This is a genomic window from Empedobacter sp. UBA5528 (assembly GCF_002426075.1).
GTDB classification, from domain to species: Bacteria; Bacteroidota; Bacteroidia; order Flavobacteriales; family Weeksellaceae; genus Empedobacter; species Empedobacter falsenii_B.
In genome coordinates this window covers 1,397-59,067 of the sequence record NZ_DINY01000027.1, presented here as the reverse complement: position 1 = coordinate 59,067, position 57,671 = coordinate 1,397, and the positions used below count along the sequence as shown (strand labels likewise).

Genomic DNA, 57,671 nt, shown 5'->3' with positions numbered 1-57,671 from the left:
CTTTTTGCTACGAACTCCGTCAACCAATACATCATATAATGATTTTGAATTTTGCACTAACTCATCACCAGATCTATAATAAGGTTGATTTAGACGCTCATTCAAATCAATTACTTCCCATACAACTTTCGACCATAAAACATCTTTATCTTCGATAAAGCCATATTTCAAAGGATCTTGAGCCGTACTTACTGTATATCCAGCTTCATCAACTCTTGTTTTATTTTCGCGGTCTTTTCTTAACTGTTCTGGCGAAACAGCGTTAAGAACATTTTGCGCCATTGTAAGAGTTGAGAAAAAACTCATTAAACCAAACAAAAGATACTTCATATTTTAAATTTTTACTTTTTAAATTATTGTACTTGAATTGCGATAGATGATGCTTCTCCAGTTGCTCCTGAATTTGTACGATATTTAATATCGAAAACACCAATTACATCACCTTTTTTCGCTTTAGAAATTGCTCCAGCTGCTCCTGACATTTTATTTCCAGAAACACGTACTGTTGCTTGACCTGGTACTCTTACATTGAAAGATGTTACTTCACCCGAAATTGGGAATAAGAAATCTGGCCAATCTACACGAATTGTTTGTGCTGCGATTCCATTATCTGGAATAGCTGGACTTGTATTTCCTAAAATAACACCACGTGCCGGTGGAACTGGTTTGATACGGAATGTTTCGCGAACCGATAATGTTTTACCAGAACTTGCTCTTGCAGATGCCGTAAACACCACTTCGTTTCCTCCTCCAGGCGTATAATTCCATTTGTTAGCTCCCGCTCCAGAAGGACTTCCAGAAGAAGCACTTAAACTAACAGGTCCGTTTGCACCGTTAATTGTTGCTGAAATTGGATTAGATACTCCACGATAAACTACACGTAAATTATCTGCAACAATAGACCCTCCTGTTGGGTCTTTTTGAATAACCTCTTTAAATTTAACATCTGATGTTTGGGCTACAACTTGATAAGTTGAAGGTGCTATGGCTACCGTTTTCGTTTTTCCATTCGATACGTATGTAATGTTACCTGTTAATTGATGCATACCAACTGCAGATGTATTCAACTTAATAGATGCTTTACCATCAACAACAGTAGCAGAACCAACACTTGTAGAAACAGAACCTTTGATTGAATTATCGTAAGCTCCTAAAACTACATTAAGAACAGCTTCATCTCCGACTTTCACAACACCTGGCGATAAGAATAAACCTTGGAATGCATCCAACTCAATTTTTTCTTCTAATTTACCAGATAATAATGCTCTTACTAAGTTACCTTCTTCTGTACGTGCATCCATTTGCATTTTAGATAAATTCGTTAATGACGCAACCATTGGTTGGTCATAGAATTTCTCTTGCATCCAGCTTTGATTTTTCGTTTTTGGAGTTGTTCCAAAAAATTCGTTGATACGAGCTTCCGCATTTTTAGCATCTGGACTTTGTTTAGCAAAAGTCATTAAGAAATTTCTGAACCCATCAATTTTATTTGTAAACTCTTGTGCTTTCTCATTTCCTTTGTCTCCTCCTTTTCCTTTAAAGAATAAAGAAACTACAGGCTCTGTATTAGACAATGCATTGTAATCTGTATCTTCTGATCCTGAAACAAAATCAGCACCAGCTAATTCTTTTTTCAATCCATCGATATAAGCAACAAAATCATTTGTTTGTTTTTTAACTTCTGCAGCATCTGCTTGAGTTTTTGCATAAGTTGGATCATCCTTCGCTTTTAGATCAATTTGACCATAGAAGGTATCGTTATTTGTTTTCGTTAAAGTCGTTGTTGACTCTAAAGATGTATTTATCGTTTCGAAAGATCTCAACACCTCACGATCCACGTTCAAAGCCATCATTGCAATGAACACGAGATACATCAGGTTGATCATCTTCTGACGTCCGGTTAGTCTACCACCTCCTGCCATAATAATTTATAGAATTAATGAATAATTAGTTTAATTTATCGTACAACGATTAGTTATTTTTCATTGCAGAAAGCATACCTCCGTATACTTTGTTTAATGCATTAATGTTTGCAGAAAGCTCTTGCATTTCTTTCAAGAATTGCTCTGAACTACCTGAAGATTTTTGCATTTCTTCGATAAATTGTTTATTTAATTCTACTTGTTTTTGGCTATTAACAATTTGCTCAGCATAAACAGCGTTTAATTGGCTGATGTTAGTTGATGCTTTTGCAATTTCGTTGCTATATTGTTCTGTTGAAGCGACAGCAGATGTTGTTGTGTTTAATTCGTTAACAGCTGAACCAAATTTATCTAAAGAACCACGTAATCTTTCGAAAACTTCTTTATCTAATTTAGCATCTGCTAATACTTTGTCTAATTCTGCAGTTAAATTATTTCCTGCAGTTGCAACAGCAGCAGTTTTTCTTTGTACTGGCTCTCCAGTTAATAATTCTGGATAAGCTTTTTCCCATTCGTAGCTTCCTTCTGGTTTATCGAAGAATGCTGAATATAAGAAGACGATTGCTTCAGCTACTAAACCTACTGTTAAGATTAAATTGGCTGATATTGGTCCTATATTCGTATGTGTAATTTTACATAATGCCCCGATAATTACTACTGCGGCAAAGAAATTATACAAAAAATTTGTAAGACGTTCTTGTTTTGAAGCTTGTACTGCCATAAGAGTGCTTTTTATTAAATTATTTTATTAATAGGTTATTTGGTTTTTCTAAAATTTACTTTTGATCCTTCTGGGAAAGATTGTACTGTACGGAATCCGATGAAACTTCTTGCAGAATCTTTGTGTTCCCAATCTCTTGCTGAAGTCATTAATAAATATCCAACATCTTTCCAAGATCCTCCTCTTACACTTCTATTTACTTCTCCAGACATTGTAATTGACGGATTAAGTGATGAAGACATTGTATAAGATGATCTGTTATACGGAGAACTTGTCCATTCAGCTACGTTACCAGCCATGTCATAAAGACCATATCCATTCGCACGGAATGTTTTTATAGGAGCCGTATACATGTAACCAGTTTTCTTGCCATCGTTGATTTCTAAATAATCTCCACGTTTTGGTTTGAAGTTCGCTAGATAACAACCTCTATCATCTGTTAAATAAGGACCTCCCCAAGGATAAGGTGCATTTTCTAAACCACCTTTCGCTGCGTATTCCCACTCAATTTCTGTTGGTAAACGGTAACTAATAACTTTTACTTGACTTCCTCTTTTCTTTTTATTATTCAATGCTGTGTTATGATATCTTGTGCGGAAATCACAAAAAGCTGTTGCTTGATTCCAGTTAACACCTACAACAGGATAATTTGCATAAGCTTTATGCCAAAAATAGTCTTGGTGCATTGGATCATTGTACGAATAGTTGAAATCTCTTACCCAAACTGTTGTATCAGGATAAATGTTTAAACTAAATTCTTTACGAAAATCTACACGGAAAGTACCACGTTTTTTTGCTGCAGCAGTTTGATCAACTGTCACATAAGAATAGTTTAATTTACGCGTATCAATACGTCTTTCTCCATTCATACGCTCTTCTGGAGGATAATATAATCCTTCCATAACCTCAGCATAATCTACATCTGGATATTTGTATTTATCCCACTCCAAACGCTGTTTCCAATTTAATTTCTTACCATCTAAAGATTGACCATCACGACCTGTATTACTGTTTTTAATATATTCATCATATGGCGTCCCTTGTCCATCTTGTGAACCAGAAATATATGCATAATCACCAATACCTCCTGCTCCATTATTTGGATTCATAGGGTCAAAACCTAAAGTTTCTGCCTTGTTTGCCAAAGCAGTACGAGCGATAGAATCTTTTACATAATTTACAAAATACTGATACTCAGAGTTTGTAATCTCTGTATCATCCATAAAGAAACCTGTAACAGTAACCGTTTTTACTGGAGCATCATTTGTTTTTGTAAAATCGTAATCGGTTTGTCCTAAAACAAACGATCCACTCGGAATCGGAACCATTCCTTTTGGACGAACTGGCGTCCAAGCCGAAGATGTTTTCGAAACTATTTGTCCATCATTTCTATCACTACTCCCTCTGTTCTTCAACATTTTACATGATGATAAAGAAAGAGATAGCAACAATGCACTTACCAAAATTCTATTCATTCTGTTATAGATTTATTTTTATACAGGTTTTATACTTTTAGTTCTCAATTAATAAGGCTACAAATTAAGGCAATTTATTAATTGATTTTTAAAATTGTTCTTTATTTTTTAATAAAATTTTTTGAAATATTTCCACCACCTATTCGGTATTTCTCCATTCAAGGCTTGCTCATAATCTTTTTCTGAACACGGAATAATTTCAAATTTTCGCTCTCCATCAACAGTGTTATCAACTTCTATCCACAATTGATTGGTTAATACATTTCGGTAAAAAATATAATTGTATCCTTCTGTAGGAACAAAAATTTTTTCAAAATATTGTGTATCGTCAAAACTTTTTATCTCTGGACGGTGATTTTTTCCATCAATAAAATACCAAATCATCTGCGAAATTAATAGATGATCTAATTTTTTATAATTCTCGATATAATCACAAACGTAAAGTGAAGTCAATTTATTGCTGAAACCTAAATATCTTGTTAACGCACAAATTTCTCGTGAAGTAAATCCATTTGGCGTCATATTTTTTGAAGAAGAGAAATCCGAACCTTGTAAACTCGATAAATTAAGCAAAGCCGCATTTGCATCTCTCGAATAAGGTTCTATTTCTTTTACATTTTCAGAAATCACACCCAAACGAACAGCATCAAAATTTAACTGATCTAACAAATCTAATTTTTCTTGAGCAACAAAATACGTTTGAAAACCGATATTCGTATAATCCAATAAATTGAAAGGCTCATTCGAAATAATTTTTGTTAAATAATTATTTTCTGTTGTTTGTGCTTCATCTTTTCCTAATCGTAATTTATGATCGATTGTTAAGTAATAAACTTTATCAACAATTTCGTCATAAGCACGATATTGTTGATAACCTAAACTTGGGTTTCCACCCAAAATAACAACAACATATCCATCACGAATTAATCCGTTGGTAACTTCTCTAAAAACTTTTTCGGTTTCGGCTTTATCATCATAATAAACAACATCGCCAAAATCGTACAAATCTATCGACCAATTTCCCATTTGCAATTCGTACAATTGTGTACGAACAAGGCTAAAATCTACATCTTCGATCAAATCTTTTTGTTTCGAACGAGATTCTGTCACACCAATAATCGCAATTTTATCGTTCGATTTTTCATCGCTTTCGATAACATCTTCGCGAAATTTTATAGCTTGTCCTAACGCAAAAGAATTACAAGATTTAGCAAAATCTTGTAATTCTTCAGAAACGGGTTTTAAAAAGTCGTTGTACATTATTACTTTTTAGTCGTTGTTTTTTTAGTTGTCGTTTTCTTCGCAGTTGTCTTTTTTGCAGGCGCTTTTTTAGTCACTGCTTTCTTTTTAGGTTTCGCAGCTTCTATTAATTTTTCAACCTCAGCCAAAGTCAACGCTTCTGGATTCGTCTCTTTCGATAACTCAACTTTTATTTTTCCTTGAATCAAATTATAACGTCCCCAACGCGCTTTCTCTAATCGAATTTCCTGTTCTGACCATTCGCGAACAACACGTTCAGATTCTTTACGTTTTTTATCTTCAATCAATTCGATAATATCAGCTTGAGATAAATGATCGAAATCGTATTTTTTCGGAACATTAATAAACCATTCATTCCATTTGATAAATGGTCCAAAACGTCCTTTTCCTTTTGTTACATCATACCCTTCGTATTGTGCAATCGGTGCATCAGCTTTTAATTTTTCTTCGATTAATTCTACTGCACGATCAAATGATAAATCCATTGGATCTTCCTCTTTCGGAATCGAAATATATTTATCATCAAATTTCACATAAGGTCCAAAACGTCCAATATTCACTTCTACTTCGTGCGCTTTATACTCACCTAAAGTTTTTGGTAATTCGAACAATTTCATTGCCTCTTCTAAGGTAATATTATGAATAGATTGATGTTTTTGAAGACTTGCAAAGCGAGGTTTTTCTTCATCTTCTGCTTCACCAATCTGAATCATTGGCCCAAAACGTCCAATACGTGCATGCACTTTTTTACCCGATACAGGATCAATTCCTAATTCGCGTTCTCCAGTTGCACGATCAGCATTTTCTTGAACATCTTCTACAACATGATGAAATTTCGTATAAAATTCATCAATCATTTTTGTCCAATTCAATTTACCTTCCGCAATATCATCAAAACTATTTTCGACACGCGCTGTAAAATCGTAATCCATCACATTCGTAAAATAATCAACCAAGAAATCATTTACCACAATTCCGATATCAGTTGGCATTAATTTGCGACGATCAGCTCCAAAAATTTCTTTTTGTTGAACTTTTTTGATTTGATTATCGATTAGCGTTAAGGTATTATATTTTCGTTCTTGACCATCCAATTCCCCAACTTCCACATAGCCTCTATTCTGGATTGTAGAAATCGTTGGCGCATAAGTTGATGGACGACCAATTCCTAATTCTTCTAATTTTTTTACCAAAGATGCTTCTGTATAACGAGCCGAAGGACGAGAAAAACGTTCAGTACCGTTTATTTCATCTGCTTTCAATTGCTCATTTACTTTTACACTTGGTAATAATACTTTATCATCATCAGCATCTTCGTCGTCAAACGATTCTTGATATACTTTTAAGAAACCATCAAACACAATTACTTCTCCTTTCGCTTGGAAAATAAAGTTGTTTTTGTTGTTATCAATATCAATAATAGTTCGTTCCAATTCTGCATTTGCCATTTGAGAAGCAACTGTACGTTTCCAAATTAATTCGTACAATTTTCGCATAGAATCGTCTGCATTTATTGAATGATTTTCGAAATGCGTTGGACGAATCGCTTCGTGCGCTTCTTGTGCAGATGAATTTTTGTTTTTATATTTTCTTATCTCAACATATTTGTTTCCGTAAGCAGATTCTATCTCAGCTTTTACTGCTGTTAATGCATCATCAGACAAATTCACACTATCTGTTCTCATATATGTGATATGTCCAGATTCGTATAATTGTTGTGCGACACGCATCGTTCTTGAAACTGAAAAACCTAATTTACGAGATGCTTCTTGTTGCAAAGTTGATGTTGTAAATGGTGCTGAAGGTGTACGCTTTGCTGGTTTCTTTTGTAAATCATTTACTTTAAAATCTGCTCCAACACATGTTTCTAAGAAATCTTCGGCTTCTTTTAACGTAGAAAATTCTTTTGTTAAAACTGCTTTTAATGTTCTTCCCTCATTTGTTTCGAAAATTGCAATGAATTTATATGACGAAACTGGAACAAAATTTTGAATTTCTTTTTCACGTTCAACAATTAATCGAACAGAAACTGATTGAACACGACCTGCAGATAAGCCTGGTTTGATTTTTTTCCATAAAATTGGCGACATTTCGAAACCAACTAATCTGTCCAAAACACGACGAGCTTGTTGTGCATCAACCAAATTCTCATCAATTTGACGTGGATTTTCTACCGCACGTTGAATCGCTTTTTTTGTAATTTCATTAAAAACAATACGTTTTGTATCTTTCTTTTCTAATCCAAGAACGTGATACAAATGCCAAGAAATTGCTTCTCCTTCGCGGTCCTCATCGGATGCTAACCAAATTGTTTGGGCTTTCGAAGACAATTTTTTCAGTTTACTTACAACCTCCTTTTTATCAGGTGTTACTTCGTATATTGGCTTATAATGATTCTCGATTTCGATTCCCATTCCTTTCTTTGGTAAATCGACCACGTGACCAAAACTTGATTCCACGATAAAATCATCACCTAAAAAACCTTGAATGGTTTTAGCTTTTGCTGGGGACTCAACAATAACGAGATTTTTAGACATATTGTTTTCTTAAAAAATTTCTGCAAAATTAATAACAAAAAAATGAAGCAGCCAAAAATGATTTTCAACTGCTTCATAATTTTGTCTATTTCATGTAAGGATTATCCTTGTAAATATCTGTTCCTATTTGGTCTATTTCTGATTGTTCATTGTCTTCTGTTCCTATAACTGTTTCATATAAAACATATGTAGCAATATAAATTAGAGGCATTGCTACTAATAATCCAACTCCACAAGCAAGTACGCCTAAAATTGCAACTCCAAAACAAGCCAAACAAAAAACAAATGCTGATCCGAAGTTTTTAAATAAAATACTTACACTTGATTTTATAGCTTCCGTTGTAGTAAAACTTGTAAACAATACAAAAGGAATTGCTAGTATTGATGTAACATAGAAAATAAATCCAGGTACAATACATAATAAAATACCTATGAATCCTAAAAATTGAACAGCTAAATATGTTGTAAAAATCACACCAAATTTTCCATCTTTATAATGAACAAACAAATCTGAAAAATCAGGATTTTGATGTTTATTAAATTTTTTAGCCATTGTCAAAATACTTACTGTAATCGGTGCTAAAGCTGCTGCAACTACAATACTAACAATATTACTCACCCACGCTAAAGGAGATGATGCTTCTGCAAACACTTCATTTAAATCAGATGGATCATTAATAACCATAGTTGGTGCTGAAATGATTAATCCTAAGAAGAAATTAATCATGAAACTAATTGCGAATGTTATTACAATTGCAAGAATTGCATATAAAGCGATTCCTGAAAAAATTTCCCATGATTTTGAAAAAATATCGCCAACGTTTATATTTACTCCTCGTTGTTTAATTTCTTCTATTCTTTGTCTAATTCTATCATCCATAGTTTTATATTTTTTTAGATTTCCTCAAATCTACAAAATGTTAATAAAATGCAAAAGAAAATTTTACTGCCAATATGTCACATAGATTTATTATTTTTGCACGATAAAATATCCATTTTAGAATGCATACAGAAGAAAAACATATAGATGAAGCAAGACAAGGAGAGGCTTTGATGACTGCTCCTACTCGTAATGCAACAAAGAAATTATTCTTAGAAAGTTACGGATGTCAAATGAATTTCTCGGATAGTGAAATTGTTGCATCTATTCTAAATAACGAAGGTTATCAAACCACTCAAAAAGTTGACGAAGCAGATTTAATTCTTTTAAACACTTGTTCTATTCGTGAAAAAGCGGAACAAACAGTTCGTAAACGTTTAGGAACTTTAAACGCAATCAAAAAACAAAATCCAAGTCTTAAAATTGGAGTTTTAGGTTGTATGGCGGAACGTTTGAAACATAAATTCTTAGAAGAAGAACATTTAGTAGATATCGTTGTAGGACCAGATGCTTACCGCGATTTACCAAACTTAATCAACGATGTAGAAGATGGTCGTGATGCGGTAAACGTACAATTATCAAAAGAAGAAACATATGCCGAAATTTCTCCTGTTCGTTTAGGTGGAAATGGCGTTACAGCCTTTGTTACGATTACTCGTGGCTGTGATAACATGTGTACATTCTGTGTTGTTCCTTTTACGCGTGGTCGTGAGCGTTCTCGTGATCCTCACTCAATCTTGAATGAATGTAAAGAATTAGCAGAATCTGGTTACAAAGAAATTACACTTTTAGGTCAAAATGTCGATTCATATTTATGGTATGGTGGAGGACCAAAAAAAGATTTCAAAAATGCAACTGATATTCAGAAAGCGACTGCTGTAGATTTTGCTCAATTATTAGACATGGTTGCTACGCAGTTTCCTAACATTCGTTTACGTTTTTCAACTTCTAATCCACAAGATATGGAAGAAGGCGTATTGCAAATGATGGCGAAACACAAAAATATTTGTAAATACATTCACTTACCTGTTCAATCGGGTTCTACTACTGTCTTAGCACGTATGAATCGTCAACATACTCGTGAAGAATATTTCGAATTGATTGATAAAATTCGACGTATCGTTCCAGATTGTGCTTTATCTCACGATATGATTGCAGGTTTCTGTGGCGAAACAGAAGAAGAACATCAAGATACATTATCGTTAATGGAATATGTGAAATATGATTTCGGTTATATGTTCGCTTATTCTGAGCGTCCAGGAACGCCAGCGCACAAAAAAATGCCTGATGATGTTTTACCAGAAGATAAAAAACGTCGTTTACAAGAAATCATCGAAATGCAACAAAAACACTCTGCAGAGCGTATGAATAGTTATGTTGGAAAAACTCATGAAGTTTTGATTGAAGGAAACTCTAAACGTGACGAAAATTTCTGGTACGGACGTAATACACAAAACGCGGTTTTAGTTTTCCCTAAAGTAGAAGGAACTAAAATAGGAGATTTTGTAAACGTAAAAGCAAATAGCTGTACAACGGCTACTTTGATTGGTGAAATGATAGAAGGATAAACAATCAATCCGTCAATTGTATACTAAAAATAAAATTCGTCAATTCGAGTGATTTTTATAAATGAAATGATTAAAAATTGTATCGAGAATAGAATTTTAATAGTTTAAAACCTTTTTCTCGATACAAAATTCTAAAGAATTTTACTCGAAATGACGGTTTTAATAAGACAATAATTGAAATTTGATAGATCATTTTTCAAAAACCTAAAAAATAAAAAAATGGATTCTTTACAAACTATCAAACAACGTTTTGGAATCATTGGAAATAATATAGCCTTGAATCGTGCTTTAGAAAAGGCGATTCAGGTTGCACCTACAGACATTTCTGTTCTTGTTATCGGAGAAAGTGGTGTAGGTAAAGAATTTATTCCGAAAATTATTCACAATCAATCTGCACGCAAACACAACAATTATATTGCAGTGAACTGTGGTGCGATTCCAGAAGGAACAATCGATTCTGAATTATTTGGACACGAAAAAGGTGCTTTTACAGGCGCTACACAAACACGTAAAGGTTATTTTGAAGTAGCAGATGGTGGAACTATTTTCTTAGATGAAGTTGGTGAATTGCCTTTAGCTACACAAGTGCGTTTATTGCGTATTTTAGAGTCGGGTGAATTTATGAAAGTTGGTTCTTCGGAACTTCAAAAAACAAATGTTCGTGTTGTTGCTGCAACGAATGTAAAATTGAAAGAAGCTGTTGAAAAAGGTAAATTTCGTGAAGATTTATATTATCGATTAAATACAGTTCAAATTGATATTCCTGCTTTGCGCGAGCGTAAGGAAGATATTAATTTATTGTTCCGAAAATTTGCTTCAGATTTTGCAAATAAATACAGAATGCCGCATATTGAGCTTTCTCCAGAAGCCCAAAATTATATTGCGAATTATCCTTGGCCGGGAAATGTGCGTCAATTAAGAAATTTTGCTGAACAAGTTTCTGTTGTGGAAAAAGACCGTGTGATTTCGTTAGAAAAAATCATGGAATTATTACCCAATAATTCAACAATGTTGACGGTAACAAATAAATCGAAAGATGGAAGTTCTTCTGATTTTATGGAACGTGAATTATTGTTCAAAGTTTTATTGGACATGAAAAAAGATTTGAACGATTTACGTGCTTTAACATTAGATTTAATCAAACACAAAGATGTTGAAGATTTTAATGGCAATACGCAAGAATTGATTCAACGCGTTTATCAAGATCAAAACGAACCAGAAGAAGATTTTGTACCAAGTCAATATAATTTGGTTCCAACGAAATCTGCTCCAATCACACCAAGTTATCAACAACCGCAATACGATTATTCGAACGATGTATATGATGTAAGTCCAATCGAAGAACCAGAGTCACTTTCGTTACAAGATAACGAAAAAGAAATGATAAAATTGGCGTTAGAAAAACACAAAGGAAAACGTAAAATGGCGGCTGACGAATTGGGAATTTCTGAGCGTACATTGTACCGAAAAATCAAACAATATCATTTGTAATATGAACAAAATAAAACTATTCGTCCTTAGTATTTTTACTATTTTTAGTTTAACAGGATGTATAAAATATTCACTTTCCGGAGCTGCAATTCAACCAGATTGGAACACAATTTATGTGGCAACTTTCCCGAATTACGCACCTCAACAAAATCCTACATTAAGTCAAGATTTAACGATTGCCATTCAAGATATTTTTAGAAGTAGAACGAAGTTGAAGTTAAATTCTAACGAAAATTCTGACTTAATTATCGAAGGTGAAATTACGGGATATGATGTTGTTCCAGAAGCAATTCAATCAAATGATATTGCAGCAAAAAACCGTTTGACGATTTATGTAAAAGTTCGATATATCAACAATAAAGACGAATCAAAAAGTTATGACAGAACATTTTCTGCTTTCCAATTATATGACGGAAATGCGATGTTAAGCGCTGTAGAATCGTCAATTGTTCCATTAATTATTGATGATATTCGCGACCAAGTTTTTGCGTCTATTGCGATGGATTGGTAAAAAAATAACCTTATATTTGAGCAATGACCAGAATTGAATATTTAGTAGCACATCCGTACGAAGTCGAGAAATCGGACATTCCACTTCTTAAAAAAGAAGTAGAAAAATATCCGTATTTCTACACATTGCGTGCTTTGTTACTTTATGGTTTGAAAAAGGAAAATCATCCATCTTTTGAGGATTATTTGAACAAAACGTCAATTCACAGCAGCAATCGTATCGATTTGTATCATTACATCAATTCGGAATCAATTCAGAAAGAAATTCAAACAAAAACTGAAACTATTTCTCCTGAAATGGTAGAAGAAAAAGTGGAAGAATTAGCTGAAAACAAATTTATTTCTGAACCTATTTTAGAAAATTCTACTTCAGAAATCATCGAAAACAATAACGAAACAATTGAAGTTATTGATGAGATAATAGAAGAAGAATTAAACAAAGAAATTGAAGTTATTTCTGAAACTAATTCAGAAGAAATCAATGAAGATATTGTAGACGGAATGATCGAAAATGATACAGAAGAATCTGAATTGAGAACGGATCATGTTGTTGATATTATTTCGGATGAAGAATTGAACGAAGTTGCTGAAATCACGAATAAAGTTGTGGTAGAAAATAATTCGAAAGAAGAAAATTTAACTTCTGAGAATGATATCGAAAATGCTGTTCAACAAACTTCTGGAATTGAAATTATTGAATCTGAACCTCAGCAGGTAATTGAAATAATTGAAGATAATCAGGAAAAAGAAATTGTAGAAGGATTGTCTGAAAATGCTGAAGTAATTGAAGAATCTGAACCTGAAATGGTTGAAGAAAAAGTAGAGATCATTGAAAATAATTCGGATGATTCGACGTTCTCTTTTTCGGATTGGTTGAAGAAAGTTCCTTCTCAATCAAAAACTCAACAAGAGATTGAGGAAGAGCAAGAAACTGCAGAAAGAGAAATAAAATATAAGTTGATTGATGACTTTTTGGAAAAAAATCCGAAAATCGTTCCGATGAAAAAAACGGATATTACACCAGTCAGCACACCTTCAAATTTCGTTCAGAATACGGAAGAATATTCGGATTTGATGACCGAAACTTTGGCTCAGATTTATACTGAGCAAAAAAAATATGATAAGGCAATTAAAGCTTATAAGATATTAATTTTGAAATATCCAGAAAAAAATAGTTTATTTGCAAATCGAATTAAAGAAATTGAAAATTTAAAAAACTCTAAATAATAAAATGGGACTATTTCAGTTTTTCATGATTATTATCATGATTTTATGTGTATTATTAGTACTAATCGTATTATCTCAAAACCCTAAAGGAGGAGGATTATCTTCTACTTTTGGAGGTGGCGGAGGAAGTCAAATGTTTGGAGTTCAAAGAACGAATAAATTCTTAGACAACACAACTTGGGGATTATTTATCGCTGTAATCGTATTGATTATTGGAGCAAGTGCTTCGCATGAAAATCCAAATGCGATAAAACCAATTAAGCCAAATGTTACGGCACCGGCTAATAATTTACCAACGCAACCTGCTGCAAACGGAGCAAGTCAAAATCAATTACCAGCTCAACCAGCGAAGTAATTTTGATAAGAAAATATACAAGCCTCACAAATTGTGAGGCTTTTTTTGTTCATTGATTAATATAATCTTTAAATTTATCAAAACCTAAATTATGAAAACATTCGTTTCATTTATAATCATCCTACTTACTTTTATAAGCTGTGTTGGTCAAAAAGTGTATCAGAAAATTCCAAAAGAAAATTATCAATTGCTCACAACTTTTTCTGCGCAATATGAATTATCAGGAACACATTTCTTCAAAAATGAAACTGAATTAAATAACATGTATGCTACGTTACCAAAAGATTACAAGAAATCATTACCTCGTTTCGTTATCGATTATGAACAAAATCAAATAATTTTGATTCCTCACAAACATATTAATTCATATAATATTGAATCTATTACTGGTAATGAAAAGATTTATAATTTACATTTAACACCTATAAAAGGAATTAATCAAATACAAGACTCTTCAAATTTATTGATGATGATTGTACCTAAATCAGTGAAGAAAATTTTAGTAAAAACTAAATAAAAATGGAAAAATCTATATCTAAATATTTACTTTTTTGTCTTGCATTTAGCACAAACTTATTTGCTCAACAAAACTTTTGGAAAACTACCAATGCGAAAGGAACTATTTCTAAAGAGCAATTAAATACAAGAGCGCATATACCAACTAAATCAGTTAAATTAGACTTAGCTTATGATAATTTGGTCAACTATTTAAACAATACGAATCAACAAAATTTTTTATTAAAATTTCCAACTGAAAACGGAAAGTTTAATACATATCGTATTGTAGAAACCTCAAATTTATCTCCTGAATTACAAACTAAATACCCAGATATAAAATCTTTTTCTGGATACAATACAAATGATTTGACAGAGAAAATCAATTTTAGTTTATCTCCTCAATTTGGTTTGTATGGTTTAGTTTCAAACGGCAATAAAACAGTGTTAATAGACGCTTACACCAAAAATAAAGCGTCATATATTGTGTATGATAAAAAAGATTTAGTTAATACAAATTCTTTCAAATGTGCTACAGAACCTTCTGAAAGTGCTCTTGGGATAGATAATTTGAATTTTGAAACTATTAAACAATCTTCTCGAACAGCAACTCAAAATGGAAGTTTAAGAAAATTTAGATTAGCCATTACAACAACGACTGAGTATTCAGATTTTGTAATCAAACAAGCTAATTTATCATCTGGTACAGAAGCTCAAAAGAAAGCGTCAATATTAGCTGCAGTCAATTTATCACTCACACGAATTAATGGCGTTTTAAAAAATGATGTTGGTGTTTTTTTAGAATTAATTCCAAATACTGATCAATTATTTTTTATTGATTCTGATTCTTTCCAAGACCCTAATATTAATTCTAATTCTGCAGCAAATTACAATCTTGAGGAAAATATTACTGTTACAAATAATGTTATTGGAGTTGCTAACTACGATATTGGTCATTTATTTTTTCAAGTGAATGATGATAATAATTCAAATGGATTAGCCAATACGCCAGCAGTTTGTAATGATAGAGCAAAAGCAGGAGGAGTGACTGGTACAATAGTTCCTATTGGGGATGCTTTTGATATTGATTATACTGCCCACGAAATTGGTCATCAATTAGGTGCCTACCATACACAAAACAACAATTGTAATCGTACACTTAACAGTTCTGTTGAACCTGGAAGTGGTTCTACAATTATGGCTTACACTGGTATCTGTTCACCAAACGTACAAAATCAAAGTGATGCATATTTCCATACAAAAAGTTTAGAAGAAATGGCAAAAGTGCTAAATTATGTGAATTGTGGACAATTCGTTACAACAACTAATGCTGCACCTATTATAGCTTCTAACTTGAAAACAAAATATAACATTCCAATTTCAACTGCATTTGCTTTAGAAACATTAGCCACTGACTCAAATAATGATCAATTAACATATTCTTGGGAGCAGATGAATCCTGAAGTTTCTGAAACTTCTATTAAATCACTTCCTCCTATTTCCTCTAATTCTCAAGGCCCAAATTTCAGATCATTCTCTCCACAAAAAGTTGGAATTCGCTATTTTCCTCGTTTAGAAAAAATTATTTCAAATGAATTAGTATTTCAAACAAATCTATATCTGTCAAACGTTTCAAATTACGATAAAAACAATTGGGAAGTCATTCCTTCAGTTCCTCGTACAATGAATTTCTCTGTAACAGTTCGTGACAATAATTCTGAAGTTGGATTAACCGCTCGACAAAATGTTCAGTTAAACTTTCTAAATTTTGGTCCATTCAAAGTGACTTCGCAATCAATTGCAGAAAATTGGAAACAAGATAACACTGCTACAATTACTTGGAATGTTGCAGGAACTGATGCAAACGGTATTGACACACAAAATGTAAAAATTTTATTATCGGTTGATGGAGGAAAAACATTTGATTATGTTTTAGCTGAATCAGTTCCGAACAACGGTTCTTATACATTCACAGTTCCTGCAGGATTAGGAATTACTAATAAAGCGAGAATTATGATTAAAGCTATTGATAACGTTTTCTTAGCTGTTAACTCTACTGATTTTTCTATAGAAAGTTCTTTAACTACAAATGATATAAAAGGAAAAGATTTAGGTACGATTTCTCCAAATCCTTCAAATGGAATAATCAATTTAGATTTTACAAACTCATTTACAACAGGTAAAATTACGGTGACAGATTTAGCAGGAAGAACAGTTTACTCAAACAAATTGAATTCTTCGAAATCTCAACAAGTTAATTTATCTAGTTTATCAAATGGTGTTTACATTGTTTCGATTGAAGCAGGTAACGAACAATTCACGAAAAAAGTGATTATCAAAAAATAATTATTCATAAAAATCACTTTAAATGCCAAGTTGTCATACAACTTGGCATTTTTGTTTTAAGGAGTGAAATTAACTTATCCATAATGGCAGAAATTGTGTGTTGGCACGTTTTTCGTTTATTTAAAACCATCAATTATTAAAATAAAAATACAAATATGTCACAATTAAACATTAAACCATTAGCAGATCGAGTGGTTATTGAGCCTGCTCCTGCAGAAACTAAAACAGCATCAGGAATTATTATCCCAGATTCAGCAAAAGAGAAACCTCAAGAAGGAATCGTTGTAGCAGTTGGTAATGGTAAAAAAGATGAACCAATAACTGTTGCAATTGGAGACAAAGTTCTTTACGGAAAATATTCAGGAACTGAATTAAAATTAGAAGGAAAGGACTATTTAATCATGCGTGAAGCTGATATTTTGGCAATCATCTAAATTTAGTTGTAATTAGTAAAATGTATTAAGTACAAAGTAACTTATTTTTTTATTTTTAATTATATTCGACTTAAGACTTAAGACAACAAAACTTATAAAAAAAATGGCAAAAGATATTAAATTCGACATTGAATCAAGAGACGCTTTAAAAAGAGGTGTTGATGCATTAGCAAATGCAGTTAAAGTAACATTAGGACCAAAAGGTCGTAACGTAGTTTTAGAAAAATCTTTCGGTGCTCCACATGTAACAAAAGACGGAGTTTCTGTAGCAAAAGAAATCGAATTGGAAGATCCAATCGAAAACTTAGGTGCTCAAATGGTAAAAGAAGTTGCTTCTAAAACAAACGACGTTGCAGGTGATGGTACTACAACTGCTACAGTTTTAGCTCAAGCTATCGTTCGCGAAGGTTTGAAAAACGTTGCTGCAGGTGCGAACCCAATGGACTTAAAACGTGGTATTGATAAAGCTGTTTCTGGAATCGTTGCTAACTTAAGAGAGCAATCTCAAGAAGTTGGTGATTCATCAGAAAAAATTAAACAAGTTGCTTCTATCTCTGCAAATAACGATGATACTATTGGATCATTAATCGCAGAAGCTTTTTCTAAAGTTGGAAAAGAAGGAGTAATTACTGTTGAAGAAGCAAAAGGAACAGAAACTTACGTTGACGTTGTAGAGGGAATGCAATTCGATCGTGGATATCAATCTCCTTACTTCGTTACAAACGCAGATAAAATGATTGCTGAATTAGAGAATCCTTACATCTTATTATGTGAGAAAAAAATCTCTAACTTACAAGAAATCTTACCTTTATTAGAACCAGTTGCTCAATCAGGACGTCCATTCTTAATTATTTCTGAAGAAGTTGAAGGTCAAGCTTTAGCTACTTTAGTAGTGAACCGTTTAAGAGGTTCTTTAAAAATTGCTGCTGTTAAAGCACCAGGATTTGGAGATCGTAGAAAAGCGATGTTACAAGATATAGCAATCTTAACAGGAGGTACAGTTATTTCTGAAGAGCAAGGAATTACGTTAGAAACTGCTACTTTAGAAATGTTAGGTACTGCTGAAAGAGTAGTTATCGACAAAGACAATACAACTATTGTTAATGGTGCTGGTGATGCAGAGCAAATCAAATCTCGTGTTAACCAAATTAAAGCACAAGTAGAAACAACTACTTCTGACTATGACCGCGAAAAATTACAAGAGCGTTTAGCTAAATTAGCTGGAGGTGTTGCTGTATTATACGTTGGTGCTGCTTCAGAGGTTGAAATGAAAGAAATTAAAGACCGTGTTGATGATGCTTTACACGCAACTCGTGCTGCTGTAGAAGAAGGTATCGTTGCTGGTGGTGGTGTTGCTTTTGTTAGAGCTTTATCTAACTTAACAATCGATACTACAAATGCTGACGAAGCTACAGGTGTTAAAATAGTAACGCGTGCAGTTGAAGAACCATTACGCCAAATCGTTCACAACGCTGGTGGTGAAGGTTCTGTAGTTGTTGCAAAAGTAAAAGAAGGAAATGGAGATTTCGGATACAATGCAAAAACTGACGAATATGTAAACATGATCGAGGCTGGAGTTATTGATCCAACTAAAGTCGCTCGTGTTGCATTAGAAAACGCTGCTTCTGTTGCAGGTATGTTAATTACTACTGAGGCGGTTGTTACAGAAATTAAAAAAGATGAGCCAGCTATGCCACCAATGGGAGGTGGAATGCCAGGAATGATGTAATCATCAACTCATAAAAATATACAATAGAAAAAGCCATTCAGAACTCTGAATGGCTTTTTCATTAAGTCATAAATAATAAAAACTATATAATCGTCGATTTCCCCATCAATACATTTTCAAAATTAAAATATGAATGATGATCATGATCGCTCAATAATATCTTCGCAATATAATTTGCTACAACAGACGTCGAATAATCGCTCGTTTCATCTAAATCTGAAGTTACAATCAAATTATTAATCGCATTTCCCACCGCATTTTCTATTGCTTTTGCTCCTTCTTCCAATCCCAAATAACGCAACATCATTGCGGCACTCAAAATAGAAGCCATCGGATTTGCAATTCCTTTTCCTTTTGCTTGTGGATACGAACCATGAATAGGCTCGAACAATGCATTTTCTGTACCAATAGAAGCCGAAGGCAACAAACCTATACTTCCTCCAATTACACTTCCTTCGTCCGAAATAATATCACCAAACATATTCTCTGTCAAAATCACATCAAATTGTTTTGGATTGATAATTAATTGCATCGCTGCGTTATCAACAAACAAGAAATCTAATTCAACTTCAGGATATTTTTGGCTAATATCCATCGCAACTTTTCGCCATAAACGAGAGGTATCCAACACATTTGCCTTGTCTACCAACGTTACTTTTTTGCGACGCTTCATTGCTTCCTGAAAAGCTAAATGTGTAATTTGCTCAATGTCTTTTCTGTTGTACGAACACGTATCATACGCATGAGAACCATCTTGTGCTGTAAATTTTTCTCCGAAATAAATTCCATTAATCAATTCACGAAAAATAACCATATCTGTTCCTTCGATGTGCGAACGTTTCAATGGACTTTTCCCCAACAAAGATTCGTAAGCCTTGATTGGACGGATATTTGCAAATAAACCAAGTTCCTTTCTTAGCTTTAACAAACCTTGTTCGGGACGAACTTTAGCGTTCGGATTATTGTCATATTTTGGATCACCAATAGAACCAAACAAAACCGCATCTGCATCTTTACATAATTGCAATGTCGCATCAGGCAAAGGATTTCCCGTTTCGTCAATCGCAATTGCACCAATCAAAGCTTCCTCAAATTCGAAATTATATTTAAAAATTTGTTCAACGACTTTCAGAACTTTTATTGTTTCCGAAACGACTTCTGGTCCTATTCCATCGCCAGAAAGTACTGCAATTTTATGCGTTTTCATGTTGTAAAGATTTATGGTTTTGTTCGTAAGTTTCTATTTTATCTTTTTGACTGATTAAAAAATCAATGTCATCATATCCATTTAATAAACAGATTTTTTTATAAGAATCAACATCAAAGTTGATGGTTTGATCTTGAATTTTTAAGGTTTGATTTTCTAAATTAACTTCAAATTCTGTTGAAGGATTTTGATCGATGATCTCAAAGATTTGATTTAAAATTTCATCTGAAACAACGATTGGTAAAATTCCGTTATTCAATGCATTTCCTTTGAAAATATCTGCAAAATAACTACTAATTACCACATCAAATCCGTAATCTTTGATTGCCCAAGCAGCGTGTTCTCGGCTACTTCCACAACCAAAATTTTTACCTGTAACTAATATTTTTCCAGCATATTTTGAATCATTCAGCGGGAAATTATCAATTGATTGATTATCTTGATTAAATCGCCAATCTCTGAATAAATTATCTCCAAAACCTTCTCTACTAATCGCTTTCAAAAAACGAGCTGGAATAATTTGATCGGTATCTATATTTTCTATTTTAATCGGAACAGCCGATGATTTTAATTGATTGATTGAATCCATTTTGAGTAAATTTTAATTGATATCAACAATTTTTCCGTGAATTGCAGCAGCAGCAGCAATCAAAGGACTTGCTAATAATGTACGAGAATTTGGACCTTGACGTCCTTCAAAATTTCTATTCGAAGTCGAAACACAATATTTTCCTTCTGGAACTTTATCGTCGTTCATCGCCAAACAAGCCGAACAACCTGGTTCGCGCAATCTGAATCCAGAGGCTTCAAAAATTTTGTCCAAACCTTCTTCTATCGCTTGCTTTTCTACTTGTTTCGATCCCGGAACAATCCACGCAGTTACATTTTCATTGCGCTGTTTTCCTTTCACATAATTTGCTACTTCACGCAAATCTTCGATTCTTGCATTTGTACAACTTCCGATAAACACATAATCAATTGGATGATTGATGATTGATTGATTATCTTGGAATCCCATATATTTCAACGCTTTTTCAAACGATTCTTTTTCATTATCGCTTAACGAATCTTTAGAAGGAATACTGTCTTTCACCGAAATTCCCATTCCTGGATTCGTACCAAACGTAATCATTGGATAAATATCCGCAGCGTCAAATTCTATTTCTTCATCAAAAATTGCATCAGCATCACTTGGTAAAGTTTTCCAATATGCTACTTTTTGCTCCCAATCTTCTCCTTTCGGTGCAAATGGTTTATCTTTTAAATAAGCAAAAGTTGTTTCATCTGGTGCAATCATTCCGCCACGAGCGCCCATTTCTATCGACATATTACAAACTGTCATTCGACCTTCCATCGACATATTCTCGAAAACATCTCCTGCATATTCACAGAAAAAACCTGTTCCTGCATTTGTTCCAACTTTAGAAATGATATACAAAATCACATCTTTTGGTTGAACATTTGGATTCAGTTTTCCATTAACTGTAATTCGCATCGATTTTGGTTTATTCATCAACAAACATTGACTAGCAAAAACCTGTGCAACTTGACTTGTTCCAATTCCGAAAGCAATTGCTCCAAAAGCTCCATGCGTAGATGTGTGACTATCGCCACAAACCATGCTCATTCCTGGTTGCGTAACACCCAATTCTGGCGCAATAATGTGAACAATTCCTTGATACGGATGACCTAAACCATAAAAAGTAATATTATTTTTTTCGCAATTAATCGCTAATTGCTCTAATTGTTGTTTTGATAATGGATCTCGAACTGGCTTATCTTGATTAATCGTTGGTACATTGTGATCCGCAGTTGCAACAATTTGATTTGGTCGAAAAATTGGAATATTTCTCGCTTCTAATTCTGCAAAAGCTTGTGGACTTGTTACTTCGTGAATTAAATGTTTATCAATATAAATCACTTGTGGTCCATTTTCTACTTGGCTGACAACATGGGCATCCCACACTTTATCGAATAATGTTCTCATGCGAATTTTCTCTGTGATGTTTGATTAAACTGATGCATTAATCCAAGTAAATCTTCACGAACAACTTCTTTCTTCAAATCTGCAATTTCTAAAAATTGTTCATATAAAATATCTAATTCATTTTTAGATGTATCGAAACCGATATCTTTTAGACGATAAGCTAACGCCGAACGCCCGCTACGAGCTGTCAAAATAATAGAGGATTCATTAACTCCAACATCTGCTGGATTGATAATTTCGTATGTTTCACGGTTTTTAATCACACCATCTTGATGAATTCCAGAACTGTGCGCAAAAGCATTCGATCCTACAATTGCTTTGTTTGGTTGAACCATCATTCCCATTGTTTCAGAAGTTAATTGACTTAATTCTGTTAACATTTGAGCATTGATATCTGTATAAAAATTCAATTCTTTGTGTTGTCTAAAAATCATCACGATTTCTTCCAAGGCCGTATTACCAGCACGCTCACCAATTCCATTAATTGTACATTCTATTTGGCGTGCTCCATTTATAGCTCCTGCAACTGCATTCGCTGTCGCTAAACCTAAATCGTTATGATTGTGGCAAGAAATAATCACATTATCAATTCCTTGAACATGATCTTTTAAATATTTAATTTTATTTCCATACTCAAAAGGCAAACAATAACCCGTTGTGTCTGGAATATTAAGAACCGTCGCACCAGCTTTTATCACTTCTTCACAAACTTGAGCAAGAAAAGCATTATCCGTTCTTCCTGCATCTTCAGCATAAAACTCAACATCATCTACAAATGTTTTTGCATATGCAACCGCTTCAACTGCACGTTCGATAATCGCTTCACGATTCGAATTAAATTTGTGAATAATATGAGAATCCGAAGTTCCAATTCCGGTATGAATTCTTGGTTTTACGGCATATTGTAAAGCTTTAGCTGCAGATTCTATATCTTTTTTGTTTGCACGAGTTAAACCACAAACTGTGGCATTTTTCACTAATTTTGAAATTGCATTTACGGCTTCGAAATCTCCAGGACTTGAAATTGGAAAACCAGCCTCGATAATATCAACGCCTAATTCGTCCAATCGAGCCGCAATTTCTAACTTCTGTTTTTTGTTTAACTTACACCCCGGCACTTGCTCTCCATCTCTCAGTGTCGTATCAAAAATTTGAATCTTCTCAGCACTCATTGCAATTAGTTTTGTTTGTTATTGTGATGTAAAATTAAAATTGTACTAACTTTAAATTTTCAAATTGAAAAGTGTTTTACAATTCTTAAAGCTAAAATATTTATCATAATCATTTTATTTTCAATACATTATATATAATTTAATTACAATGTCAAATCATAACAAAGACGCACTATTTAGTTTAATAAAGTCACTTAATCGTTCCGAAAAACGTCAATTCAAACTTTATGTAAATCGTCTGCAAATTAATGCAGATGCAAAATTTTTGTTATTATTTGAAGCATTGGATAAGTTGGAAGAATATGATGAAACGGCTATTTTGAAGAAAAAAATTACCACGAAACAACAATTATCTAATCTAAAAGCGCATTTGTACAAACAAATTTTGTTTAGCTTGAGAATGAATCCTTCGCAACAAAATTCGCGTATGCAAATACGTGAACAGTTTGATTTTGCTACGATTTTGTATCAAAAAGGCTTACACAAACAAAGTCTAAAAATGTTGGACAAAGCCAAAACTCAAGCCTTAGATTTTGACGAAAAAGCCATTGCTTATGATATTTTAGAACTCGAAAAAATTATCGAATCACAATTCATTACACGAAGTATTTCTGGTCGTGCAGATCAGTTGATTGAACAATCGGAGGAATTGAGTTTACAGAATTTACAAGCAAGTAAATTGTCTAATTTATCGCTAAAATTGTATAGTATTTTGCTCGAGAATGGATACGCAAAAGATGATGATGAAATTCAAAAAATTCAGAATTTCTTTGATTCGGAAACAAAAAATATCGATTTTAAGAAATTAAAATTCAAAGAGAAACTGTGGTTTTACAAAGCAAATGTTTGGTTGTCGATGTTAACGCAAAACCTACACTCTGCCTATGAATTTTCGAAAAAATGGGTTGAATTATTTTACGAGAAAAAAGAACGAATTCTTAGTCATCCAGTTTGGTTTATTAAAGGAAATAGCTATTTATTAAAGATCTTATACCTGAAAAAAAATTCTGAAGAATTTAAATTTTGGTTTGATAAATTAGAATCTGTTTACGAGATTTTGCCTCAAAATGATAATGTGGAAGCGCTTTGGTTTATCAATAAATTTAATAGCAAACTGAATTATTTTTTCATTAATCCGAAAGAAAATATTAGTCCATTTTTGATTAAAGATATTTTACGCGAAATTAAATCGCATCATCATAAAATCGATAATCATCATATTTTGGTGCTTTATCTAAAAATTGCTGCCTATTATTTCTTAAACAAAGATTGGGATAATTCGTTCGAGTATTGTCAAAAAATAATCAATAGTGAAGCGTCAATTCAAGAAGATTTACATTTTTACACCTTGGTTTTGATTATGATGAATTTGTATGATTCTGGGAATGATCAAGAATTGGATACATATTCGTACAAAACGCATCAATTCTGCAAAAAGATGAAAAATAGTAATATTATTACACGAAAAATTAGTTTATTTTTTATTGAATTGAATGATTTGTACCCACATGAAAAAGTAAAAGCTTTCAGAGAATTAGATGATTTTTTGAAAGATTCGGACAATCAAAATTTGTTGCGAAGAAATACCAATTACATTAATCTTAGACGTTGGATGGAGGATAAAATTTAGACTTAAATTATCTGCATAAAATAATTTTAAAAATTTAGTGTTTATCATATATTTACATCTAAATTAACACATAAACACTATGTACCAAGATTACAAAGTTGGCGAACATAAAGCGAACAAAGGATTGCGCTTTTTAAATTTTATTATAGATTATGTATCAATCATTTTATTGACGATGCTATTTTTCGGTTTTATAGCAATTGTTATTGTGATCATTAATCCAGAAAGCGACATTATTTATCAATTAGAAAATATAAATCCTTTGATTGATAGAGTTATCACAGCCTTTTTTTATGTTTTACTAATTTTTTTATCAGAGTTTTTAACCAAAGGACGTTCATTAGGTAAATTTATTACAGGAACAAAAGTTGTGATGATTGACGGTTCTACACCTACAACGAAAGATTATTTTACAAGAAGTATTTGTAGAATAATTCCATTTGATGTTCTTACTTTTTTAGGAGAAAATGGTTGGCACGATAAAATTTCAAAAACTACAATTGTGAACAAAAAAGCTTTTGAAGCAGATTTATCACAAGCAGACAACATCGAAAGTATTGGAAAAACTGAGTTTGAATAATTTTCTATAAAATAAAATCTATTCAAATTATCTCAAAACAATAATTTATGTAAAAAATCATTGTTTTTTCTGCGTATTATTTCGCAAAAAAGGCTATTTATTAATACCTTTGCAACGTAAATATATTTTTGAGAAATGGAAAAACAACCTCAAGAGGTAGTGTTAGTTGGTGCTGGTATCATGAGTGCTACTTTAAGCATACTTCTTAAAAAAATAAATCCGGCTATTAAGATTTCTGTTTTCGAAAAATTAGATAAGATTGGATTTGAAAGCTCTGATGCTTTCAATAATGCAGGTACTGGTCACTCTGCTTTTTGTGAATTGAATTATACACCAATGGACAAAAATGGAGTGGTTAATATTGATAAAGCAATTAATATTGCAAAACAATTTGAAACTTCGAAAGAGTTTTGGTCTTACTTAGTCGAAAATAATTACGTTTCTTCTCCAGAAAAATTCTTACGTCCTACTCCACATATGTCTTTTGTTTGGGGCGATGACGATGTAAATTTCTTGAAAAAACGTTACGAAAAATTATCTCAGCATCCTTTATTTAAGGATATGGAATATTCGGATGATGTTTCTAAAATCAGAGAATGGGCTCCATTAATTGTTGACGGTAGAAAAGGTAATGAAAAAGTTGCGGCAACGCATATGAACTTGGGAACTGATGTGAATTTTGGTGAATTAACGCGTCAAATTTTCAAAGGTTTACAAGACAAAAAAGAAATCACGTTAGAAACTGAACACGAAGTAAAAGACTTAACTCGTCTTAGCAACGGAAAATGGGCAGTTAAAGTAAAAGATTTAAAATCTGGAAATAACAAAGCACTTAATGCTGATTTCGTATTTATTGGTGCAGGTGGAGGAGCAATTTTATTGTTACAAAAATCTGGAATTCCAGAATCGAAAAAATTTGGTGGCTTCCCAGTTGGTGGACAATGGTTAATTTGTCAAAACGAAGAAGTAATCAAAAAACATCATGCAAAAGTATATGGAAAAGCAAAAATTGGTGCACCACCAATGTCTGTTCCTCACTTAGATACACGTGTTATTGATGGAAAACAATCTCTATTATTTGGTCCATTTGCAACATTCTCAACAAAATTCTTAAAATACGGATCTAATTGCGATTTATTCAAATCTGTAAACTTAGGAAACGTAGGATTTTTGATGAATTGTGGATTAAACAATATCGATTTAACAAAATACCTGGTAGAACAAGTGATGTTATCTAAAGCGAAAAAAGTAGAAGAATTACAAGAATATTTTCCTGAAGCTAAACTAGAAGATTGGTTCGAACAAACTGCAGGACAACGTGTTCAAGTAATCGAAAAACAAGATGGAAAAGGAGTTTTAAAATTTGGTACAGAAATCGTAACATCTCAAGATGGAACAATGTCTGCCTTATTAGGAGCTTCTCCAGGAGCATCTACATCTGTTAGTGCAATGTTGAACTTAATGAAACAATGTTTCCCAGACTTGATGAAAAACAACTGGAACGAAGCAATCAAAGAAATGATCCCTTCTTACGGTGAAGATTTAGCACAAGCTGAATTAGTTGAAGCATCAAGAGCCCGTACAACTAAAGTGCTTAAAATTTTAGATTAAGATTTTCTTACATCATATAATTATAAATCCTGATATTCATTTGTCAGGATTTTTTTTGCACGAAACTTAAGAGCATAAAAAAAGGTTTGAGAATAAATTCTCAAACCTTTTAATTTTTTCTGAACATCTTAGTCTTTCTTGTCTTCGCTTTTGATAATTTCGTATTCAACTTGCATCACTCCTGTATTGGTGTGACCAATTTCGCTGAATGCAGCTTGACTTAAGTCTAAAACTCTAGATTTAGCGTATGGACCTCTGTCGTTGATTTCTACAACTACAGATTTACCATTTCTGATATTCGTAACTTTTACTTTCGTACCAAATGGTAAAGACTTATGGGCAGCTGTTAGTTCGTGTTTGTCATACGTTTCACCACTAGCTGTCTTGCGTCCGTGGAATTTGTCTCCATACCAAGAAACAACTCCTGTCGAGATTTTTCGAGCACTATTCTCGATAAGTTCTCCAACCAACTTTTCATCTTCAACTGATAATGTATCTTTTTTGATGGTATCATTATCAATATCGTTACTAAATCTTTTCTCAGAAGCTGGCATAATAATTGTGTCATTATTACCAGAATCCTTAAAAATTTTACCATCAGCATTTGCTATTGGAAAAATCATTAACATTGCTATAAACGCTGTAATGCTTTTCGTCATCCTTTAGATTTTTCTGATTTACTTTGCAAATTTAAGGGTATAAACAGCTTCTTATTTAGAATTATTCTAATCAATTGATTTTTAATTCTAAAATCTCTTGTGCTTTGCGAATTTAGATGCTTACAGCGATTTGTTAATTTAATGTTAAAATAAAACTATAATCCTAATTTTTTTGGGAATTATTTATTTAAATCGGATATACTATTGATTATCAATAAATAATAATTTTATATAATTTGAAGAAATTTATCTAATAAAGAAATAAAAAAGGTAAAGTGTTATAAACTTTACCTTTTCTTAATTTTTAAAGATTTAAAAATCAATTATAAACTAGCTAAAATATCTTTTACTTTAGCTGAAATTAATTTTCCTTCCGCTTTACCAGCTAATTTAGATGAAGCAGCTCCCATTACTTTTCCCATATCTTTTGGAGAAGTAGCGCCAACCTCTGCAACAATTTCTGTAATTGCAGCTGTTAATTCTTCGTCTGATAATTGAGCAGGTAAAAATTGTTGAATAACTTCTGCTTGTGCCAATTCTTTTTCAGCTAATTCAGCACGTCCATTTGCTTCGAATTGTTCAGCAGCTTCTTTACGTTGTTTTACTAATTTTTGTAATAAAGCAATTTCTTGATCTTCTGATAATTCTCCGTTAGCACCTGATGTTTTTGCTAATAATAATTCAGATTTTACAGCTCTTAAAGCTTCTAAAGCAACAGTATTTTTAGCTTTCATCGCTTCTTTTAACTGTGCCATTATTTGAGTTTCTAAATTCATTTGTTTTGCTTTTAGACTACAAATTTAAGACAAAAAAAGGCTCATCGCAAAAGCAATGAACCTTTTCTATAATAAGAATATTTTTTACGAGTGATCGTTTATTAATCTACGTTATCATGTAGAAAATTGTTTGGACGAATTTGCGTTTCGTTGTTACGATTAGTTCCTACAGAAAAATCAGAAGATTGATTATCATTACGATCAGATAAATTCAATCCTTGACGTTTATAAGCAGGAATTGCTTCGTATTCGTCTACTTGAGAATTTGTCATCGTGTTGTTGAATTTAAAATTAAATTGTTTCAAACGATTTCTTCTTTCTTCAATCATACTATTCAATTCAGGATCATTTGATTGCTCAATTGGTTGACTAAATGGATCTATAGCAACTTGTACTTCTTCAGCTTGTGGAGCAACAGAATGAGCTACATTAGATTGAACTGGCTCTACATTTCCATATCCTTCGTTCTTTGGAGCTTGATATCCAGCATAATTATTTTGAGGATAATTTGACTGTTCTGAAGCTACAGGATTAGAATATGAATTATATGTTTGATTATTATTTACATTATTCGTTGGTTCTTGCGGACGATTAAAATCTGATTTCAAACGTGGTTCGAAATCATCATAAGAACGTCTCTCTTGCACTGGCTCATCATCAATATCATCTAAAACATAACGCTTTGGAGAATTATTTTCTTCGAAAGATTCTTCTGGCGTATTGTGATAAGTTTGTTGTTGAAAACTTTGGTTAATATCTGCTTGACGATAATTATTTTGAGGAGCCTCTGGCGTTTGATTTTGTTGAGGCGTTTGTGGTGCTTGCTGAGAAGCATTAGAACGACCAAAATCTAACGTCATTGGTTTTACACGATTCACAAAAGGTTGCTCAACTGATAACGTTTTATTAATTGGTTGTTCTTCCTCTAATGTATGTACAATTTTTTGTTCCTCTTTTCCTGTATACGCCTGATCTTCTGTAGGAAAACCAGTTGCTACAACAGTTACAGAGATAGAATCTCCTAAATCTAAGTCTTCACCAATACCCATGATAATATTTGCACTATTACCAGCTTCTTGTTGAATGTAATCATTGATGATACCGATTTCATCCATTGTAATTTCGTTATTACCAGACAAAATCAATAACAATACGTTACGTGCACCCGTAATTTTGTTGTTGTTTAACAATGGAGAATCTAAAGCAGAAGAAATTGCGTCTTTCGCTTTGTTTTCACCAGAACCTTGCGCAGATCCCATGATTGCTGTACCAGAATTTTTAAGTACTGTACGCGCATCACGTAAATCGATGTTCATTGCATAGTGTTGAGTAATAACTTCTGCAATTCCTTTAGCTGCTGTTGTTAAAACCTCATCAGCTTTCGAGAAACCATTTTTGAAACCTAAGTTTCCGTATAATTCACGTAATTTATCATTGTTGATAACAATTAATGAATCGACATTTTGTCTTAATTTTTCGATACCTTTTTCGGCTTGTTCCAACCTCATTCTTCCTTCGAAAAAGAATGGCGCTGTAACAATCCCAACTGTTAAGATATCCATTTCTTTTGCAATACCAGCAATTACTGGTGCTGCTCCGGTTCCTGTACCACCACCCATTCCGGCAGTAATAAATACCATTTTAGTACCCTCGTCTAAAACAGCTTTTACATCATCCATACTTTCGATAGCAGATTGCTCTCCTACCTCAGGATTTGCTCCAGCTCCTAAACCTTCTGTTATTGCTTGTCCTAATTGAATTCTTGTTGGTACTGGACTATTTGCTAATGCTTGAGAGTCCGTATTACAAATTACAAATTCTACACCTGCAATTCCTTGTTCAAACATGTAGTTTACGGCATTACTACCTCCACCACCTACTCCGATTACTTTGATAGCTTGAGATCGGCTCTTTGGTAAGTTGAACACAATATCTCCTGTTAACATATCACTCATATTCTTCTTATTAAATTGATTCGTAATTTATTCTAGTTTATTCTTATTATTCAGTTTCGTTGATCATTTGGATAAATTTATCCGTCCATTTCGAAAAGAAATTTTTCTTTTCTGGTTTAGATTTAGCTTCTTTCTTTTCACCAATTTCTTGATCCAAGAATTCGTCTACTACTTCTTCTCTTTTTGGTTTTTGGATAATTTCTTCCTCAACAACAATTTCAGCTTTCACAGTCTTAGTTTGTTGTGTTGGTTGAATTCCAATTTCTAATTCTTCTTGGTTATTTAAATTATTAATAACTGGTTTTTCATAAATTTCGTGCTGATAATTCGCCGCTAATTCTTCTAAACCTTTCATTAATAATCCAACAGATGTTGCATATTCTGGTCCGCTAATTTCCTCAGCTTTTGCACCAACAATATGTTCGTTAGAGTATCCAATTCTTACATCCATTCCTGTTACATATTCTGTAAGTTGACGAATGTGTTTCAATTTAGATCCACCACCTGTTAAAACGATTCCTGCAATCAATTTTTTGTTTTGATCTTCGCAACCGTAGTTTTTCAATTCCAAATATACTTGTTCCAAAATTTCCTGCACACGTGCATGAATAATTTGTGACAATCTTTTTAATGATATTTCTTTTGCTTCGCGTCCTTTTAAACCAGGAATCGATACAATTTCAGTTTCTTTATTTTCTCCTGGCCAAGCAGAACCAAATTTTTCTTTTAAAGCTTCGGCTTGCTTTCCAATAATAGAACATCCAACTTTAATGTCTTCTGTAATCACATTTCCTCCAAACGGAATAACAGATGTGTGACGAATAATATTATCCTTAAAAATTGCAATATCCGTTGTTCCACCACCTATATCAATCAATGCAACACCAGCTTCTTTCTCTTCTTCGCTAAGCGCAGCACTAGATGATGCAATTGGTTCTAAAGTAATACTTGCCAAACGTAAACCAGCAGCTTTTACACAACGTGCAATATTTCGGATGGATGAAACTTGTCCTACAACCACATGGAAATTAGCCTCTAAACGGCTTCCGTACATACCGATTGGTTCGCGGATTTCACCTTCGTTATCAACCTTAAATTCTTGAGGAAGAACATGGATAATTTCTTCTCCAGGTAACATGACCAATTTGTAAACTTGATTTGTTAATAACTTTAAATCATTATCATCAATCACGTCTTCTGAATTGGTACGAGTAATGTAATCGCTATGTTGTAAACTACGAATATGTTGTCCGGCAATACCAACAGTAACATCAGTAATTTTGACACCAGATGATCTTTCAGCCTTATCAATTGCCTCTTTTATCGAGTTAATGGTTTGTGTAATATTATTTACAACACCTCTGTGTACACCTAAGCTTTTTGCTTGTCCGTGTCCAAGAATTTCGATTTTTCCGTTCTCATTTTTTCGTCCGACAAGCGCTACAATCTTTGTAGTCCCTATGTCTAAGCCAACTGCAATCTTACTATTGTTCTCCATTTTTTATTCGTTTGGTTGCTACAACTTGGTTTACAAATTTCAAGCTCAATTTTTCATAATCTTCAGTTCCTATAAAATCAATGTATTGATTATAGAATAATTTTAGATTATGTAACTTCTGTTCAAAGTTGTTTAAAGTTCCTAATTCTATATAATAGTTTCCTGTGTTTACAATTAAATTAAAAGAACGTTGTCCCACTTTTTGAATGGCTATGATGTGATTTTTTAATAAATCGTCAGCTTTCAAAGCTTGAACAAATTTACTCAAATCTTCATATTCATTCGGTTTTACATCACCAGAAACTAAAATTACATCCGCTGAATTTAATTTAGATAAAGGCATTTTTCCGCCTTTTGTTGTCAAATAAAATTCATTTTTCAGCGTCTTTATTCTTGCTACTGCTGAGTTTGCTTTTATGTCAAGTCGTAAATGTCCGTTGATATCTTTACTGACTTGTACAGAATCCACAAAAGGACTCTCACTTACTTTTTGTTCGATTTCTTTTACATTCACCTCTCGTAGAGATTGTTTCAGAATGTCTTTTCCATCTTTGTTGATAATTTCTCTTATCGATTCATCATTAATAAAATAATTATCAACTGGCTGAACAAACGCCACGTCAATTTTTTTCACAGTACGCGAAGCATTCTTAATTACCGTAAAACTAATCAAACCGATTAGCAAGGCAACTCCAAAAATCACTTTTATGATTTTCAATTTACGCTTCACTTAACCACTCTTTTATTGGTTTAACAATTGTATCAATATTTCCTGCTCCAACAGTCAATAATACATCAAAATCTTGTTTTTTGATGTTTGCTAAACTATCTTCTAATGAAGATACTATTTTTTCATTTAAATTCACCTTTTCTAGCAACCAATTTGAAGTAATTCCTTCGATTGGTAACTCTCTGGCAGGATAAATGTCTAATAAAATCAAACTATCTAACTGCGATAAACTTTGTCCAAACTCTTCTGCGAAATCTCTTGTACGTGTAAATAAGTGAGGCTGAAATACTCCCAACACTTTTTTACCCGGATAAAGTTCACGAACTGAACGAATTGCTGCATTCAATTCTGTTGGATGATGTGCATAATCGTCGATGTAAATTTTTCCATTTGCTTCGAAACGATTAAAACGTCTTTTAACTCCAACAAAAGTTGATAAAGCTTCTTTAATTTTATCATGAGGAACACCCATATAATCTGCAACAGCCAAAGCCGCAACCGCATTTTCCATATTGTGATGGCCTGGTAATAAAATTCCAACGTCTGTCAATGAACCGTTTGGCGTTTTTACATCAAACACATAATGTCCATCAATAATTCTTACATTGTGTCCATCATAATCTGCGTCCAAATCTACTCCATACGTAAAAGCTCCTTCGAAAGGCAAACCTTTGTGAACAAATAATTTTTCTTCCACAATTGCCGCAAATTCTTGAAACGATTTTTTCACTTCATCACGCTCACCATAAATATCCAAATGATCTGCATCATCACTTGTGATAATCGCTAATTTTGGAGAAAGACGTAAGAAAGAACGGTCAAACTCATCGGCTTCTGCAACTGTATATTTAGATCCATTTAAGATGATATTCGAATCGTAATTTTCTGCAATACCACCTAAAAAAGCTGTACATTCTACATTCGCAACTTTTAGGATATGTCCTAAAATAGATGAAGTCGTTGTTTTTCCATGTGTTCCCGCAACACCAATATTGTATGTATGTTTGGTAATTTCACCTAACACTTCTGAACGTTTCATGACTTTAAAATCATTCACTAAAAAATAATTTAGTTCTGAATGATCTTTTGGTACTGCTGGCGTATAAATTACCAACGTATTTTTTGGATTAATTCCTGCTGGAATTAACTCGATGTTATCTTCAAAATGAATATCAATTCCTTCAGCAATCAATTCAGTTGTTAACTCGGTTTGTGTTTTGTCATAACCTACAACTTCTTTTCCGATTGACTTGAAGAAACGTTCCAAAGCACTCATTCCGATTCCTCCTGCACCGATGAAATAATAATATGTTTTATCTAAAATATTCATTATAATAAATTCAATAATATATCTACAATCTTTTTTGTTGCGTACGGTTTCCCTAATTGCTTAATGTTTTGAGATAATTTATTTTTTAATTCTTCATTATTCGCCAAAGCAATTACTTCTTTGACTAAAATTTGTTTTGCATCTGCATCTTTCACCATGATCGCTGCATCCTTTTCAACCAATGCTTGTGCATTTTTGGTTTGATGATCTTCTGCCGCTGTTGGCAATGGAAGCAAAATAGTTGCTTTTCCTACAATACACAATTCCGAAATCGCCATTGCTCCTGCACGAGAAACAATCATATCCGAAGCTGCATAAGCATCTTTCATGTTGAAAATAAATTCGGTTACATGAATCGTTGGATATTTATCGCCAACCAAATTTTTGATTTTTTGATAATCTAACTTTCCTGTTTGCCAAATCAATTGAACGCCACTTGCAACAAATTCGTCAAGGTTTTCTAACCAAGCATTGTTCATTGCTCTTGATCCTTGTGAACCACCAACTGATAAAATAGTTGGTTTTTCTGGATCTAATCCAAAAGCTGAAATTGCTTCTGCTTTTGAAGGTAAATTTTGAAAAATTTCGGCACGAATAGGATTTCCTGTGTAATGCACTTTTTCTTGCGGAAACTGAGAAATTCCTTCGTAAGCTGTACAAATAGCACTAGCTTTATTTTTCAAAATTTTGTTGGTAACTCCTGGAAACGAATTCTGTTCTTGTAATAAAATCGGAACATTTTTACTTCCCGCTACCCACAACATTGGTCCACTTGCATAACCTCCTGTACCAACAGCTAAATCTGGCTGAAAATCTTTGTAGATTTTCTTTGCAAGATTTAAACTTTTTATCAATTTGAAAGGGAACTTTAAATTCGCTTTCATGTTACTTCTATCAAATCCAGAAATTGGTAAACCTTTTATGTCATACCCAACTTTTGGCACTTTTTCCATTTCCATTCTTCCTTCTGCTCCAACGAACAAAATTTGTGCATCTGGCAAACGACGTTTTATTTCGTCTGCAATTGCAATGGCTGGATAAATATGTCCACCTGTTCCTCCGCCGCTTATTAAAACTTTAGGCGATGTCTTCGATGTATTCTTCACTTAATACTTTTCTATCTTGTTCTAATTCTTCTTGCGATTTAATCTGAGTACTTACACTCAAAATTATTCCGAACGAAATACATGTCATCCAAATGGATGTTCCTCCGTAACTAATCATTGGCAATGGTTGCCCTGTTACAGGAATTAAATTAACCGCTACCGCCATGTTTACCATCGCTTGTATAATAATTGGTAAGCCCACTGCAAATACAAGTAGCGTACCAAAAACGGTATGAATTTTAGATGCGATGATACAAATCCGTATTAAAATCAGAAGGAAAATTCCGATTAATAGAATTGCACCAATTGCACCATATTCTTCTACAATAATCGCGAAGATAAAATCGGATGATGACTGCGGTAAAGTTTGTTTGAAAACACTTTTTCCTGGTCCAGCCATTTCATTCAATCCTCTCGCAATTGCAGCTTTTGCGTGTAAAACTTGATAACTTTCTAATCCAGAATCGTCATTAAATTTCTCGATACGTGACATCCATGTGTGCACACGAGAATTTGTTACTAAATCTGGTCGAGATAAAGCCATCCACACGAATCCGCCACCGAGTATTAAACCTACTCCGGCAATTGTAAATAAATATTTGAATGGAAATCCACCAATAATCAACAATATTCCGCACATTCCAGCTAACATCAACGCTGTTGAACCATTAGAAGGAAAGATTAATCCTACAATTACAATAATTGGTAAGAATAATGGAACTGCTGTATTTTTCCATGTATATTCTTTGTCTCTATTTTTTGTTAAATAACGAGCTATATAAATCAACAACGCTTGCGAAGCAATCATCGAAGGCTGAATACCAATTCCAGTCCCTGGAATAGTTAACCAACGCGCAGCATTTGCACCTCCAATGGTTTGTCCTTGTACGAGTGTTATTGCCAAAACTCCAGAAAGTATAACAACCGCTGTTAAAGCAAACAAACCAAACCAACGATAATCAATACGTTGTAATCCATAAATGATAAATAAACCAATTAATAAAATCACAGCGTGCTTACCTAAATGCCCAAAAATAGTTCCCGATCCTACCGTATACACCAAGTTAGAACTTGCAGAATAAACAGGTAAGAACGAAAATAGTGCTAACAATAAAATGAAAGCCCAAAGCGGTTTATCGCCTTTAAAATATTTTTGTACGATGTTAGACATTGGTTGGTTATGTTATTATAATTTGCGTACGTTTTCTTTAAATTGATCTCCACGATCTTCGTAACCTTTGAACAAATCGAAACTTGCACAAGCTGGTGACAGAAGAACCGTTTCTCCTTTTGTTGCTAATTTATATGATTGTTCTACACAATCTTTCATTGTATTTGTTTCAACAATTGTATCGATATATGGACTGAAAAAATCAACAATTTTTGCGTTATCAACACCTAAACAAACAATTGCTTTCACTTTCTTTTTCACGAAAGGTAAAACTTCGTTGTAATCGTTTCCTTTATCAGTTCCTCCAACAATCCAAACAACTGGTTTCGTCATACTTTCCAAAGCAAAATATGTTGCATTCACATTTGTTGCTTTAGAATCGTTGATAAAATCTATTCCTCCAATTGTCAAAACAGGCTCTAAACGATGTTCAACCGATTTAAAATCAGACAAACTCTTTTTTAGTTCCTCATTATTGATATCAATAATTTTTGCAGCTACAGCCGCAGCCAATGAATTAGAAACATTGTGTTTACCAATTAATCCTAAATCATTCACTAACATTGTAAAATCACCATTCGAATCGTTCACACGGAACAATTCATTGTTTGCGTATGCTTCATTTGTTGCATCCATCATTGTGAACGGTTTGCGATGAGCTCGAATATCAATCTTATCAATCATCTCCATTGTTTTTGGATCATCCAAATTGTAGATAAAATAATCGTTTTCATCTTGGTTTTCAGTAATTCTGAATTTAGCCTTTGCATACAAATCAAACTGATAATTGTATTGGTCTAAATGATCTGGTGTAATGTTCAGTAAAATTGCAACATACGGTTTGAAATCTATTTTGATATCATCTAACTGAAAACTACTTACTTCTAGTACATAATAATCGAAGTTATCTTCAGCTACAGATTTTGCAAAACTTTTTCCGATGTTGCCACCTAATCCTACATTTAATCCAGCTTGCTTTAGGATATGGAACATCAAACTTGTTGTTGTTGTTTTTCCATTAGATCCTGTAATCGCAATAATTTTTGCATCTGTATAACGAGACGCAAATTCAATTTCAGAAATAATTGAAATTCCTTTCGCTTCTAATTTCTGAATTAGCGCTGATTTTTTTGGAATACCTGGACTTTTCATTACTTCATCGGCATTCAGAATTAATTCTTCTGTGTGCTGACCTTCTTCATAAGCAATTCCGTGCTCCTCCAAAAGTTGTTTATACTTGTCTTTTATTTGTCCCATGTCCGAAAGAAAAACATCAAAGTTTTCTTTCTTCGCTAGAATAGCTGTTCCTACGCCACTTTCTCCTCCTCCTAAAACGACAAATCTTTTCATTTTTTATCTAATCTTTAAGGTAATAATACTAATTACCGCTAAAATGATTCCGATGATAATTGCACGCACCACGATTTTACTTTCGTGATAACCTAACTTCTGAAAATGGTGATGTAGAGGAGACATCAAAAAGATTCTACGACCTTCACCAAATTTCTTTTTCGTGTACTTGAAATAAGACACCTGTAACATTACTGATAAACTTTCTGCGAAAAATATTCCACACAAAATTGGTAATAATAATTCTTTACGAACGATAATTGCTAAAACAGCAATAATTCCTCCGATTGTTAAACTTCCTGTATCTCCCATGAACACTTGAGCTGGATAGGTATTATACCAAATAAATCCTATCAAACCTCCAAGGAAAGCTCCACAGAAAATCAAGACTTCTTCTGAACGCGGAATAAACATAATGTTCAAATAATCGGCGAACATTAAATTTCCGGAAACGAAAACAAACATCGAGATTGCCGCCATAATCACAGCCGAACTACCTGCTGCTAAACCGTCGATTCCATCTGTTAAATTTGCTCCATTCGAAACTGCTGTAATGATAAAAATTACTGCAAAAATAAAAATCGCTGCAACCGCCCATGTTGGTCGATCTTGCGCATCCATCCAAAATAAAATATCAGAATAGTTAAATTCATTTCCTTTCACGAAAGGCATTGTTGTTTCTAACGTTTTTTCTTCTGAACCAAATTTTATTTGTCGGCTGTATTCTGTTTGTTCTGTTCCTACAGGCGTTTTTACTCTATTTTCTTGATGTTTTACAGTAACTGTTGGACTGAAATAAAGCATTAATCCAACTACAACTCCAAGACCAACTTGTCCTAAAATTTTAAATTTACCTTGTAAACCTTCTTTGTTTTTTCTAAAAACTTTGATGTAATCGTCTAAAAAACCAATCACACCTAACCAAATTGTTGAAACCAACAAAATAATAATGTAAATATTATCTAATCTCGCAAAAAGTAAAGTCGGAATTAATGTCGCCAAAATGATGATTAAACCACCCATTGTTGGCGTTCCTGCTTTTTCGATTTGTCCTTTTAAACCTAAATCACGAACAATTTCGCCCATTTGTTCTTTACGTAAATAACTGATGATTCGTTTTCCGTAAAACAAACTGATGAACATTGCCAATAAAATTGCCATTCCCGCGCGGAAAGACGTGTATTGAAACATACGCGCTCCTGGAAAATGGATACCTTCTAAATAATCAAATAAATAGTATAACATTCTTTATTTGTTCAATATTTTACTCAATTCTGATGCAACTTCTACATCAGAAAAATGTGTTCTTACTCCGTTAATTTCTTGATACGTCTCGTGACCTTTTCCCGCTATTAAAATAATATCTTTTGGTTCGGCCATTTTAAGTGCTGTTTTTATAGCTTCTTTTCGATCTGTAATCTTCAAGGTGCGATTATAAAATTGTGCTTTTACACCAACTTCCATCTCACGAAGAATTTCTTCTGGATCTTCTGTTCTTGGATTATCTGATGTAAAAATGGCAAGATTAGATTTTTCGCTCGCGATATCCGCCATTTCAGGACGTTTTGTTTTATCACGATCTCCACCGCAACCTACAACTGTTATTAATTTTTCATTTTTGGTACGAATTCCTTCTATTGTATCCAATACATTTTCTAACGCATCAGGCGTATGTGCATAATCTACGATTACGATAATTCCTGATTCTGTTTTGAATGTTTGAAAACGACCATCAACATTTCCAAGTGTGCTCAACGCTTTTAGAACTTCTAATTCATCTTGTCCTAAAATTGACGCTACACCAAAAACTAATAATAAATTATATGCATTGAATTGACCAATTAATGATGTCCAGAATTCTTTTCCATTGAATTCTAATTGCATTCCATCAAATTGGTGTTCAATAATTTTTCCTTTAAAATCTGCATCAGTTTTTAGCGCATACAATTTTTTCGTAGCAACTGTATTCTGAAGCATTACTTTTCCGTTTTTATCATCTGCATTCGAAATTGCCGTAGACGTTTTTGGCAAATCGTCGAAGAATTTCTTTTTTGCTGCAAGATAATTTGCAAACGTTTTGTGATAATCTAAATGATCGTGTGTGATATTCGTAAATCCAGCCACTTCAAAATGCAAACCAGCAATTCTATTTTGATGAATTCCGTGCGAAGAAACTTCCATAAAAGCAAATTCGCATCCTCTATCTACCGCTTCGCGAAACATTTTGTTCAATGTCAAAATATCTGGCGTTGTATGGGTAGACGGAATCACTTCACCATCAATCACAATTTTAATCGTCGAAATTAATGCACAAGCATAACCTAATTTTGTAAACAATTCGTACAACAAAGTTGTCGTTGTTGTTTTTCCATTCGTACCTGTAACTCCAACAAGTTTTAAATCTTTTGTTGGATTTCCATAAAAGTTAGAAGCTAAAATTCCTAATGCAATCGTTGAATTTTCAACTTTCACATACGTTATTCCATCAACTAAATTTTCTGGCAAAACTTCGCAAACAATTGCTTTAGCACCTAAACCAATCGCTTTTTCTATATACTGATGACCGTCAACTGTAACTCCATTTACAGCAACAAAAACATCATCGTTTGATACTTTTCTTGAATCAAATTGAATATTATTGACTTCAACTTTTGTTGAACCAATCGTTTCTGAGATGGAAACTTTATATAATACATCAACTAAATTTCTCATCCTTCCAACATTAAATAAATTGTCTCACCCTTCTTAAATCTTGTTCCCGCAGGAATGGATTGATTTGTTACTTTTCCAAACCCTGAATATTGTACATCTAACCCTAAATTTTCTAATACCGGAATTGCTTTAGATCCTGTATGACCAGTCACATTTGGCACTATATTTTTAGAATTACTAACATTAATATCATCTCCTTTTTTAAACTCTTTCACCGCGTTCTTTTTTACTAAATCGCGTGGCAAAGGTATGGGAGTTTTTGAATATACCCAATCGGCAATTTTCTTAAAAACCGGAGCAGTTACACTACCTCCATAAAACCCTTTGGCTGTATTTGGCTTGTGCACAACAACAATACAAGAATACTTTGGTTTTTCTGCTGGAAAATATCCTGCGAATGATGCACGATATTGCATTCCTTTACCGTCTCGCTTCCAATAATCAACACGAGCAGTACCTGTTTTACCAGCAATATCGTAATTACTATTACTAATAATACGTCCCGTTCCTTGTTCTACTGCTCCTCGAAGCATTTCTTGCATTTGTTTTACATTTTCCAAAGAAGTTAATTGATCAACCAAAACAACTGGTTCGAAAATTTTATCAGGTTCACCTTTACGTGTGATTTTATCCATAAATAATGGTTTCAACATTTTACCATTATTTGCCACTGCGTTGTAGAAAGTCACAATTTGAATTGGAGTTAACTGTAAACCATATCCATAACCCATTACAGGTAACGTAATATTACTCCAAGATTTACTATCTGGACGGTGCATAATTGGACTTCCTTCTCCAAGAATATCAACTCCAAGAGGCGAAGTCATATGCCATTTATCCATTTTTTTGAAGAAAGCTTTTGGATTTTCTCCGTAATATTTATTTATAATTTTAGCTGTACCAATGTTAGACGATTTTTTCATCACGCCATCTACAGTCAATGTTCCGTATCCGTGTGTATCTGTAATCGTACGACCATAGAATTTATAACTTCCACCTCCCGTTTCTACTGTCGAGTTTTTATTAATAAAACCATCATCCATTGCTGCAAGCAACGAAACTGTTTTGAAAGTAGATCCTGGTTCTGCAGCTTCACCAACCGCATAATTATAATCGTCTATATATGTTCCATCTTTTTTACGAGATAAATTCACAATTGCACGAACTTTCCCTGTCTGAACTTCCATCACGACTACACTTCCGTGTTGCGCCTCAAATTCAGAAAGTTGTTTGTACAAAGCATCGTAAGCAACCATTTGTAAATCGGCATCTATTGTTGTGTAAACTGATGAACCCGCTTGGGGCTCTTGCTCCCAACTTTTCATTGGTTTCCATTTTCCACGTCCCATAAATTGCTCCCAACGACGATCTTCAATACCGCTTAATAAGTCAGAATAAGCTCCTTCTAACCCAACTTTTCCGCGTTGATCATCGTAACCAATTGTACGAACACCAATGTCTTGAACAATTAATTCTCGTTTTGACTCAGTTTCATGAATAAATCCACCTTTGTTTTGACCTTTGTTGAAGATTGGAAATTTTTTGATGCGTTGATATTGCTCATAATCCAAATCTTTTACTAACATCATGTAGCGATTCTTCTTTTTACGTTCTGTCGAAAATTTGTCGTAAAAATAAGAAGGTGATTTTGTAAACATCTTACCTAAAGAATCGGCAAGATTGTGCATTTCTGTTTTAAATAATTCATCTTTGATCACCGTCAAATCCACATAAACATTGTGTTTTGTAACAGTTGTAGCCATTAATGCGCCATTAGAAGCATATAAATTACCACGCTCCGCCGTAACGGTATCTAATCTAAAATTATTCTTTTCAGCAAAACGCTCTAATTCAACCCCTTCTACAATATTAATTCGAAACATAAAAACAATAATAAAGATGGCCCAAATCGCTAGCGCGCCGGCAAATACCCATCCTTTGATGACAATATTGTTTTTATTTTTCGCTGACTTCGTCATAAACTTTGTCTACTATATAATAAGGTTGTTTATCTGGAATTTTCAAACCATACACTGCTGTACGCTCCAAAATTTCCGTTTCTAATTGCATACGCATCAAATCGCGATGCTTATCTGTATATTGAGATTTTAAATCTTCTACTTTATCTTGTAATTCAGCGATTCGAACCACTTTACGATCAACTAAATGCGAACTCGAAATACTCAAAAAAGCCAAACCTACCAGATACAACATGAACTTCCAGTTTTGTTCTGAGCCAGTTTTGATTAAAAACTCACCTCTCAACAAACCTGTAAAAGTTTTTTTCTCTGGTAATATTTTTTTCTTTTTTGCCATTCCTATTTCTTAATCCTCATTACGAACCGCAATACGCATTTTCGCACTACGCGCTCTTGGATTTTCATTAATTTCTTCTTGCGTTGGCACAATCACCTTTGATTGTAAAGGTTTGAAAGGTGCCGACCAATTTCCAAAAACATCACGTTCAGGTTCACCTTCAAACATTCCGTTTTTCATGTAGCGTTTTGTTAAACGATCTTCTAACGAATGATACGAAATAATCACCAAACGACCACCTGGTTTTATCACTTCTCCACATTGCGTTAACATCTCTTTCAATGCAGCCATTTCATCATTTGCTTCGATTCGTAATGCCTGAAACATTTGAGCGAAAAATTTATTTTCTTTCATTTTTGGAATGAATGAAAAAATTTGCTTCAACTCATCAATTGTATTAATTTGTTTATCTGCTCTTGCTTTCACAACTTCTCTCGCCAAACGATACGAACCTTGCAATTCTCCAAAATCATAAAAAACACGAGCAAGATCTTCTTCTTCGTATTCATTAATAATTGTTTTGGCAGAAAGTTTTGCATTCTGATTCATTCGCATATCCAATTCTCCATCAAAGCGAGTTGAAAAACCACGTTCTGGCGTATCAAACTGATGAGAAGAAACTCCCAAATCACCCAAAACACCATCCACTTGTTTTATTCCACGAAATCTTAAATTATTTTTCAAGAATCTAAAATTTTGCTCAACTAACTCAAATCGATTATCATCAATTTTATTGCGAACCGCATCCACATCTTGATCAAATGAAAATAATTTTCCATTTTGATCCAAACGACTTAATATTTCACGTGAGTGTCCTCCACCCCCGAACGTACAATCTACATATATACCTGATTCGTTAATAATTAACGCATCAACACTATCTTTTAATAATACTGGATTATGATATTCACTCATCTTCTCCTAAATTTCCCATTACATCTTCTGCCAAAGAAGCAAAATCTAAATCATCTACATTAATCGACTCTTCATATTTGTCTTTATCCCAAATCTCGATCATGTTTACAGAAGAATTCAGAACAACTTCTTTATTAATTTCTGCAAATTTCACTAAATCTTTTGAAATCTGTAGCCTTCCATTTGCATCAACTTCGACAATTTTTAATCCAGCCGTAAAAATTCTAATAAAATCATTGTTTTTCTTCACAAATCGATTCAATTTATTCAAATCATTCATCACTTTTTCCCATTCTTTCATTGGATGCAGCTCTAAACAATTTTGAAACACAGATCTTTTCAACACAAAGCCATCTTCCAAACATTCAGCAAGTTGTTTCTTCAAACCCGCTGGTATTGGGAGCCTACCCTTTGTATCTACCTTACACTCATATGTTCCAATTAATGAATTCATGATAGAATTTTTCCAAAAATAAATAAAATATTACCACAAATTACCATTTTTTACCACTTTTATTGAAATAGTTATCAACAATTTAAAATTTAGTATCAGATAGTTATGTTTTTTCTAACGCTAACCCCATGTATAAAATGAGAAATAATGTTTATATAGACCTTGTTTTGATAAGTGATTAATATGGATTGTTAAAGTTTTTCATATAAACCACGAAATAAAAAATATAATTAATTAAATTTGTCGACTTAATATCGAGTAAATGTTTTTTAGCTTAAAGAAAAAAGATAAGTTCTCTTACATAGAAGAAGGAGAAGGACAACCAATTGTTTTGCTTCATGGATTAATGGGTGAACTTAGCAATTTCAGCTCACTTACAAATTATTATGCACAAAGAGGATATAAGGTTTTCGCACCAGAATTGCCATTATATTCTTTATCTGTCATCAATACTAATATCAAAAATATTGCAAAACATGTTGCAAATTTTATTGAAGAAGTCGTTAAAGAACCAGCTATTTTAGTTGGAAATTCTTTAGGAGGACATATTGGTTTGATGGTTTGTCACAGACATCCAGAATATGTAAAAGCACTTTGTTTAACAGGAAGTTCTGGTTTGTACGAAAAATCTTTTGGAGAAACTTATCCAAAACGTGGTAATTACGAATATGTAGAACGTAAAACGCGCGAAGTTTTTTACGATCCTGCTATCGCTACAAAAGAAATTGTAGATGATGTTTTTGACACTGTAAATGACAGAAATAAAGCTATCAAAACTTTATATATCGCAAGAGACGCGATCAAATCTAACATGAAAGATGATTTAAAAGACATCAAAATGCCTGTTTGTTTGATTTGGGGAAAACAAGATAATGTAACTCCACCAGAAGTTGCAATAGAATTTGAAGAAGAATTACCAGACGCTTCTTTATTTTGGATTGATAAATGTGGGCACGCTCCAATGATGGAACACCCTGAATTATTCAACGAAATTTTATACAAATGGCTAATCGAAAAACAATTAGATCCAGCCACTAAAGCATAATTATGATTAAAAAAGCTGAATTCGTAAAAAGTTCGCAAAAATATACAGATTGTCCAGATCCTTTCAAACCAGAATACGCATTTATTGGGCGTTCTAATGTTGGAAAATCATCATTAATCAATATGTTAGCAGATAAAAAAGCATTAGCTAAAACTTCTGCAACTCCAGGTAAAACTCAATTGATTAATACATTCGAAATGGACGATACTTGGTATTTAGCCGATTTACCTGGTTATGGTTTTGCTAAAGCACCAAAAGGTGTTCGTGGTGGTTTCAATAAAATGATTTATGATTACATTGAGTTTCGTAAAAACTTGGTCAATGTTTTTTTATTGATTGATTCTCGACACACGCCTCAAAAAATAGATTTACAGTTTATGGAATGGTTAGGAAACAAACAAATTCCGTTTGCGATTGTGTTTACAAAATTAGACAAACTAACGAGTACACAAATGCAAAAAAACTTGAATCACTACAAAAACGAGTTATTAAAAACTTGGGAAGAATTACCAAAAATATTTACAAGTTCGGCTTCGAGTAAAATTGGTAAATTAGAAATCTTAGGCTACATTGATAGTTTGAACGAACATCTTGTAGACGAGTTTAAGAAAGAACAATACAAAAAAGAATATTAAAAAAGTCGGAACATAGTTCCGACTTTTTTGTTTATTACTCTCCTAATTCAGCAGATTTTGTTTTCAAATCATTGATACAAGGTTCTATTAATTTCATTAATCGTTCTTGTAATTCAGGTGTTGGATTATTCATTTGCATCATTTCTGTATATGTAAATTCATCCATCATTTTATCTGTCGAACAGTCACAATATTTTGTAATCAGCTCTTTTTTAGCCGCAGATATCCCTGGTGTTATTGCCGCTTGTTCACAAGCCGTCATTGCCTGAGCTTTTTGCTCTGTATTGTTTTTATCAGCTTTCGAATTACAGCTAATAATGGTTAATCCAAAGATTAATCCTAAAATAATTTTATCCATAGGTAATAGATTTTAATCTTGTTAAGATAATGATTATTAATTATTTCACAAAATTATTCACAGCTTCAACATAACCTGGTAAACCTTTTCCTGAAATAATTTTTAGACAACTTTCACCTGTTACACTATTTTTTCTGAAATCTTCGCGCGCATAAATATCCGAAATATGAACTTCTATCACTTTAGTCGTAATCGCTTTTATCGCATCTGCAATCGCATACGAATAATGCGTATACGCACCAGCATTCAAGATAATTCCGTCATATTTAAAACCAATTTCGTGCAATTTATCAATAATATCTCCTTCGTGATTTGATTGAAAATAATGCAACGAAACTTCTGGAAATTGCTTTCTCAATTCATTTTCAAAAAAATCTTCGAAAGTTTGTGTTCCATAAATCTCTGGTTCGCGAACGCCAAGTAAATTTAAATTAGGTCCGTTTATAATTTGTATTTGTTTCATTTTCTTTATTTTATAAATATAAATCTCTTTTTTAGATCGAAAAAGTTTAATTTTTTCTTTTTTTTAATCAATTTTTTACTTTTTATTAAGTTTTGGCACAAACCTTGTATATATACAATCACCAACCTATTATCATATAAAACCAATCTAAACCAAAAAAATCAACCAAACCTTAAAATCTCAGTTAAACTTGATTAACTGAGATTTTTATTTTTAGTATCCATACTTACCTTTCCACTTTTGATTCAGCGATTGTTTATCCACTTGTTCTCGCTTATTATTTCCTGGCTCATAAAAAGTCGTCCCCGAAATTTCATTTGGTAAAAATTCTTGTTCAGCAAAATTTCCTGGAAAATCGTGCGAATATTTATATTCTTTTCCATAATCCAAATCTTTCATCAACTTAGTTGGTGCATTTCGTAAATGCAACGGAACAGGTAAATCCCCTGTTTGTTTCACAACTTGTTGCGCTTTACCAATCGCTAAATAAGTTGCATTACTTTTTGGAGAATTTGCTAAATAAACCGCACATTGACTCAATAAAATACGAGATTCTGGATAACCAATCACCGAAACAGCTTGAAATGTATTATTCGCCAAAATCATCGCTGTTGGATTTGCATTTCCCACATCTTCGGAAGCTGAAATCAACATTCTTCGCGCAATAAATTTCAAATCTTCACCACCTTCAATCATTCGAGCTAACCAATAAACCGCTCCATTTGGATCTGAACCACGAATCGATTTGATAAAAGCTGAAATAATATCATAATGTTGTTCACCCGTTTTATCATAACGCGCTAAATTTTGCTGAATACGTTCATGCACAATTTCATCGTTGATGATGATTTTATCAGTTGGAGAAAAACTATTAATTACCAACTCCAAACCATTCAATAATTTTCTTGCATCACCTCCCGAATATCTTAATAATGCATTTGTTTCAACTAATTCAATATTTAATTTAGATAAAACTGTATCTTTTTTTGTAGCTCGTTCAATCAAATCGACTAAATCTTCTTTTTCGAGATGTTTCAACACATAAACTTGCGCACGTGAAAGCAAAGCTGGCACAACTTCGAAACTTGGATTTTCGGTTGTCGCTCCAATCAAAGTCACCAAACCAGTTTCTACCGCTCCCAACAAACTGTCTTGCTGTGATTTATTGAAACGATGAATTTCATCTATAAATAAAATCGGATTTTTCGTTCCCGAAAACAAATTTTGATTCTTTGCTTTTTCAATTACTTCACGCACTTCTTTCACACCAGAATTTATGGCGCTCAACGTATAAAATGGTCGATCAGTTAATTCGGAAATCAATTGAGCTAGTGTCGTTTTTCCTGTCCCTGGCGGTCCCCAAAAAATCATCGAAGCAATCATATCATGTTGCAACATCATTTTTATTGGTCCGTTTTCGCCCACCAAATGCTTTTGATTAATGTATTCTTCAAGCGTTTTTGGACGCATTCTTTCAGCTAAAGGCGCATTCATAAAATCTTGTTTAGATTTCAAAGTTAGGGAATGTTTTGTCAAAATGAATGATTTTTTGGGCGACATATTTTGGCATTTAGATTTATTTTCTTTGTGTTAGAATAAAAATTAAAATGATGAAGAAAGCGTTAGAATGTGCTTTAATTTTAACAAGAAAGCACCAACTTTTGGGTGATAAAATTGCTTTATCAACTGATTATTTGAAAAAGATTGAACTAAAAGATAAACAATCAGAAATCAATAAACAAATGATTGAGTTTTTGGTCGAATTGCAAGAATTTGTAGAATTTATCAGAGTAAATCAAGAACTTAGATTGATGTATGTTGAATTGGTGAATTATTATTTCACACAAATTCATCATCAAATTAATTTTTATGAAATAGAATTGGACCGTTTAGAATTTGAATCAAAATTCTCAATCAATATGATTAATCAATTTAATCAAAACGAAAAAAATAATGAAATAAATTCTGTTCAAGAAAAACTAAATTTATACTACACGATTATTAATTCGTAGAAAAACGTTTTCGGCATAATTTTTTATTGTAAATTCGACTTAATATTTAGAATTTGAAATGAAAAAATTAACTATGTTTTTTAGCTTAATGATTTTATCATTAAGTTTTGCATTTGGTCAACAAACTGAAAAACCAAAAATTTATAGCGAAGAAGCAAATCCGAAAGTAGATATTGCGAATGCGGTACAAAAAGCTTCTGCAGAAAAGAAACACGTTTTATTGCAAATTGGTGGAAATTGGTGCGCTTGGTGTATTATGTTTGATAAATTGACGAAAGAAAATCAAGAAGTAAAAGATTATATCGCGAATAATTATGAAGTGGTTCATGTAAATTATTCTCCAAAAAATAAAAACGAAGAAACGTTAGCTGCATTGAAACATCCAGAGCGTTTTGGATTTCCTGTTTTTGTGATTTTAGATGAGAAAGGAAATTTAATTCATACACAAAATTCGGCTTATCTTGAAAGCAAAGAAGTGAAAGGACACGATCCGAAAGTTGTGTTAGAATTTTTACAAAACTGGTCTTACAAAGCATTAGATCCAGCGAGTTATACTAAAAAATAATCTGCGTTAAGCACGTATCGTATAGAGAATCAATCTGCAAAAGCATAAACTTTTTAGATTGATTCTTTTTTATTTCGGTTATTGATTAACTTTGTGAGATGAACAAAATTTTGGTTACACCATTTATTCTGTTGGTAAGATTTTATCAATTAGCGATTTCTCCTTGGATGGGAAGCAATTGTAGATATCAACCAACTTGCTCTTCTTATATGATAGAGGCGCTAAAAGAACATGGTTTGCTAAAAGGTTTGTGGCTCGGAACAAAAAGAATTGGTCGCTGTCATCCTTGGGGAGGACATGGATACGACCCTGTACCTAAAAAGAAAAATTAATGATTAACTTAATTTCGTTTATCGATTGGAATCCAAAACCTTATTTATTTGAAATAGCAGGATTCAAAGTACATATTTACAGTTTATGTTGGATAGTTGCCTTTGTAGTAGGCTGGTATTTGATGTCAAATATTTTCAAGAAAGAAAATCAGAAAAAAGAATTACTTGACCCTTTATTCCTTTACACATTTATTGGAGCAATTGTAGGTGCAAGACTCGGAGAATATATTTTTTATGATCCTGCTGCGTTTATTGAACGACCAATCGAAGTTTTCTTACCTGTACAACACTCACCAGGACAAAGTGCTTTCTTTGGATTATTACAAGATTACGAATTTGTAGGATTTAGTGGACTTGCAAGTCACGGAGCTGCATTAGGTGTAATTTTAACTTCCTATTTATTTAGTAGAAAATATTTGCATCGTAATGTATTGTGGTTGTTAGACCGTATTGCTGTTGTTGTTCCTTTTGGTGGAGCTGCGGTTCGAATTGGAAATTTTTACAACTCAGAAATTGTAGGAAAAGCATCAGAATTACCTTGGGCAGTAAAATTTCATCAACAAAGTTTGGGATATGGAGAAGTAATTCCTCGTCATCCAGCTCAAATTTATGAAGCGATTGGATATGTTATCTTAGGAATTATTATGCTTTATATGTACAACAAAACAGATAAGACAAAATATTTGGGAGCTTTGTTAGGCATATTCTTATTTTTATTATTTTTAATACGATTTGTTGTTGAGTTCTATAAAGAAAATCAAGGAGAAGAAGCAGTTGCTCAAATGTTGAATATAGGATTAAACAATGGTCAAATCTTAAGTATTCCTTTTATGTTAATCGGTTTATACTTATTTATCTCTTCTAAAAATAGATTAGATATCAATCAACCTTAGAATTATTATAAACTTAGAAATAAATTATAGACTTATGGGATTTTTTAAAGAATTTAAAGAGTTTGCAGTAAAAGGTAACGTAGTAGATTTAGCTGTCGGTGTAGTTATCGGTGGTGCCTTTGGTAAAATTGTTACTTCTTTAGTTGAAGATATCATTACGCCAGCCATTTTAAATCCAGCCTTGAAAGCTATTGACGCTGAAAATTTAGCTGCATTAGTAATTCCAGGAACAGCCATTAAATATGGTAGCTTTTTAGCTGCTGCTATTTCTTTTATAGTTGTTGCATTTGCTTTATTCGTAATGATTAAAGGAATTAACAAATTGAAAAAAGAAGCTCCTGCTGAAGAAGCTGCTCCTGCTGGACCAACACAAGAAGAATTATTGGCTGAAATTCGTGATTTGTTAAAAAACAAATAATTCGTTTTCATTCAAAATGATAAAAAAATGGATCGCAATTGCGATCCATTTTTTTATCGATTATTTTCAAACTCTTAAGAAGCTGCTTGCATTTGCATTTCTTCTCCACCTCCCATTTCTTCTCCATCTGGGCGTTGTTCTTTATTCTTTTCTCTTTCGTTTGTTTTCTTAAAACGATATGTAAACGATAAGTTAATTGAACGTTTCATCCAACGCATACTTTCGTAATTAGTGTAATCTGCTCCATAAGTAGTAGACTCTCTTTTTCTTGAGTTGAACACGTCACGAATATTTAAAGATAATGTAGCTTGTTTCTTGAACAAATCTTTTGATAAAGAGAAATCCATTGACAAATTATCTTCAATTTTTTGTTGAGCGGTTTTCATGCTTCCCATATAATTTCCAGCAACCTGAATTTTGAAATCTGCAGGTAATATAAAGTTAGAAGACAAACGTCCACGAGAACTAAATCCGTCTCCAGAGAAATCTTGCGTATCTACTTTTGTACTTTCTACTCCTGTTACAGGATCTTTTACAACGTTTGTTTCTTCGTAGAAACCTGTTCTATTGTATCCAAATAAATTTACATTGAACATCAAACTCCACCATTTAGCTGGTTTGTAAGTCGCTGTTAAATCTAAACCATAACGATCTTCATCACCAATGTTGATTGGTTTTGTAATAAATACTTCATCTCCGTTATCGTTATAATTTTTACGTTGAAACTGATTAATCATATCAGTTGTTCTTTGGTAAAATAAACTTGGCGTTACCATCAACTTTCCTACAGTTGTGATATAAGCTAACTCGTATGAATTTGTATAAGTAGGATTAAGATCTGGATTACCATTTCTTACATTTCTATCATCTGTTGCAGAAAAGAAAGGCATTAACATGAATCCCATTGGACGACGAACACGACGAGAATAACTTAATTGTAATTCGTTTTTCTCAGTAAACTTATAATTCAACGTTAATGTTGGGAATAAATCTGTATATTTTTTTGAAATATTTTCTCCGCTTGTGTAGTTTTTGATTTTCATATCAGAACTCTCTAAACGTAAACCTGCGAAGTATTGAAATTTTTCTCCAATCGCATTTCCATATTGTGCATAAGCCGCAAATACATTTTGTTGATTATCTACATTTGCAAAGAATCTACTATCTTCTTCATAATCTCCAGCGTCAGTTAAAAAGAATGTTTTGTTATTAGTTTTCGTATCACTAAAATCTGCACGAGCACCTAATTCAAATTTTCCTTTTTCACCAATCGGACGAACATAATCTGCTGTCAACACTACATTTTTCTGATCTTCTAAATTATCAGTAATACGATTTGTAATTTCATCTACATAGTTACCTGTAGTTTTGTCTAATACTTTTGTCAAACCATTAACAAAACCATCTTCGTCTTCTTTTTGAGACGAAAAACGTCCTGTGAATGCAAATTCATGACCTTTTTTATCAAACTCGTGTTTATAATTAAAATCTAAATCAAAGTTATTTTCGATTTCTTTCTCTTTCTGAAGATTATATTCATTCTTCAAGAAAGTCATTGCATTATCAAAGTAATTATAATCAACTAAAGCATTGTTATTTCCATTATTGTAACGATAACCTGCAGATAAACCTATTGTATTTTTATCATCTAAATAATATTCTCCACCCAAACGAATGTTGTAATTTCTACGAATTCTATTATTATCTCGGTTTGTAGATCTATATTGTTTTACAACATCTGTTCCTTCATTATAACTTGTCATAAAAGCAGAACCTTCACCTTCTCTATCCATATAACGAGAACCTAAAGTTGTAAAAATGTTATATTTTTTTGTTTTATAATTCAAGTTTACATTTCCTCCAACCATTTTAGGAATTCCTCCATTCAAGGTTACAGAACCATTAAAACCTGTATTAGAACCTTTTTTCAATACAATATTGATGATCCCCGCAGAACCTGAAGCTTCGTAACGAGCAGAAGGGTTTGTTACCAATTCAATACGTTCTACATTTTCGGCTGGAATATTTTTTAAAGCTTCCGCTACATCAGAAACACCCAACATTCCCGAAGGTTTTCCATCAATCAAGAATTTTACATTATCATTTCCTCTCAACGAAACATTTCCTTCTGCATCAACAGAAACCGATGGTACATTTGCTAAAGCATCAGACAATGTTTGACCTTGCGACATTGGATCATTCGCCATATCATACACTTTTTTGTCCAATTCTACTTTATAAATTGGCTTTTCCGCTGTTACAACTGCTGCTCCTAACGAAACTGTTTGCGTCGTTTTTACAGTAAAAGTACCTAGATCTAATGCAGATTCTAAATTAATCTGTTTTTCTATTACATCGTATCCCAATGGCTCAATCACAAGAACATATTGCCCAGCCTTTGCTTCTACTGTAAATTCTCCTTTTGCATCCGTTGCCGCTTCTGCCACAACTCCATCTTCCGAGCTTTCAAGCGATATTGTAGTGTATTCTACAGGTTTGTTTTCACTTGATAAGACTTTCCCTTTAATTTTTAAAAGCTCTTGCGCATTCAATCCTGCACAAACACAAATAAAAATCAAAGCAAATAAACTTCTTAACCTCATTTGTTTAATTTTTCGTTTTGTAGTTTTATAATTTTACAACTTGTTTGACAATCCTTTTTGGAAAAGGTTTAATCGATTTCAAAAATAATTTAAAAAAATATTGGCCGATTATTCATCACAAATGTTACATCTTTTAAAAGATTTCATCATAACCGAAAAATTTTAACATTTATCGTTTTAAACCTTTTTAATTTTTTGAAGTCTTAAGAATAAATAAAACAAAAAAAGTTGATAATTATGAGAACAGCATTTTATAAATATGTAGGATTAGGATTAATTGCTTTCACTTTAACAACTGCTTCAGCGCAAGACAGAAATGAAGGATCGAGAGAGCAGAAATTACAACAATTAAAAAAAGATTTGAACTTGACAGATGCGCAAGTCATCAAAATCAAACAAATTGAGGACAGCTACAAAGACGAAAAAATTGAATTGAAAAAGAAAATGAAAGAAGTTCGTCAAAAGGAGTTTAATGAAATCAATGCTGTTTTTACGCCAGAACAAAAAGCAACATTGAAGGAATTGCACGCCAAAAAACATCAAAATAAAAAAGGAGCTAATTAATAGCTCCTTTTTTATTTAATACAATTATTACAACTTAATACGTTTATCTTTTTTACAAAGCAACTAGGCAATCGTCACAACACCTGAGTTACAAAAACCTTTTACATACATTCTACTGCCACTATGTTGCCTTCATCTTGCCTTGATGTTGGGAGTATCCTGCTACTGTCCCGTCCTAATGACCCGTCCTAAAATAACTATACATGTTTTTAAATAAATCCTGTTATAGTTATACACCAATTGATCTTAATCCTAAATTTACTATACAAGGGAGTTTTGATTATTAAAACTTCTATTATAATTTTTCCATCTTTTCTTTTTAATCGTCTTTGTTCAAATTGAATTTCAATTGTTTTATATATTCATAAGGACGTAACGAAGTCACTTGAAAAAAAAACATCAGAAAAGTGACGTACAGAGGAAAAGCCTCCTAACTCAGCTAAGTCTTTTACAGAATATTTATGGTATGTACTATTTATTTGGTTGATAAATGAAGTAGAGGAGATGCTTGCTTCTCAAATCTACAAAAATCAAATCAATGTTTCTTGTTTTTAATGTATGCTATAATAAGTTATAATGTTTTTTTAATTAATGATTCCCGCTTCGCGGTAATTTTCGCGAGTCCTTAACCACAAAGTATCCGCTGTTGCTTTGCTTAAATCAGCAAACCATCACCGTTTAATCATTTGTTGTAGTAAAAATCAAAACATTTGTATAAAATATTTTAACCATGACTTTTTGTATAAAAAACAACTAAACTAGCATCACAACACCTGAACTACAAAAATCTTTTATATACATTCTACTGCCACTATGTTGCCTTTATCTATTCAAGTATACACTCAAACACTCTTAGTATATGTTGTTTACATTTAGTGAGTGTTCGTAATCAACCTCACCTTATGGGTGTACAATCACCCTCAAAAATTATAATTTATGCTATAATAAGCTCAATTCCTGCTTTCTCTGCTTTGTATTTTATTTTAGTCATCAGTTCATAATAACTCCAATTCCTCAGTACAAATTCTTCTTCTTTAGCTAGCTCGATTTTTTCTTCTTGATCCAATAAAATAAGTGTTCCTGCTTTATATTTGATACAAAAATCAATTAACATTTTACTATAGACATGTAGTCTATGATGCACATAATTTTTTTCTACTTGACTCATTTTATCTAGGGCTTTTAGTTTTCTCGTTCTTCCTTTTCCCGATTTCGCATAGGCTACTCCTGCTTGCGTTCGTTGACGGGATGCTTGTATCGCTAACCTTCGGTAAAGAAACTCTTCTTTAGTACCAATAGTAAGCCGAGATTTACCTACTTTTACAACCAATGGATATTCCAACGACAAGGAAGCTTCTGCAATAATTTCGGATTGTAATTGATGGTTTTCTTTTTCAACTTCAACGGCTACTAACCAAAATATTTTACTTTTTTCTAACTTTATTTGTGAAGTGCAAAGTTTTATTTCTCCACTTATCACTTGTTCCAGTAGTTTTTTATTACCTGTAAAATCTTTTCCTAAATAAGTTTTGAATGGTATTTTAAATAAGATAAAACAAAAATTTTTCTTCTCTTCATTATAACATAATTTAGTTATTTTACTGCTATTAAAAGGAAATGCCATAGCTCGTTTAAAATTTTTTAATGAGATTTCACCTTTCCAATATTTGACACAATCTTTTTTAAAAGATTGATACAACATATTATTCAAACAAGATAAAATATTCATTGGAACTTCTCCTTTAAAACGATTTGAAAGTACACGATAAATGGTATTCATTCTAGAGCACTCTAGTATACCCTCTGCATCTTTCTTCTCGTCCATTAATTTATATTTAACTCCTTCAGAGAGGTAAAAAAAATCTTTCATCATTTCTTGTACATACAAATGAGAAACAATCAAATTAGCGGCTTTAAAACATCTATTTTGCCATTTATAAAGCGTATCCAAAACTTCTTTACGTTCTTCTTGAGTTGGTAAATCGATAATTAATTGTATTTTTCGAGTGAGTATTAAAGTAGATTTTTCCATCATCAATAGTTTAGTGATTGAACTTTGTTTTGTTGAGTGAATTTATAGGCGACTATAAATTCGTTGTGTACTTCTTTTTGAGACAGTTCTAATTCTTCAGCGATATTGGCAAAAGATTGTTTATGCTTACATCGAAGTTTTAATATCAACGATTGTGTTTCGGATATTTTATCTTGTTTCTCTTCAGTAGAGACTGTTTTGGTTTTAATAATTAACTTATCATGATGACTTAAAATCTTCTTAAGATCCGCTATAGCATGTTTAATTTCGTTACTGGTTTCTGTTATTCCTCTTCCCATTGCTTTAGCAATCGCTTTATATTTAAATCCATGTTTTAAACAAAGTTCTATCAAATGTTTTCTTTCAGTACTTAATAGAGGTAATACTTTTATAATTTCATCAAAATAGTGCTGTTGTGTTTCTTGTTCATTCAGGTTTTCTATTACATCAGCGGGATCATATCCAGCCAAATAACTTTGATAATTCTCATAACTCTCTAGCGAGTTTACTGTTGCAAAAAACTTATTCTTCGGTTTACGATAATGTAAATAGCAACTGTACTTCATTACAAGCCTCAAAAAGAAAAAGATATGATCAAGGGACTCAATCTTCTCACGATATTCCCATAATTTCAGAAAAGCATCTTGTACCAAACATTCTACTACAAACTCATCCTCAATTATTTGTTTACCAAACCAAAAGATTCGTTTATTGTACCTGACATAAATACGTTCGAAGGCAGCAGAATTACCTTTTTTTAATAATTCAAATTCTTTTTCTAGCATAATAAAGGTGGTTTTATTTATGTTTTACGTGATACGTATTACGTTCTACGTTTTTACATTGTTTTTAAATTCAACATTCGTTTTAAAAGCCACTCCTTTTCCAGTACATCGCGCCAACTTTGTTTTTGGGGAAAGGTTTTTTTTGTTTTTTCTTTATTTTAAATATTTTCTTTACTTTCATTTTTTTGAGCATCCAAAAAAACGAAACAAAAAAAGATGCCGACAGTAGTCTCTCAATGGTTCAACTAAATAAATTATTTCCATAAAGTTGATAACTCACTTCGTTCAAACACCTCAACTTTTTTATTCCAATAATTTAGAGTTGAATTGCATTTCGATCCTAAATCGTCGGATTTTAACTCTTTTTTCAATACTCAAATTCGTTGTCACTTTCAAGAACGAATTCCAAAACCGTCATTGCTGAAAAGTCGAGTGTCAATTCGGCGTAAAGAGCGTTAAAAATGATTTATGTTCGCATTTCATATGCGAATGTTCTAAAGCATTTAGCGAGTAGCCGTTATTGACCGACTTGTAAGCACAGACTTGACTTTTTTGGTTCGTTTTTGTGTCAAGACTTCCCCGTAGGGCATATGAATTCATTAAAAAACAATAATAACTCATGAGTAAAAATGAACGTAATAAAATAATGAACTACTAATTATCTTCTTATTCTCGTAATTATGTTCAGAACCTCATTCTTAACCTCAAATACTTACTACATTATACTTTTTACATACTACAATTCCCACATCTAATCTGTACTTTTTACTTAATACATACTACATCTTAACAATCCCTTCCGATACACGAACCACGAACAAACCATACGGAACGTATATACAATGGATACAGAATGG

The 57,671-nt window shown here is 32.8% G+C and carries 52 protein-coding genes (1 of these 52 cut by a window edge); 20 read left to right on the top strand and 32 right to left on the bottom strand.

From position 1 onward, the window contains the following. From gldN to B4L98_RS06125, 7 genes are all read right to left on the bottom strand, one after another. Window positions 1-330, bottom strand: partial view of a gliding motility protein GldN gene (gldN, locus tag B4L98_RS06155; protein WP_291077782.1) — the 5' end (the start) only. The gene continues 573 nt to the left of window position 1, outside the view; 330 of the gene's 903 nt are visible here — the first part of the coding sequence; the start codon lies at window positions 328-330; its stop codon lies off the left edge, out of view. Between the two features lie 23 nt (window positions 331-353). Beyond that, window positions 354-1,922 (bottom strand): GldM family protein, encoded by a 1,569-nt coding sequence (locus tag B4L98_RS06150; protein ID WP_221856101.1) that lies wholly within the window; start codon window positions 1,920-1,922, stop codon window positions 354-356. Between the two features lie 49 nt (window positions 1,923-1,971). Then, entirely contained in the window at window positions 1,972-2,643 is a 672-nt protein-coding gene (gene gldL / locus B4L98_RS06145) for a gliding motility protein GldL (protein WP_221856103.1), read from the bottom strand. Window positions 2,644-2,678: 35 nt separating this feature from the next. Then, window positions 2,679-4,118, bottom strand: coding sequence for a gliding motility lipoprotein GldK (gldK, locus tag B4L98_RS06140; protein WP_185144160.1), 1,440 nt, complete (start codon window positions 4,116-4,118; stop codon window positions 2,679-2,681). Window positions 4,119-4,226: 108 nt separating this feature from the next. Then, window positions 4,227-5,378 carry an arginase family protein gene (locus B4L98_RS06135; RefSeq protein WP_291047148.1) on the bottom strand — a complete coding sequence of 384 codons (1,152 nt, stop codon included), beginning with the start codon at window positions 5,376-5,378 and terminating at the stop codon, window positions 4,227-4,229. A 2-nt stretch (window positions 5,379-5,380) separates the two neighbouring features. Next, entirely contained in the window at window positions 5,381-7,915 is a 2,535-nt protein-coding gene (gene topA, locus B4L98_RS06130; RefSeq protein WP_125349621.1) for a type I DNA topoisomerase, read from the bottom strand. A gap of 85 nt (window positions 7,916-8,000) precedes the next feature. Further along, on the bottom strand, window positions 8,001-8,795 hold the full coding sequence (locus tag B4L98_RS06125; protein ID WP_125349622.1) for a hypothetical protein: 795 nt from the start codon (window positions 8,793-8,795) through the stop codon (window positions 8,001-8,003). A gap of 122 nt (window positions 8,796-8,917) precedes the next feature. On the opposite strand from B4L98_RS06125, the gene miaB reads away from it, so the two are divergent. The 9 genes from miaB to groL all read left to right on the top strand — a co-directional run bounded on the left by miaB (window position 8,918) and on the right by groL (window position 18,950). Then, entirely contained in the window at window positions 8,918-10,363 is a 1,446-nt protein-coding gene (gene miaB / locus B4L98_RS06120) for a tRNA (N6-isopentenyl adenosine(37)-C2)-methylthiotransferase MiaB (protein ID WP_125349623.1), read from the top strand. A gap of 219 nt (window positions 10,364-10,582) precedes the next feature. Next, entirely contained in the window at window positions 10,583-11,854 is a 1,272-nt protein-coding gene (locus tag B4L98_RS06115) for a sigma-54 interaction domain-containing protein (RefSeq protein ID WP_291077779.1), read from the top strand. Between the two features lies 1 nt (window position 11,855). After that, window positions 11,856-12,365 (top strand): LptE family protein, encoded by a 510-nt coding sequence (locus B4L98_RS06110; RefSeq protein WP_038332912.1) that lies wholly within the window; start codon window positions 11,856-11,858, stop codon window positions 12,363-12,365. Window positions 12,366-12,388: 23 nt separating this feature from the next. Continuing rightward, the gene (locus B4L98_RS06105) at window positions 12,389-13,591 is read left to right on the top strand and encodes a tetratricopeptide repeat protein (protein ID WP_291077776.1); all 1,203 of its coding nucleotides are present in this window, start codon (window positions 12,389-12,391) and stop codon (window positions 13,589-13,591) included. Window positions 13,592-13,595: 4 nt separating this feature from the next. Continuing rightward, the gene (gene secG / locus B4L98_RS06100; RefSeq protein ID WP_038332909.1) at window positions 13,596-13,946 is read left to right on the top strand and encodes a preprotein translocase subunit SecG; all 351 of its coding nucleotides are present in this window, start codon (window positions 13,596-13,598) and stop codon (window positions 13,944-13,946) included. 91 nt (window positions 13,947-14,037) lie between these two features. Further along, on the top strand, window positions 14,038-14,463 hold the full coding sequence (locus tag B4L98_RS06095) for a hypothetical protein (RefSeq protein WP_286494783.1): 426 nt from the start codon (window positions 14,038-14,040) through the stop codon (window positions 14,461-14,463). A gap of 2 nt (window positions 14,464-14,465) precedes the next feature. Continuing rightward, on the top strand, window positions 14,466-16,787 hold the full coding sequence (locus B4L98_RS06090; protein ID WP_291077774.1) for a zinc-dependent metalloprotease: 2,322 nt from the start codon (window positions 14,466-14,468) through the stop codon (window positions 16,785-16,787). Between the two features lie 155 nt (window positions 16,788-16,942). Further along, window positions 16,943-17,221: a co-chaperone GroES gene (locus B4L98_RS06085; protein WP_125349629.1), complete on the top strand. Its 279-nt coding sequence runs from the start codon at window positions 16,943-16,945 to the stop codon at window positions 17,219-17,221. Window positions 17,222-17,324: 103 nt separating this feature from the next. Next, window positions 17,325-18,950, top strand: coding sequence for a chaperonin GroEL (groL, locus tag B4L98_RS06080; RefSeq protein WP_125349630.1), 1,626 nt, complete (start codon window positions 17,325-17,327; stop codon window positions 18,948-18,950). Window positions 18,951-19,032: 82 nt separating this feature from the next. On the opposite strand, the gene leuB is transcribed toward groL, so the two are convergent. The 4 genes from leuB to B4L98_RS06060 are packed head-to-tail and all read right to left on the bottom strand — an operon-like array spanning window position 19,033 to window position 23,316. Further along, a complete protein-coding gene (leuB, locus tag B4L98_RS06075; RefSeq protein WP_286494786.1) occupies window positions 19,033-20,157 on the bottom strand; it encodes a 3-isopropylmalate dehydrogenase in 1,125 nt (374 codons plus the stop codon). Next, a complete protein-coding gene (gene leuD / locus B4L98_RS06070; protein ID WP_291077772.1) occupies window positions 20,144-20,746 on the bottom strand; it encodes a 3-isopropylmalate dehydratase small subunit in 603 nt (200 codons plus the stop codon). The genes leuB and leuD overlap by 14 nt, the downstream gene beginning before the upstream one ends. 12 nt (window positions 20,747-20,758) lie before the next feature. Further along, window positions 20,759-22,144, bottom strand: a complete 1,386-nt coding sequence (leuC, locus tag B4L98_RS06065; protein ID WP_221855339.1) for a 3-isopropylmalate dehydratase large subunit — start codon at window positions 22,142-22,144, stop codon at window positions 20,759-20,761. Continuing rightward, entirely contained in the window at window positions 22,141-23,316 is a 1,176-nt protein-coding gene (locus B4L98_RS06060; RefSeq protein WP_221855341.1) for a 2-isopropylmalate synthase, read from the bottom strand. The genes leuC and B4L98_RS06060 overlap by 4 nt, the downstream gene beginning before the upstream one ends. 148 nt (window positions 23,317-23,464) lie before the next feature. On the opposite strand from B4L98_RS06060, the gene B4L98_RS06055 reads away from it, so the two are divergent. From B4L98_RS06055 to mqo, 3 genes are all read left to right on the top strand, one after another. Then, a complete protein-coding gene (locus B4L98_RS06055) occupies window positions 23,465-24,946 on the top strand; it encodes a hypothetical protein (RefSeq protein ID WP_038332873.1) in 1,482 nt (493 codons plus the stop codon). A gap of 79 nt (window positions 24,947-25,025) precedes the next feature. Next, window positions 25,026-25,526 (top strand): RDD family protein, encoded by a 501-nt coding sequence (locus B4L98_RS06050; protein WP_038332867.1) that lies wholly within the window; start codon window positions 25,026-25,028, stop codon window positions 25,524-25,526. A 135-nt stretch (window positions 25,527-25,661) separates the two neighbouring features. Beyond that, a complete protein-coding gene (gene mqo, locus B4L98_RS06045) occupies window positions 25,662-27,137 on the top strand; it encodes a malate dehydrogenase (quinone) (RefSeq protein WP_125349636.1) in 1,476 nt (491 codons plus the stop codon). 128 nt (window positions 27,138-27,265) lie between these two features. On the opposite strand, the gene B4L98_RS06040 is transcribed toward mqo, so the two are convergent. The 15 genes from B4L98_RS06040 to mraZ all read right to left on the bottom strand — a co-directional run bounded on the left by B4L98_RS06040 (window position 27,266) and on the right by mraZ (window position 44,109). Continuing rightward, window positions 27,266-27,796 (bottom strand): septal ring lytic transglycosylase RlpA family protein, encoded by a 531-nt coding sequence (locus tag B4L98_RS06040; RefSeq protein WP_125349637.1) that lies wholly within the window; start codon window positions 27,794-27,796, stop codon window positions 27,266-27,268. A gap of 323 nt (window positions 27,797-28,119) precedes the next feature. Then, on the bottom strand, window positions 28,120-28,572 hold the full coding sequence (locus tag B4L98_RS06035) for a GatB/YqeY domain-containing protein (RefSeq protein ID WP_125349638.1): 453 nt from the start codon (window positions 28,570-28,572) through the stop codon (window positions 28,120-28,122). A 101-nt stretch (window positions 28,573-28,673) separates the two neighbouring features. Then, window positions 28,674-30,518, bottom strand: a complete 1,845-nt coding sequence (gene ftsZ / locus B4L98_RS06030; RefSeq protein ID WP_286494801.1) for a cell division protein FtsZ — start codon at window positions 30,516-30,518, stop codon at window positions 28,674-28,676. 55 nt (window positions 30,519-30,573) lie between these two features. Next, window positions 30,574-32,025: a cell division protein FtsA gene (gene ftsA, locus B4L98_RS06025; protein ID WP_291047152.1), complete on the bottom strand. Its 1,452-nt coding sequence runs from the start codon at window positions 32,023-32,025 to the stop codon at window positions 30,574-30,576. After that, window positions 32,012-32,743 carry a cell division protein FtsQ/DivIB gene (locus B4L98_RS06020; protein ID WP_236688178.1) on the bottom strand — a complete coding sequence of 244 codons (732 nt, stop codon included), beginning with the start codon at window positions 32,741-32,743 and terminating at the stop codon, window positions 32,012-32,014. Before B4L98_RS06020 ends, ftsA begins: the two co-directional genes overlap by 14 nt. Window position 32,744: 1 nt before the next feature. Then, a complete protein-coding gene (murC, locus tag B4L98_RS06015) occupies window positions 32,745-34,085 on the bottom strand; it encodes a UDP-N-acetylmuramate--L-alanine ligase (RefSeq protein ID WP_221855345.1) in 1,341 nt (446 codons plus the stop codon). Then, window positions 34,085-35,191 carry an undecaprenyldiphospho-muramoylpentapeptide beta-N-acetylglucosaminyltransferase gene (gene murG, locus B4L98_RS06010; protein WP_286494790.1) on the bottom strand — a complete coding sequence of 369 codons (1,107 nt, stop codon included), beginning with the start codon at window positions 35,189-35,191 and terminating at the stop codon, window positions 34,085-34,087. Before murG ends, murC begins: the two co-directional genes overlap by 1 nt. Further along, a complete protein-coding gene (locus tag B4L98_RS06005; protein ID WP_180905153.1) occupies window positions 35,163-36,362 on the bottom strand; it encodes an FtsW/RodA/SpoVE family cell cycle protein in 1,200 nt (399 codons plus the stop codon). Before B4L98_RS06005 ends, murG begins: the two co-directional genes overlap by 29 nt. A gap of 15 nt (window positions 36,363-36,377) precedes the next feature. Further along, window positions 36,378-37,712 carry a UDP-N-acetylmuramoyl-L-alanine--D-glutamate ligase gene (murD, locus tag B4L98_RS06000; RefSeq protein ID WP_286494791.1) on the bottom strand — a complete coding sequence of 445 codons (1,335 nt, stop codon included), beginning with the start codon at window positions 37,710-37,712 and terminating at the stop codon, window positions 36,378-36,380. A gap of 3 nt (window positions 37,713-37,715) precedes the next feature. After that, the gene (gene mraY / locus B4L98_RS05995; RefSeq protein ID WP_221855353.1) at window positions 37,716-38,957 is read right to left on the bottom strand and encodes a phospho-N-acetylmuramoyl-pentapeptide-transferase; all 1,242 of its coding nucleotides are present in this window, start codon (window positions 38,955-38,957) and stop codon (window positions 37,716-37,718) included. A gap of 3 nt (window positions 38,958-38,960) precedes the next feature. After that, on the bottom strand, window positions 38,961-40,424 hold the full coding sequence (locus B4L98_RS05990; RefSeq protein WP_286494794.1) for a UDP-N-acetylmuramoyl-L-alanyl-D-glutamate--2,6-diaminopimelate ligase: 1,464 nt from the start codon (window positions 40,422-40,424) through the stop codon (window positions 38,961-38,963). Continuing rightward, complete coding sequence (locus B4L98_RS05985; protein WP_291077770.1) at window positions 40,421-42,403, bottom strand: penicillin-binding protein; 1,983 nt, start codon at window positions 42,401-42,403, stop codon at window positions 40,421-40,423. Before B4L98_RS05985 ends, B4L98_RS05990 begins: the two co-directional genes overlap by 4 nt. Then, window positions 42,381-42,740: an FtsL-like putative cell division protein gene (locus tag B4L98_RS05980; RefSeq protein WP_052217625.1), complete on the bottom strand. Its 360-nt coding sequence runs from the start codon at window positions 42,738-42,740 to the stop codon at window positions 42,381-42,383. The genes B4L98_RS05985 and B4L98_RS05980 overlap by 23 nt, the downstream gene beginning before the upstream one ends. A 9-nt stretch (window positions 42,741-42,749) precedes the next feature. Continuing rightward, a complete protein-coding gene (gene rsmH / locus B4L98_RS05975) occupies window positions 42,750-43,655 on the bottom strand; it encodes a 16S rRNA (cytosine(1402)-N(4))-methyltransferase RsmH (RefSeq protein ID WP_125349647.1) in 906 nt (301 codons plus the stop codon). Continuing rightward, entirely contained in the window at window positions 43,648-44,109 is a 462-nt protein-coding gene (gene mraZ / locus B4L98_RS05970; protein WP_038332815.1) for a division/cell wall cluster transcriptional repressor MraZ, read from the bottom strand. Before mraZ ends, rsmH begins: the two co-directional genes overlap by 8 nt. A 262-nt stretch (window positions 44,110-44,371) precedes the next feature. Here mraZ and B4L98_RS05965 point away from each other — a divergent pair, with 262 nt between their 5' ends. Continuing rightward, on the top strand, window positions 44,372-45,154 hold the full coding sequence (locus tag B4L98_RS05965; protein WP_038332809.1) for an alpha/beta fold hydrolase: 783 nt from the start codon (window positions 44,372-44,374) through the stop codon (window positions 45,152-45,154). Window positions 45,155-45,156: 2 nt separating this feature from the next. Continuing rightward, window positions 45,157-45,789 (top strand): ribosome biogenesis GTP-binding protein YihA/YsxC, encoded by a 633-nt coding sequence (gene yihA / locus B4L98_RS05960; RefSeq protein WP_084106860.1) that lies wholly within the window; start codon window positions 45,157-45,159, stop codon window positions 45,787-45,789. Window positions 45,790-45,823: 34 nt separating this feature from the next. Here the strand turns inward: yihA and B4L98_RS05955 are convergent, their stop codons facing one another. The 3 genes from B4L98_RS05955 to B4L98_RS05945 form a co-directional block, all read right to left on the bottom strand. Beyond that, window positions 45,824-46,147: a hypothetical protein gene (locus tag B4L98_RS05955; RefSeq protein ID WP_038332805.1), complete on the bottom strand. Its 324-nt coding sequence runs from the start codon at window positions 46,145-46,147 to the stop codon at window positions 45,824-45,826. A 40-nt stretch (window positions 46,148-46,187) separates the two neighbouring features. Next, entirely contained in the window at window positions 46,188-46,610 is a 423-nt protein-coding gene (locus B4L98_RS05950; protein WP_038332802.1) for a type II 3-dehydroquinate dehydratase, read from the bottom strand. Window positions 46,611-46,823: 213 nt separating this feature from the next. After that, complete coding sequence (locus tag B4L98_RS05945) at window positions 46,824-48,104, bottom strand: replication-associated recombination protein A (protein ID WP_221855377.1); 1,281 nt, start codon at window positions 48,102-48,104, stop codon at window positions 46,824-46,826. A 116-nt stretch (window positions 48,105-48,220) separates the two neighbouring features. Between B4L98_RS05945 and B4L98_RS05940 the strand changes: the two genes are divergently transcribed. From B4L98_RS05940 to mscL, 5 genes are all read left to right on the top strand, one after another. After that, window positions 48,221-48,622, top strand: coding sequence for a hypothetical protein (locus tag B4L98_RS05940; RefSeq protein ID WP_125349651.1), 402 nt, complete (start codon window positions 48,221-48,223; stop codon window positions 48,620-48,622). A 58-nt stretch (window positions 48,623-48,680) separates the two neighbouring features. Continuing rightward, complete coding sequence (locus B4L98_RS05935) at window positions 48,681-49,187, top strand: thioredoxin family protein (RefSeq protein ID WP_291047156.1); 507 nt, start codon at window positions 48,681-48,683, stop codon at window positions 49,185-49,187. 98 nt (window positions 49,188-49,285) lie between these two features. Beyond that, window positions 49,286-49,519 (top strand): membrane protein insertion efficiency factor YidD, encoded by a 234-nt coding sequence (gene yidD / locus B4L98_RS05930; protein WP_125349653.1) that lies wholly within the window; start codon window positions 49,286-49,288, stop codon window positions 49,517-49,519. Further along, complete coding sequence (gene lgt / locus B4L98_RS05925) at window positions 49,519-50,412, top strand: prolipoprotein diacylglyceryl transferase (protein WP_219034371.1); 894 nt, start codon at window positions 49,519-49,521, stop codon at window positions 50,410-50,412. Before yidD ends, lgt begins: the two co-directional genes overlap by 1 nt. Before the next feature lie 34 nt (window positions 50,413-50,446). Next, window positions 50,447-50,830, top strand: a complete 384-nt coding sequence (gene mscL, locus B4L98_RS05920; protein ID WP_291060640.1) for a large conductance mechanosensitive channel protein MscL — start codon at window positions 50,447-50,449, stop codon at window positions 50,828-50,830. A gap of 74 nt (window positions 50,831-50,904) precedes the next feature. On the opposite strand, the gene B4L98_RS05915 is transcribed toward mscL, so the two are convergent. Further along, window positions 50,905-53,433 (bottom strand): outer membrane beta-barrel family protein, encoded by a 2,529-nt coding sequence (locus B4L98_RS05915; protein ID WP_291060642.1) that lies wholly within the window; start codon window positions 53,431-53,433, stop codon window positions 50,905-50,907. A 237-nt stretch (window positions 53,434-53,670) separates the two neighbouring features. Here B4L98_RS05915 and B4L98_RS05910 point away from each other — a divergent pair, with 237 nt between their 5' ends. Then, complete coding sequence (locus tag B4L98_RS05910) at window positions 53,671-53,997, top strand: Spy/CpxP family protein refolding chaperone (RefSeq protein WP_038332782.1); 327 nt, start codon at window positions 53,671-53,673, stop codon at window positions 53,995-53,997. Window positions 53,998-54,931: 934 nt separating this feature from the next. Here B4L98_RS05910 and B4L98_RS05905 read toward each other — a convergent pair. Beyond that, window positions 54,932-56,029: a hypothetical protein gene (locus B4L98_RS05905; RefSeq protein ID WP_115002130.1), complete on the bottom strand. Its 1,098-nt coding sequence runs from the start codon at window positions 56,027-56,029 to the stop codon at window positions 54,932-54,934. A gap of 2 nt (window positions 56,030-56,031) precedes the next feature. Further along, the gene (locus B4L98_RS05900) at window positions 56,032-56,814 is read right to left on the bottom strand and encodes an RNA polymerase sigma factor (RefSeq protein ID WP_291052808.1); all 783 of its coding nucleotides are present in this window, start codon (window positions 56,812-56,814) and stop codon (window positions 56,032-56,034) included. Between the last annotated feature and the right edge of the window lie 857 nt (window positions 56,815-57,671).

Coding starts and splice junctions, on each gene's coding strand:
- B4L98_RS06150 (WP_221856101.1), bottom strand. CDS start 1,922: ATGGCAGGAGGTGGTAGACTAACCGGACGTCAGAAGATGATCAACCTG.
- gldL (WP_221856103.1), bottom strand. CDS start 2,643: ATGGCAGTACAAGCTTCAAAACAAGAACGTCTTACAAATTTTTTGTAT.
- gldK (WP_185144160.1), bottom strand. CDS start 4,118: ATGAATAGAATTTTGGTAAGTGCATTGTTGCTATCTCTTTCTTTATCA.
- B4L98_RS06135 (WP_291047148.1), bottom strand. CDS start 5,378: ATGTACAACGACTTTTTAAAACCCGTTTCTGAAGAATTACAAGATTTT.
- topA (WP_125349621.1), bottom strand. CDS start 7,915: ATGTCTAAAAATCTCGTTATTGTTGAGTCCCCAGCAAAAGCTAAAACC.
- B4L98_RS06125 (WP_125349622.1), bottom strand. CDS start 8,795: ATGGATGATAGAATTAGACAAAGAATAGAAGAAATTAAACAACGAGGA.
- miaB (WP_125349623.1), top strand. CDS start 8,918: ATGCATACAGAAGAAAAACATATAGATGAAGCAAGACAAGGAGAGGCT.
- B4L98_RS06115 (WP_291077779.1), top strand. CDS start 10,583: ATGGATTCTTTACAAACTATCAAACAACGTTTTGGAATCATTGGAAAT.
- B4L98_RS06110 (WP_038332912.1), top strand. CDS start 11,856: ATGAACAAAATAAAACTATTCGTCCTTAGTATTTTTACTATTTTTAGT.
- B4L98_RS06105 (WP_291077776.1), top strand. CDS start 12,389: ATGACCAGAATTGAATATTTAGTAGCACATCCGTACGAAGTCGAGAAA.
- secG (WP_038332909.1), top strand. CDS start 13,596: ATGGGACTATTTCAGTTTTTCATGATTATTATCATGATTTTATGTGTA.
- B4L98_RS06095 (WP_286494783.1), top strand. CDS start 14,038: ATGAAAACATTCGTTTCATTTATAATCATCCTACTTACTTTTATAAGC.
- B4L98_RS06090 (WP_291077774.1), top strand. CDS start 14,466: ATGGAAAAATCTATATCTAAATATTTACTTTTTTGTCTTGCATTTAGC.
- B4L98_RS06085 (WP_125349629.1), top strand. CDS start 16,943: ATGTCACAATTAAACATTAAACCATTAGCAGATCGAGTGGTTATTGAG.
- groL (WP_125349630.1), top strand. CDS start 17,325: ATGGCAAAAGATATTAAATTCGACATTGAATCAAGAGACGCTTTAAAA.
- leuB (WP_286494786.1), bottom strand. CDS start 20,157: ATGAAAACGCATAAAATTGCAGTACTTTCTGGCGATGGAATAGGACCA.
- leuD (WP_291077772.1), bottom strand. CDS start 20,746: ATGGATTCAATCAATCAATTAAAATCATCGGCTGTTCCGATTAAAATA.
- leuC (WP_221855339.1), bottom strand. CDS start 22,144: ATGAGAACATTATTCGATAAAGTGTGGGATGCCCATGTTGTCAGCCAA.
- B4L98_RS06060 (WP_221855341.1), bottom strand. CDS start 23,316: ATGAGTGCTGAGAAGATTCAAATTTTTGATACGACACTGAGAGATGGA.
- B4L98_RS06055 (WP_038332873.1), top strand. CDS start 23,465: ATGTCAAATCATAACAAAGACGCACTATTTAGTTTAATAAAGTCACTT.
- B4L98_RS06050 (WP_038332867.1), top strand. CDS start 25,026: ATGTACCAAGATTACAAAGTTGGCGAACATAAAGCGAACAAAGGATTG.
- mqo (WP_125349636.1), top strand. CDS start 25,662: ATGGAAAAACAACCTCAAGAGGTAGTGTTAGTTGGTGCTGGTATCATG.
- B4L98_RS06040 (WP_125349637.1), bottom strand. CDS start 27,796: ATGACGAAAAGCATTACAGCGTTTATAGCAATGTTAATGATTTTTCCA.
- B4L98_RS06035 (WP_125349638.1), bottom strand. CDS start 28,572: ATGAATTTAGAAACTCAAATAATGGCACAGTTAAAAGAAGCGATGAAA.
- ftsZ (WP_286494801.1), bottom strand. CDS start 30,518: ATGTTAACAGGAGATATTGTGTTCAACTTACCAAAGAGCCGATCTCAA.
- ftsA (WP_291047152.1), bottom strand. CDS start 32,025: ATGGAGAACAATAGTAAGATTGCAGTTGGCTTAGACATAGGGACTACA.
- murC (WP_221855345.1), bottom strand. CDS start 34,085: ATGAATATTTTAGATAAAACATATTATTATTTCATCGGTGCAGGAGGA.
- B4L98_RS06005 (WP_180905153.1), bottom strand. CDS start 36,362: ATGTCTAACATCGTACAAAAATATTTTAAAGGCGATAAACCGCTTTGG.
- murD (WP_286494791.1), bottom strand. CDS start 37,712: ATGAAAAGATTTGTCGTTTTAGGAGGAGGAGAAAGTGGCGTAGGAACA.
- mraY (WP_221855353.1), bottom strand. CDS start 38,957: ATGTTATACTATTTATTTGATTATTTAGAAGGTATCCATTTTCCAGGA.
- B4L98_RS05990 (WP_286494794.1), bottom strand. CDS start 40,424: ATGAGAAATTTAGTTGATGTATTATATAAAGTTTCCATCTCAGAAACG.
- B4L98_RS05985 (WP_291077770.1), bottom strand. CDS start 42,403: ATGACGAAGTCAGCGAAAAATAAAAACAATATTGTCATCAAAGGATGG.
- B4L98_RS05980 (WP_052217625.1), bottom strand. CDS start 42,740: ATGGCAAAAAAGAAAAAAATATTACCAGAGAAAAAAACTTTTACAGGT.
- rsmH (WP_125349647.1), bottom strand. CDS start 43,655: ATGAGTGAATATCATAATCCAGTATTATTAAAAGATAGTGTTGATGCG.
- mraZ (WP_038332815.1), bottom strand. CDS start 44,109: ATGAATTCATTAATTGGAACATATGAGTGTAAGGTAGATACAAAGGGT.
- B4L98_RS05965 (WP_038332809.1), top strand. CDS start 44,372: ATGTTTTTTAGCTTAAAGAAAAAAGATAAGTTCTCTTACATAGAAGAA.
- yihA (WP_084106860.1), top strand. CDS start 45,157: ATGATTAAAAAAGCTGAATTCGTAAAAAGTTCGCAAAAATATACAGAT.
- B4L98_RS05955 (WP_038332805.1), bottom strand. CDS start 46,147: ATGGATAAAATTATTTTAGGATTAATCTTTGGATTAACCATTATTAGC.
- B4L98_RS05950 (WP_038332802.1), bottom strand. CDS start 46,610: ATGAAACAAATACAAATTATAAACGGACCTAATTTAAATTTACTTGGC.
- B4L98_RS05945 (WP_221855377.1), bottom strand. CDS start 48,104: ATGAATGCGCCTTTAGCTGAAAGAATGCGTCCAAAAACGCTTGAAGAA.
- B4L98_RS05940 (WP_125349651.1), top strand. CDS start 48,221: ATGAAGAAAGCGTTAGAATGTGCTTTAATTTTAACAAGAAAGCACCAA.
- B4L98_RS05935 (WP_291047156.1), top strand. CDS start 48,681: ATGAAAAAATTAACTATGTTTTTTAGCTTAATGATTTTATCATTAAGT.
- yidD (WP_125349653.1), top strand. CDS start 49,286: ATGAACAAAATTTTGGTTACACCATTTATTCTGTTGGTAAGATTTTAT.
- lgt (WP_219034371.1), top strand. CDS start 49,519: ATGATTAACTTAATTTCGTTTATCGATTGGAATCCAAAACCTTATTTA.
- mscL (WP_291060640.1), top strand. CDS start 50,447: ATGGGATTTTTTAAAGAATTTAAAGAGTTTGCAGTAAAAGGTAACGTA.
- B4L98_RS05915 (WP_291060642.1), bottom strand. CDS start 53,433: ATGAGGTTAAGAAGTTTATTTGCTTTGATTTTTATTTGTGTTTGTGCA.
- B4L98_RS05910 (WP_038332782.1), top strand. CDS start 53,671: ATGAGAACAGCATTTTATAAATATGTAGGATTAGGATTAATTGCTTTC.
- B4L98_RS05905 (WP_115002130.1), bottom strand. CDS start 56,029: ATGGAAAAATCTACTTTAATACTCACTCGAAAAATACAATTAATTATC.
- B4L98_RS05900 (WP_291052808.1), bottom strand. CDS start 56,814: ATGCTAGAAAAAGAATTTGAATTATTAAAAAAAGGTAATTCTGCTGCC.